The sequence below is a fragment of the Anaeromassilibacillus sp. An172 genome, from assembly GCF_002160515.1.
Classification (GTDB): domain Bacteria; phylum Bacillota; class Clostridia; order Oscillospirales; family Acutalibacteraceae; genus Limousia; species Limousia pullorum.
In genome coordinates, this window is record NZ_NFKS01000006.1 from 57672 (window position 1) to 115342 (window position 57671).

The following is a 57671-nucleotide window of genomic DNA, read 5'->3' on the forward strand; positions in this document are numbered from 1 at the left end:
AATGATAAAGGTTGGAATAATCGGAGCAACAGGCTATGCGGGCGCAGAGCTTGTAAGGCTTCTTATGAATCACCCTCATGCGGAGATTGCGGCTATAAGCTCGGTTTCCTTTGAGGGAAAGAAAATCAGCGACGTGTATCACAGCTACAGATTTTTAAACGACATGGTATGCGAAAACGCCGACGCAGTTGTTGAAAAAAGTCAGGTTATCTTTGCCGCTTTGCCCCACGGACTTTCCCAGGAGCTGGCGGAAAAGTGCTATAATCAGGATAAAATCTTCATCGACTTGGGCGCAGATTTCCGCCTTGAAAGTGAAGAGGAATACAAGCAGTGGTACGGCGGCGAATACATAAACAAAGAGCTTCACAAAGAGGCTGTTTACGGTTTGCCTGAGTTCTTCCGTGATAAGATTAAGGGCAGAAAGGTTATCGCAAACCCTGGCTGTTATACAACCTGCTCACCTTTGGCTTTGGCTCCTGCAATTGCCAACGGACTTATCGAAACAAAGGGAATTATCTGCGACTGCAAAAGCGGCGTAACCGGCGCCGGCAGAGGACTTTCCCAGGGCAATCACTATCCGGAGCTTAACGAGGGCTTCCACCCATACAAGGTTGCAAGCCACCGTCACACACCGGAGATTGAACAGACACTATCAAAGCTTTCCGGCGAGGACGTAAAAATCACTTTTGTTCCTCATCTTCTTCCGGTAAACCGTGGTATTCTTGCCACCTGCTATGCAAGACTTAAAGATGGCGTTACCGAAGAACAGCTTAGAAAGGCTTACGAAGAATTTTACAAGGGCGAATACTTTATCAGACTTCTTCCTGCTGGTCAGGTTGCAGATATTCACGATGTAAAGTATTCAAACTTCTGCGATATATCAATACACACTGATTTCAGAACAGGCACATTTGTTGCAGTTTCCGCCATTGACAACATGGTCAAGGGTGCGGCTGGTCAGGCAATCCAGAACATGAACATTGTCTGCGGTCTTGAGGAAACAGAGGGACTTAAAATCGTTCCTCCTGCATTTTAATGAGGTGACAGTATGAGTTATAAATTTATCGAGGGTTCCGTAACAGCTCCTAAAGGCTTTACCGCCGCCGGAGTGTGCGCTTCCGTAAAGCCCTCCAACAAAACAAAAAGGGACGTTGCCCTTATTTACTGCGAGAAAAAATGTACAGCCGCCGCAGTTTACACAAAGAATCTTGTTAAATCATCAGCAATCCTGGTTACACAAAACCACCTTGCCGACGGTTATGCTCAGGCGGTAATCGTAAACAGCGGAAACGCCAACACCTGCAATGCCGACGGCGTTGAAAAAGCTGAGAAAATGTGCAGTCTTGCCGCCGCCGCTTTGGGCGTTGACAGCAATGACGTTATTGTGGCTTCAACGGGAGTTATCGGACAGGTTCTCCCAATAGAGCCTATAGAAAAAGGCGTTGCCATGATGAAAGGCAACCTTTCAAAAGAGGGCGGCACAGACGCCGCCGAAGCCATTATGACAACCGACACGGTTAAAAAGGAAATGGCAATGGAGATGACCCTCGGCGGAAAAACCGTAACAGTGGGCGGTATTGCCAAGGGCAGCGGCATGATTCACATAAACATGGGAACAATGCTTTCCTTTGTTACAACAGACGCCGCTATTTCCTCCGAAATGCTTTACGAAGCATTGAAAGAGGCTGTAGAGGACAGCTACAACATGGTAAGCGTTGACGGCGACACATCCACCAACGACACACTGGCAATTATGGCTTCCGGACTTGCAGGAAACCCTGAAATCACCGAGAAAAACCAGGATTACAGGGAGTTTGTAGAGGGAATCACAGAAGCATTCAAACAACTTGCCAAGAAGCTTGCCGGCGACGGCGAGGGAGCAACAAAGCTTCTCATCTGCACAGTAACCGGAGCAAAGACAAAGAAAGACGCAGTTATGGTTTCAAAAAGCGTTATCTGCTCAAGTCTTTTAAAGGCGGCTATGTTCGGAGCTGACGCAAACTGGGGCCGTGTGCTTTGCGCAGTTGGTTACAGCGGTGCCGATGTTGACGTTACAAAGGTTGACGTTGACTTTAAATCCGTAAAGGGAGAAATCGCTGTTTGCAGAAACGGCGCAGGAATAGAATTCAGCGAGGAGAAAGCCAAAGAAATTCTCCTTGAAAAAGAGATAGAAATACTTGTAAACGTCGGCGACGGCGAGGGAAAGGCTCAGGCTTACGGCTGTGACCTTACCTATGACTATGTAAAAATCAACGGCGATTACCGCACCTGATTTTTGCAGAGTTTGAGGAAAAAGGGAGGAAAAATTGTGGAAGTATCAAACAGAGCCCAAGTGCTTGTACAGGCTATGCCTTACATCCAGAAATATGCAGGAAAGACTATTGTTGTAAAATACGGCGGAAACGCTATGATAAACGAAGAGCTTAAAAGTGCAGTTATGAGCGACATCGTGCTTTTGCAGCTTGTAGGCGTAAACGTGGTTTTGGTTCACGGCGGCGGCCCTGAAATAAACGCAATGCTTAAAAAGACCGGAAAAGAAAGCAAATTTGTAAACGGAATGAGAGTTACCGACGAGGAAACAATCGACATTGTTCAAATGGTGCTTGCCGGAAAGGTAAACAAGAGCCTTGCAAACCAGCTCAATTTAAGCGGCGGTAAAGCAATAGGACTTTGCGGTCTTGACGGAAATCTTTTGAAAGCAGAGAAGCAAACCAAAAACGGAGACATCGGTTTTGTCGGTGACATAACAGACGTGGACGTTACAGTTATCAACGACGTTATCAACAGCGGATACATTCCGGTTATCGCTACAGTTGCCGGCGGTTCTGAGGGAGAGGTTTACAACATAAACGCAGATATAGCCGCTTCAGCCATTGCCGCAAAGCTCAACGCTCAAAAGCTCATTCTTATGACCGACGTAAGAGGCTTGCTCCGTGACAAGGATGACGAGGACACACTTATTTCCGTTGTAAATGTCAGCGAAGTTCCACGTCTTAAAAATGAGGGCATCATAAGCGGCGGAATGATTCCTAAAATCGACTGCTGTGTTGAGGCTGTACGTCAGGGCGTAGACCGTGCTCACATTCTGGACGGCAGAATCCCTCACTCAATCCTCATAGAACTCTTCAGCGACGAAGGTATCGGCACAATGTTTTTTTAATTTTTATTTCCGGCGTGTAGAGGTTTCATATTATCTTAAAGTTCTGCACACGCCGGGCGAGACGTTCTCCTTAGTTATTGGAATGGCTCGCTCGCATAAAGAATGGATATGGAAATATTTCTTGTAAAAAAATATGTGATTTATAAAAAGTGAAATGAGAGCGAACCATTCTAAAATTCAAAGAGAAGGTCTCGCCCGACCTGAAATGAAGTTTATTTCTAAAAATAACCCTTGCAGGTCGGAGATAAAAAATTTAAAAATAAAGTTAGCTGAGAGCGAACCATTCTAAAAAATTAAACAGAAGGTTTCGCCCGCCGTGTGAACAACTTAAAGGTTAGCTGGAAGTTATGCACGGCGGAAATAAAAAAGGCGGATATAAAAAATATGATAAGAGAGATGAATATTGGCGACTATGAGGGTATGTATGAGATGTGGCAGATAACCACAAAACGTGCCTTGTCTGAGTCGGACAGTAAAGAAAACATTCAGAAATATCTTGAAAGAAATAAAGGCTGCAGTTTTGTGGCTGAGGAAAAGGGCAAAATTGTGGGTACAGTGCTTGCTGGTCACGACGGCAGAAGAGGATTTATATATCACATGGCGGTTCATCCCGACTATCGAAGAAGAAAAATCGCCCATCAAATGGCGGAAAAGGCCTTGAATGCTTTGAAAGAACAGGGAATATATAAAACTCACATTTTTTGTTACGAAAATAATAATATGGGTCAGGGCTTCTGGAAAGATTTTGGCTTTAAAAAGCGTGACGATATCTACGTTTTCGCCTATAGAACAGACGGAAAAACTGACTGAAAAGAAGGTATAAAGATGAATACGGAACAGATTAAAAATCTGGACAACGAAAATATTATGCACACCTACGGCAGATATAATGTGGCTTTGAATAAGGGCCAGGGCGCAACTGTTACCGATGTTGAGGGTAAAGAGTATATAGATACAGCTTCCGGTATCGGCGTAAACTCTGTAGGTTACTGCAATGACGGCTGGATAAACGCAGTTACCGACCAGCTTCATAAGCTTCAGCACGGCTCAAACTACTATTACAACGAGGTTGTTTCAACTCTTGCAGAGAAGCTTTGCAGTGTTACACCTTTTAATAAGGTGTTTTTCGGAAACAGCGGAGCGGAAGCCAACGAGTGTGCAATAAAGCTTGCAAGAAAATACAGCTTTGATAAATACGGCAAGGAAAGAACAACTATTATCACACTTAAAAATTCTTTCCACGGAAGAACAATAACCACCCTTTCCGCAACAGGTCAGGACGTATTCCATAACTACTTTTTCCCGTTTACACCGGGATTTAAGTACGCCGAAGCCAATAACTTTGAGGATATGCTCTCTAATGTGGATGACACAGTCTGCGCAATTATGATAGAGCTTATTCAGGGCGAGGGCGGCGTAAATATTCTTGAAAAGGATTATGTTCAGAAGCTGAGAAAGCTCTGTGACGAAAAGGATATTGTTTTGATAGTTGACGAGGTTCAGACCGGAGCAGGAAGAACAGGAAAGCTTTACTGCTTTGAAAATTACGATATAGTTCCCGATGTCTGCACTTCCGCAAAGGGTATCGGCGGCGGACTTCCAATAGGAATTTGCATGTGTACAGAAAAATACGCAAATGTTATGACACCGTCCACCCACGGAACAACCTACGGCGGAAACCCTGTCTGCTGCGCAGGCGCATTGTATGTGCTTAATGAGATTTCCGACGAGAACTTCCTCAAAGAGGTAAGGGAAAAGGGCGAATATTTTGAAAATAAATTAAGAACCGTTAAGGGTGTAAAGGACGTACGCCGTATGGGTCTTATGATAGGTATTGAGCTTGAAAAGGACAATGCCGGCGAGATTGCAAAAAAATGTCTGGAAAACGGACTTCTTATAATCACCGCTAAAACTCTGCTTCGTATGCTTCCTCCTTTGGTTATCACATATGAAGAGATAGACAAGGCGGTTTCAATTCTTGAAAAAACAATTACGGAGGAATAAAAATGAAACACTTTTTAAAGCTTTTGGATTGCACAACAGAAGAAATTGTAGGAATGCTGAACCTTGCTGACCAGCTTAAATACGAGCTTAAGCACGGAATTCCACACAGACACCTTGAGGGAAAATCATTGGGTATGATTTTTGAAAAGGCAAGCACAAGAACAAGAGTATCCTTTGAAGTTGGTATGTACCAGCTTGGCGGACATCCTTTGTTCCTTTCCTCAAAGGATTTGCAGATTGGCAGAGGCGAGCCTGTTCAGGACACAGCAAGAGTTCTTTCCCGTTTCCTTGACGGTATTATGATTAGAACTTTCGAGCAGGCAGAGGTTGAGGCTTTGGCTGAGTACGGTTCAATCCCGGTAATCAATGGGCTTACAGACTTCTGTCACCCATGCCAGATTATGGCTGACCTTATGACAATCAGAGAGTTCAAGGGCAAGCTTGAGGGACTGAAAATGTGCTTCATCGGCGACGGCAACAACATGATGAACTCCCTTATCGTAGGCGCACTTAAAACAGGAATGTCAATAGACGTTGCCTGCCCGGAGGGCTATGAGCCGCCAAAGGAGATTTTGGACTTTGCAGCAGAGTACGGCGACCTGTTCCATATGTACAGAAATCCAATGGACGCCGCAAAGGATGCAGACGTTGTAATCACAGACGTATGGGCATCAATGGGTCAGGAAGAGGAAGCAAAGAAGAGAGCTTTGGCATTTGAGGGCTATCAGATAAACAAAGACCTTATGGCAGCAGCTAAGAGCGACGCAATGGTTCTCCACTGCCTGCCTGCACACCGTGGCGAGGAAATCACAGCCGACGTATTCGAAGAGCACGCAGCAGAAATCTTCGAAGAAGCAGAAAACCGTCTCCACGCCCAAAAAGCAGTTTTAGTAACCCTCATGAAATAATTTTTATATCCGACCTGCAAGGGAGGATATAAAAATTAACTTCCGTTTCAGGTCGGGCGAGACTTTTTGTTAAGCGACGTAGAATTGCTCGCTCACTTTTGGGTTAATTTTTTATTTCCGCCTTGCAAAGGGTTTGGCTTAAAAATAAAGTTAGTTTCAAGGCGGGCGAGACGTTATGTTAAACGACTTAGAATGGCTTGCTCATAATTGGGTTAATTTTTAAATAATAAAACAACAACCGTGGTTCTTTGAATTTTGAACCACGGTTGTTTTTGTGTGTAATCTTCTTCAATATTCAATACGTAGAACCGGATATAAAATCTACCTCTGCAATAATAATTCTATATAAGAAAAAAGAAATGTAAAACAAAGTCAACTGAGAGCGAACCACTCCAAAGACTAAAGAAAACGCCTCGCCCGACCTGTAACGATGTTAATTTCCTAAACTAACCTTTGCAGGTCGGAAATAAAATAAAGGTCTCGCCCGACGTGAAACGACGTTAATTTTCAAAACCAACCACATGCATATAAATATTAAAAAACCAAACCTAAATGAGAGCGAACCACTCTAAAGACTAAACAGAAGGTTTCGTCCGCCGTGTGCTGTCGTTAATTTACAGCGAAAACCTTGGCACGGCGGTAACAAAAGACTTGACTTTTGGGGTGGGGGTGGGATAGAATTATTGTGTATGAGGTTGTAAAAATTGTTGAGAAACAATGATTAACGATAAGTTAAGGAGGAAATCGGGATGATTAGAGATATACAGGAAGAAATTTTGAGACTTAAAAAGGAAAAGGACGTCTGTATTCTTGCTCATAGCTATCAGACCTGTGATATTTTAGAAATAGCTGACTTTGTGGGCGACAGCTTTGCCCTCAGTAAGCTTGCTAAAACTGCACCTAATAAAACCGTGCTTATGTGCGGCGTTAGATTTATGGCGGAAACCTGCAAACTGCTTTCACCGGAGAAAAAGGTTATTCTTTCAAGCCCACACGCCGGATGCCCTATGGCTGAACAGTTTGAGCCGGAGGATATAGAGAAGTTTAAGGCTGAAAATCCGGGAAGCGCAGTTGTGGCATATATAAATACAACAGCTAAGCTTAAAACAAAGTGCGACGTGTGCGTTACTTCCGCTTCCGCTTTGAGCATTGTGGGTAAGCTTGAGGAAAAGGATATTCTCTTTATTCCCGACCCGAATCTTGGAAATTATGTTGCTAAGAATTTTCCTGAGAAGAATATTAAGGTTATAAACGGCGGATGCCCTATACACGGAGCAATTAAGGTTGATGAGGTAAAGGCTGTAAAAGAGGAGCATCCGGACGCTTTGTTTTTGGTGCATCCTGAGTGCGTTCCTGAGGTTGTGGAGCTTGCGGACTATGTCGGTTCAACATCGGGAATTATGAAATATGCAAAGGAAAGTCAGCATAAAGAATTTATTATAGGAACAGAAATTTCTATCACAGCACAGCTTCAGATGGCTTGCCCTGATAAGAAGTTCTATTCACTCAGCAAAGACCTTATATGTCCTGACATGAAAGCCACTACTTTGGTTGATGTTCTCAACTGCCTGAAAGGCGAGGGCGGCGAAGAAATTGTCATGGACGAAGAAACAATAAAAGCGGCTGTAAAGCCAATAGAAAAAATGTTGGAGCTTGGTTAAAAATATGAAAAAAATTATAACTGCAATGAGCGGCGGCGTGGATAGCTCTGCCGCAGCACTTATCCTGCAAAATGAGGGTTACACGGTGGCGGGGGGAACTTTGCGCCTTTTTGACAGACCGGAAAGCGGTCAGTGCGGAAAAAAATGCGGCTCTTTAAAGGATATCAGCGACGCAAAAAGCGTTTGTGAAAAGCTGGGCATAGAACACTATGTCTTTGATTACAGGGATAATTTTAAAAAGGAAGTTATCGACCGTTTCTGCGACGGTTATATTAAGGGTGAAACCCCGAACCCCTGCCTTGAGTGCAATAGGTATATCAAGTTTAAAGGCATGATTGAGCAGGGAGAAAAGCTGGGCTTTGAGGGAACGGCGACAGGACACTATGTGCGCCGTGAATACGACCAAGGCTCGGGAAGATATCTTTTGAGAAAGGCGTCTGATGTGACTAAAGACCAGACATATGTGCTTTACTCACTTTCTCAGGAGATTTTAAGCAGGACACTTTTCCCCCTTGGCGACTTGAGCAAGGTTGAGATAAGAAAATTGGCAGAGGATTACGGTCTTGTAAACGCAAAAAAGGCGGAAAGCCAGGATATCTGCTTTGTGCCGGACGGAGATTACGCCTCTTTTCTCAAAAGGGAAACAGGATATGTGCCGAAGCTCGGTGACTTTGTGCTGGAGGATGGAACCTTTGTGGCGAAAAACAAGGGAATTATCCATTACACAATAGGACAGAGAAAGGGCTTGGGCATAGCATGGGAGCATCCTCTCTATGTTATAAGTAAAAATCCCCAGAATAACTGCGTTGTGCTGGGAAAAAATGAAGACCTTTTCAGCAAGCGTCTTGAGGCATACGATGTGAATTTCATAGCTATAAATGAGCTTAAATCACCTATGAGGGTTGTGGCGAAAACAAGATACAGCCAGAAAGAGGCGCAGGCGGTGGTTTATCCGCTGGAAAAGGATAGAGTGATTGTGGAGTTTTCTGAGCCTCAGAGAGCGGTAACTCCAGGTCAGGCGGTAGTATTTTATAAAGACGACTACCTTGTGGGCGGAGGAAAAATTCTGTCCGCTAAAGAATAATATTGTGGGTTAAATTTCGGAGGTAATGTAAAAAATGAAAAAAGCGTGGGGTCATTTTAGAACCATAACAAAGCACAGACATAAGGTTATTGCAAATTGTTTCAGAGCGGGAATATTTTGGCAGGGATTGAGACACGACCTTTCAAAGTATTCGCCAACGGAGTTCATACCCGGCGCAAAGTATTACCAAGGGGGAAAGAGAAGCCCCAACGAAAGTGAAAGAGAAACCTACGGTTATTCAAGGGCTTGGCTTCATCATAAGGGAAGAAACCGTCACCATTTTGAATTTTGGACCGACTACAATCCAAAGACAAAAAAGCTTGAGGCGGTGAAGATGCCAAAAAGGTTTGTGGTTGAGATGTTCTGCGACAGAGTTGCCGCAAGCAAAATCTATATGAAAGAAAACTACAACGACGCAAGCCCCCTGGGATATTTTGAGAAGTCAAAGAAAACCAGATTTATCAATCAAGAAACCTCCGACGAAATTGAATTTCTGCTGACAAAGCTTTCAAAGGACGGAGAAAAGGCAACATTTGCCTATATTAAGGACTTGATAAAAAATGATAAACCTATAATACAATAAAATATTAGCAATAATAGACAAATAATCCGTCATAAGTTTTACGGATTGTTTGTCTTTATTTTTATGTAAAATGTTGACTTTACCTTAAAAAATGGTATTATTGTATTAAAGAATTGTGCGAAAAATTTTATATTTAAAAATATATAAAGGAGGTTGTCCTATGAAAAAAAGAACTTGTTTGCTGTTTATGACAATGTGTTTAATTGTTATGGCTCTGTTGAGCGGATGTGGTAACAACGATAAGAGAGAGATTTACAAGGAGCTTAATATAGAGCAGGCGGAGAAAACATATATGCATTATGCTCCGACAATTAAAGAGGATGTAAAGTCGGTGACAGATGCGGATGTGCTGGAAATGTGCGTTGTTGACCAGGAGGAAACAGACCGCTTCAATGAAAATTTCACCGACGGAAAGACGAAGGCAGAAATATATAATCCGACAGACGAAATGTTTAAATATCTGCCGGATAATACTGAAAGCTGTTATATTGAAAAATGGATTAAGGAAGACGAATCGGAAAATTATGTGTATTTGGAATACATTGACGACCAGCAGATACAGGTGGGCGTTACATATAACAGTCAGGGAATGAGGGATATCTATATTTATTTCAGAAATGAAAGCAAGTATGTTTCAATATCCGATGAATTGGCATATGAGGTTTTGAATTTTGGTGGGAAATAAAACGGGAGGTGGCTTTATGAAGAAAAAAGTTTTCTTTTCGGTTTTTCTTGTTGTGGCAATTATAATCACTGTTATAGGAACAGCGTCATGCGGTTCGGGAAAAACGGTAAATCTTATGGAGGAATATCCTCAGCTTAAAGGTGCCCACGTTATAATAATAACTCTTGAAATTGCCGGAGAATACTCTCCATATAGCTTTGAGGACTTGCACAGCGATAAGATAATGGAACTTACGGAAAAAACAGTATTCAATACAAGGAATATGGATAAATCTTCTCCGACACCCGGATTTGACATAACCTTTGAAACAGAAGACAAAAATCATTATAAACTTTCTGTGGGAGAGAGTGGTAAAGTGGTTTTCTATGACTATTCCGCATTGTTTAAAGATAAAGAAGATGAATTTACGGTGTTTTTGGAGGATAAATCCGGAGAACTTTACAAATACCTTTACAGCTGTTTGCCTGATGAAATTGTTAATCGATATTTTTTCTGATAAGATTATTGTAAAAAAAGACGGTTCTTCAAAATTGGAGAACCGTCTTAATTTTATAAAAGTTATTAAAATCTGAACCATCCGTAATTTATCACGAGATTTACCATTATTCCAACAGAGGCGCAGCCGCAGATAAATCCTAAAAGTGCGCCTGCCAAAACGTCTGTGAGGAAATGAACTCGCAGATACAGTCTTGAAAAGCCTATAAGCAGAGCTAAAATGAGAATTGGAACCCAGATTATGGGCTGACATCTTAAAAATACAACTCCCACAACACAGAATGAAGCGGCTGTGTGTCCCGATGGGAAAGAGTAATATTTCGGTCGGTCGATTATAAGCTCTTCGTCGTCCAGTTTGTGACATGGTCGTGAGCGGCAGACTATTCTTTTTAATGTGAACTCTCCCAAAAGATGGGTTATAGCAAGTCCGATTACCAGGTTTACTCCCACGGAACGGTAGGTCTTTGTTATCATCATAATAATGGCTATTGCAAACCAGACTGTACCGAAAGTACCCAGGGAAGTTATTACAATCATTATTTTATTGAGTATAGGCCTGTTTATGGTCTTTATTTTGTCGAGGACTTTGTCGTCTATTTTTTGGATTTTATCTATCAATTCAATCACCGCCGATTTAATAACAAACAGTAAATCATATATTCTTGGGACAAAAATCATTCATACAGCAGATTTCGCATTTAGGTTTTCTTGCATCGCAGACTGCTCTTCCGTGAAGCACCAGTCTGTGGCAAAAATCGTTGCTTTCCTCCGGAGGAAGAAGGTCACGAAGCATAAATTCAATTTTCTTTGGGTCTTTAATATTGTGTATACCCAGTCGGTGGGTAAGCCTGATACAATGGGTGTCAACCACAACCGCAGGCTTTCCGAAAATATCGCCTACAATAAGGTTTGCGGTTTTTCTGCCTATGCCCGGAAGCTTTGTAAGCTCTTCGATTGTGTCCGGCACAACACAGTTGTAGTTGTCACGCAGACACTGAGCCATAAGCACAATATCCCTTGCTTTGGTTTTGTAAAGTCCGCAGCTTTTTATATATTCCTCTACTTCGGAAACATCGGCATCGGCAAAATCTTCGGCGGTTTTAAACCTTTCAAAGAGAGCCGGAGTAACCATGTTTACACGGTTATCGGTACATTGAGCCGCAAGACGTGTTGCAATCAAAAGCTGTAGTGGGTCTGTGTAGGTCAGAGAACAAATAGCGTCCGGATATTCCTTTTTCAATGCTTCTACAGCTTTCAGCATAATTTCCTTTTTTTCTTCCTGCGTCATCAAATCACCTCTAAAGCTATTCTAACACATAAGAAAACTAATAGCAACCGGAAATTAAACTAAGTTAAAGCATATTAAAGAAACTTGTAAAAAGGTACAATTTTTTATGATGTTGGTTTTATCTCTTTACTTAAACTCACAAAAATGGTAAACTATATCCGTATATTTTTTACAGACGGAAGAAAAAATACAATAGTCTTTCGTTGATGCTATATTTTTTAAACGGAGGTAAATTATGACTGCAACCAGCAAGAGGTCTGATCTGAGAAAATTTTCCGGTCAGAAAAAAGAATCATTTTTGCATCGTCATAAGTATCTGCTCTGGTCTTTTTTGATACCATTTTTGATTATGGGAGTGGCGTTTGCCGTGGCGGGTATTGCGCCTTTTGGCAATAAGCAGATACTTGTAGTTGACCTGTGGCATCAGTATTATCCATTTTTGGTTAGCTTGCAGAACAAGCTTCAAAGCGGAGGTTCTCTGTTTTGGACTTGGGACGTGGGAATGGGTGTAAACTTCTTTGCACTTATGTCCTATTATCTGGCAAGTCCATTAAACTTTTTGACGGTGTTTATACCGCAAAGTATATTGACGGAGTTCCTTGCTTTTTCTGTTGTGTTTAAAATAGGAATTGCAGGCCTAAGCTTTGCAATCTTTTTAAGGTACACCTTTAAGATTAACAACTGGTCTTTGGTGATGTTTTCACCCATGTACGCCCTTTGTTCTTTCCTTATGGGTTATTACTGGAACGTAATCTGGCTTGACACTGTGGCAATTCTGCCCCTTGTTGTCACCGGCACAGTGGCTTTGATGAGAGAGGGAAAGTTTAAGCTTTACATAGTTTCCCTTGCCCTTTCAGTGCTTGCAAACTACTATATAGGACTTTTCACCTGTATATTTGTTTTGCTGTGCTATATAGGCTACAACATCTGCATGTGGGACGGCTTCAAGAAGTTTATGAAGCGTTTCGGAAGAATTGCACTTTCAACCTTAGTTGCTTTGGCAATAACAGCAATTCTCACATTGCCGGCATTTTTTGCTCTGCAAAATACCTATTCAACCACAAGCACTTTCCCGAAAACCTACGCCATAAATATAGGCGGTTCAAACGACCTTGAGGGAACACTTATTGCGATTCAAAAGGTTATTTCAAACAGCATAGCCTTTGTTGAACCCACCTCAAAAGAGGGACTTCCAAACATTTACTGCACATATGCGGCAATGTTCCTGGGACTTTTGAGTTTGCTTTCAGGAAAAATCAAGAAAAGAGAAAAAGTATTTAATGTATTTATGCTTGTTTTCTTTATAATGAGCTTTATTATAAGACAGCTGGACTATATATGGCACGGCTTCCATTTTACAAATATGCTTCCATACAGATTCAGCTTCCTTTTCAGCTTTGTACTTGTGACAATGGCATTTAGAGCATATTCACACATGGCGTTTTTCAATAAGTGGGATGTTATGCTTGCGGGAATTTTATCATTGATACCGATTATTCTCGCAATAGGCCTTCAGGAGACACTGCCCATAGTGCTTACCGTTGTGATTTTGGCAGCTTTGTTCATAATTGTATATCTTTTCACCACAAGAAAGATTTCAAGAAAAACCATGAACGGTATGCTGTCTATATTCCTTGTTGTTGAGTTTATAGCAAGCGCAGCATTGGGTATCAACGCTGTGGGAGTTACCACAAAGGACGGATATCCGAGAGAGGGCGAAAACGTTTCAAAGCTTTTAAATCAAATTGAGGAAAAAGAGTCAGGCACAAATGAATTTTTCAGAACAGAAATGACCACAACCCAGACTCTTAACGACGGAGCATTAAACGGATACAACGGAATTTCACTTTTTGATTCAATGGCAAATGTGAGCATAAGCTCATTTGCGGAAAACACAGGACTTACCGGAAGAAAATCCGGAAACAGATATTCCTACCGTGAAAGCTCACCTGTTACAAATCTTCTGTTTAACCTTAAATACCTTATTGCCCGTGACGGCAAGTACAATAATACATTGTACATGGAAGAGATTGCTCAGGAGGGCAATGTAAAGCTTATGGAGAACACAGCATATCTTCCTATCGGATTTATGGCAAATGAGGATATGCTGAAATACGAGGTTGACAAGACGGTGGACAATCCTATTGAAAATCAAAATGAGATTTTCTCCTATGCTACCGGAATTGACGAGGATGTTTTCACAATCCTTAATGTTGTAAGCCAGGGACATACAGACTATGCTGTTTTCCCGGTAAACAAGACCTCGGATTATAAATATTCTTTCTCAACAAATAACAGCGCAGTTGCGCCTCATCTCAAATACAATTACGAAATGCCGGAAGACGGTATGGTATGCTTCTATGCCAATATCACAAACGCCGACAGTCTTACTCTTTATGTAAATGACGAGAGTCAGGGTTCTTTTGATATAAGCAAGGCTTATGTTGCCTGCGGCGGAGTTTTCAATAAAGGCGATAAAATTTCCCTTTATGTTGACCTTGACGAGGGCGCAAGCGGAACTGCCACAGTTGTATGCGGATATTTCAACCGGGATGTTTTTGACGAGGGTTATGAAATTCTCAGCCAGAACACTTTGGAAACAACCGCATATACAGATTCTTCAATAGAGGGAACAATAACTGTTGACGAGGACGGCTTGTTCTACACATCAATTCCTTATGAAGAGGGCTGGAGAGCCTGGGTTGACGGAGAAGAGGTTGAAATAACTCCTGTAGGAAATGCAATGCTTGCATTCAGCCTTTCAGAGGGAACACACACGGTTAAGATGTCATTTATTCCAAAGGGCTTTTGGCCGGGACTGCTGATATTTATCGGCGGCGTGGCTGTGTTTATAATAATGTGCCTTGTGGCTTGGATTACCGGAAGAAAGAGAGATAAGGGACTTTACAAGACCTTTAACGACGAACAGACCGGATATCCGGACGACGAACAGGCTTTGATTGAAGCTCAGGAAAGAGAAGAGAGAAAACGCCTTGAGGAGCTGGAACGCAAGCGCAAAGAAAGAGAAGAGCGTATGCTTCAAGAGGGCGAGTATTACGGCGGCGAAGAAAATACAGAGCCTGCGGAGGAGCTTTCCGAAACCACCAAAAGGGTATTGGAGTACGAAGAAATGCAGGCGGCTGAGGACTCAAAAACCGAGGGCGGACAGGACAGTATACCGGAATAATACTTTAACAATTTAGGTCTTATCTTTTAAGCAAATGAAATAAAAAAATAAGCTTAGGGAAAGCCGAAATAAAAAGGACGGGCGTGCAGGAATGTACGTCTGTTTCTTTTTGTTATTATACTTTAAATCATTGAAAATAAAGGGGAAAAGTGATAAAATAAAGGTAATTTTTCGTGTGTTTGTGTTAAGTAAAACACAGGCGGATGAAAAAGGATGAAAAGAAATGTTCACAAAATCGGAGGTAATCTGAAATGAAAAACGTAAGTCTTACCTTTCCGGTGCGGCCGTTTTCAACAAGGGGCGGAGCGAAAGTTCCACACCGAAAGAATACAGCCGCTATGGAAACTGTTGTGATGCCTGCGCCGAAAGAAGTGATAATACCTATGTCACAGCATATAGGCGCTCCCTGCAATGTTATTGTAAGACCCGGCGACCATGTGGACGTTGGTCAGTCTATCGGAGAAAACGACAGCTTCGTAACTGCACCAATACACGCAAGTGTGTCCGGAACTGTTAAAAAAATAATAGATCTTAAAATGCCTAATGGCTCTAAGGTTAAAGCTGTGGTGATAGAGTCAGACGGAAAGATGACAAAATCACCTTACGCAGTACCACCTGCCGCAGAAACAAAGGAACAGCTTTTGCTTGCCATAAAGAGAAGCGGCTTGGTAGGCTTGGGCGGAGCGGGATTTCCTGCCCATGTAAAGCTGAGTATTCCACAGGATAAAAAAATTGATACCCTTATTATAAACGGTGCGGAGTGCGAACCCTACATCACATCCGACCACAGGGAAATACTTGAAAATTCATGGGATATACTCTCAGGAATTAAGATTGTAAAGGACCTTTTGAACGTACACCGTGTAATTATCGGAATTGAAAGCAACAAGCCGGACGCTATAAAGGTGCTTTCCCAGATTGCGGACAATGAAGCCGCAGACCCGGACGATGAGGTTAGAATATTAACACTTAAATCCTCTTACCCACAGGGTGCAGAGAAAGTTTTAATAAGAGCCTGTACCGGAAGAAAAGTACCTGCCGGAAAGCTTCCTGCGGACGTTGGCTGTGTTGTTATGAATGTAACCTCCGTTGCGTTTATTGCAAAGTATCTTAAAACAGGTATTCCCCTTGTTTCAAAGAGAATTACAGTTGACGGAAGCGCAATAAAAGAGCCTAAAAATGTTATAGTTCCTTTGGGTACACCTATTAAGGACGTTATTGAGTTCTGCGGAGGCTATAAGTGCGAGCCTAAGAAAATTTTGATGGGCGGCCCTATGATGGGTATTGCTTTGACAGACGACAGTATGCCTGTTTTAAAGCAGAACAACGCAATTTTGGCTTTTGACGAAAAGGACGCAAAGCTTGCAGAGGAAACCGACTGCATACGCTGCGGAAAATGTCTTAAAAGCTGTCCTATGTCTTTGATGCCCGAGGCTATTGCCGGCTGTGTAAAGCTTAAAGACGTTAAGGGACTGGAAAAGCTCAATGTTATGACCTGTATGGAGTGCGGAAGCTGCGCCTTTAACTGTCCTGCTCACAAGCACCTTGTGCAGACCATAAGAGAGGGCAAGGCGATGGTGAGAGCCGAAGCTATGAAAAAAGCCGAAGAACAGAAGAAAGAGGAGGCAAAGAAGAATGAACAGTAATATGTATGTTTCCGCTTCCCCTCATCTGAGAAGTGGCATTTCCACCACATCGATTATGAGGGATGTTGTTATAGCCCTTTTGCCCTCAGTTGTTGCCGGAAGTATTATTTTCGGTGTAAGAGCATTGCTCATTGTGGCTCTTACAGTGGCTTCCTGTGTTGTTTCCGAGTATATTTCAAGAAAGGTAATGAAGAGAAACAACACAATAGGTGACTTGTCCGCAGTTGTCACAGGCGTTTTGCTGGGACTTAACTATCCGGTGGGAATTAACCCGGTTATGGCTGTGTTCGGCGGAGTTGTAGCAATAGTTGTGGTAAAGCAGATGTTCGGCGGAATAGGTCAGAACTTTGTAAACCCTGCATTGGCTGCAAGAATTATTCTCCTTGTTTCTTTCCCGACAGATATGACCACATGGGCATCTCCTTTCTACTATACACAGGGAGCTGTTGACGCAGTTACAAGCGCAACACCTTTGGCTCAGAACGCCGCAGGAACCTTCAGCGGTTCTTATCTTGATTTGTTTTTGGGAAATGTGGGAGGCTGTATCGGTGAAACCTGTGCCCTTGCAATTCTCGTAGGTGGAATTTACCTTATTGCAAGAAAGGTTATAAGCCCTATAATCCCTGTTACATATATAGCCACAGTTTTTGTTTTGGCTTTTGTTATGGGTCAGGACCCACTGTTCCATGTACTCAGCGGCGGTGTTATGCTTGGAGCGTTTTTCATGGCTACCGACTACACAACCTCACCTATAACCTCAAAGGGAAAGGTTATTTTCGCTATGGGCTGCGGACTTATGACAATGCTCATAAGAGTTTACGCAAACCTGCCGGAGGGAGTTTCCTTCTCTATTGTGCTTATGAATATACTTGTTCCTCACATTGAAAACCTCACAAGACCAAAGGCTTTCGGTGAGATAAAGAAAAAAATAAAGGGGGATAAGTAAATGAAAAATTCAAGACTTAAAGAAATCCTTATCCCTACAGTTTCGCTTTTTGTAATCTGTCTTTGCGTTACAGCTTTACTTGCCGTGACAAATGCGGTTACAAAGGACGCCATTGCCTACCAGCAGGAGCTTTCCGCCGCAGAGTCAAGACAGGCGGTATGTCCCGATGCTGTGGACTTTGAAAAGGTTGAGTACGATGTTCAGGGCGTTGAATGTTACAAGGCTTTGGACGAAAGCGGAAACCTTATAGGCTATGCCATTTCATCTGCTTCCCGTGGATACGGCGGAGATGTCAAGGTTATGACCGGAGTAAACGCAGAGGACGGCTCTGTAATCGCCATAAATGTTTATGACAACTCAGGAGAAACCCCGGGTCTTGGCGTAAATACTTCCGGTGAGAAGTTTACTTCCCAGTTTGCGGGACTTTCCTCAGGTACGGGAGTTACAGTTGACAAGGACGCAGGAAAAAATCCTGACAGCGTGGCTGTTGACTCTGTAACAGGTGCAACTATCTCATCCCGTGCGGTTACAAATGCGGTAAATCAGGCTTTTGAAGCCTACAATGCGGTAAAGGAGGGGTAATTTATGGAAAAGAAATCACTTTTTAAGGAATTTTCCAAAGGAATAATCAAAGAAAACCCCGTTTTGTGTCTTGTTTTGGGAACCTGCCCAACCTTGGCGGTAACAACCTCGGCTTCAAACGCTATAGGAATGGGCGTTGCCGCAACTGCGGTTTTGGTTTGCTCAAATATGGTTATCTCACTTTTGAGAAAGGTAATACCGGGAAAGGTAAGAATTCCCGCATACATAACAATAATCGCAGGCTTTGTTACTATAGTTCAAATGCTTGTGCAGGCTTTTGCCCCTGCAATAAACGACAGCTTGGGAATTTATCTTCCGCTTATAGTTGTTAACTGCATTATTTTGGGAAGAGCCGAAATGTTTGCAAGTAAAAACAAGGTTATCCCATCAATGCTTGACGGTTTGGGAATGGGCGTAGGCTTTACCGCCGCAATGCTTCTTATGGGTATGATAAGAGAGCTTTTCGGCGCAGGCTCATTGTTCGGAATACCGATACTTTCAAACTTCATGTCACCGGTAATCGCCTTTATTCTTCCTCCGGGAGGATTTTTCGTGTTCGGTATGCTTATCGCCCTTGCAAATAAGCTCAACGGCGGAAAGGGCAAAGCACCGGAAGAGGTTGGCTGTGCCGGATGTCCTATGAAAAACAGATGTCAGAATATCAAAGACGGCTGTAAAACAAAGGAGGGTGAAGCATAATGGGAACAGTACAGAGTCTTGTAAGCGTTTTCCTTGCGGCTATCCTTACGGAAAACTATGTATTAAGTAAATTTTTGGGTATCTGCCCATTTTTGGGAGTTTCCAAAAAGGTAAACACAGCTTTGGGCATGAGCTGTGCGGTAACATTCGTTATGGTGCTTGCCACAGCGGTAACATGGCCTATATATACAGGAATACTTGTGCCTAACAATCTGGCTTACCTACAAACAATCGTGTTTATTTTGGTTATTGCAGGTCTTGTACAGCTGGTTGAAATTGCACTTAAAAAATATATGCCTCCTCTTTACAATTCACTTGGAATTTATCTGCCACTTATAACCACAAACTGTGCGGTTTTGGGCGTTACCATGCTGGTTTTGGAAAAAGCCGCCGCAGACGTTACATACGGTTACGGTCATGCGCTGGTAAACGCTTTCGGTGCAGGTATAGGATTTTTGGTTGCAATGGTTATGTTTGCAGGCGTAAGACAAAGACTTGAAACCTGCGACATACCGAAAAGTCTTAAAGGACTTCCCATAACACTTGTTGCGGCTTCCCTTACCTCTTTGAGCTTTTTGGGATTTTCGGGACTTGTTGAAGGTCTTATGGGCTGATTGCCAAAAAACAGATGATAATTGATTGTAAGGAGAAATTGATATGAACGAGATTTTAATTGCGGTTTTAATTGTAGCCGCAATGGGTTTGATAATCGGACTTATCCTTGCCGTGGCTTCTGTTATTATGGCTGTGCCAAAGGACGAAAAGGCAGAGGCTGTTTTGGAGGTTTTGCCGGGAGCTAACTGCGGCGCCTGCGGATATTCAGGATGCTCAGGATATGCAAAGGCACTTGCCCACGGAGAAGCCCAGCCGGGACTTTGCTCACCGGGCGGCGAGGAATGCGTAAAGGCTATAGCCAAGGTTTTGGGAGTTGAAGCCGGCGCAATAGAGAGAAAAACCGCTGTTGTAAAATGCGACGGAACAGGGGAAAACTCACCTCTTAAAATGGAGTATCAGGGAATAACCACCTGTGCCGCTGCAGCCGCTCTTCACGGAGGAACAAAAAACTGCTCTTACGGCTGTATAGGCTTCGGCGACTGTGTAAATGTCTGCGAATACGACGCAATAGCTGTTGAGGACAATGTGGCAAGAATAAATCCCGCAAAGTGCAAAAGCTGCGGAATGTGCGTAAAGACCTGCCCCAAGCACCTCATCTCCATTGTACCCCTTAAAAAGCAGGCTGTGGTTATGTGCAGCAACTGCGACAAGGGAGCCGCTGCAACTGCGGCATGCAGAACAGCCTGCATAGCCTGCATGAAGTGCGCTAAAACCTGTCCTGTTGGAGCTATAAAAATAGAAAATTTACATGCTGTTGTAAACCCTCAGCTTTGTACAGGATGCGGAGAGTGCGCAAAGGTATGTCCAAAGAACTGTATCGGCATGATGCAGTGACAATACAGGTGAAATAATTATGAATTTTTGTGAATAATAATTGATTTTTCACAAAAAGAATGAAAATTCCCCGGTGTTTGCAGTATAATTATACAATCCGGGGATTTTTCCCTGTTTATAAGAAAATATACGGAGTACAGGAGTGAGTAAAGTTGATAGAAGTGTCAAAATTGTCCAAGGCGTACGGAAAGCTTAACGCCATACAGGACATAAGCTTCACCGTGGACGAAGGCGAAATACTGGGACTTTTGGGTCCTAACGGCGCCGGAAAATCCACAACAATGAATATTATTACAGGTTATCTTGGGAAAACCTCGGGAAAGGTTACAATAGACGGTATTGAAGTTTCCGAAAAGCCTAAGGAGGCAAAAAAGAAGGTGGGTTACCTTCCGGAAATTCCACCGCTCTATACGGATATGACCGTTGAGAAATTTTTGGGCTTTGTCTTTGATTTGAAAGGCATAGAGCTTCCAAAAAAGGAACACATTGCTGAGATTATGAAAACCGCAGGCATCTCAAATGTTTCCGGCAGAATAATAAAGAACCTTTCCAAAGGTTACAAACAGCGTGTGGGATTTGCTCAGGCATTGCTGGGATATCCGCCTGTTTTGGTTTTGGACGAGCCTACAGTTGGACTTGACCCAAATCAGATAATTGAATTCAGAAAGCTCATAAAAAGTCTGGGAAAGAAGCACACAATTATTTTTTCATCCCATATTCTTTCTGAGGTTTCTGAAATCTGCGACAGAATAGTTGTTATTTCGCAGGGAAAGGTTGTCACCGACGAGAAAACCTCAGACCTTGCTCAGAAGTTCTCAGGTGCGCCTAAGATTGTTGTTGATATTCAGGGCCCAAGCGCAGAGGTTTGTCAGGCTTTAAGAGAAATAGAGGGCGTTTTGAAAACAGAGCTTATCTCCGAGGAAAACGGAGAGGTTAAGATAAGAATTACCCATAAGTCAAATATAGATATCCGTCAAAACATATTTACTGTTATGGCGGCTAAGAATTATCCGATTTTGGAAATGGGCAAAGTAGAGCTTAGTTTGGAAGAGCTTTATCTCCAGCTTACCGCTTCTTCCGAAAATTCTCAGAACAACACAGAAAAAACGGGAAAGAGAGGTAAGAAATAATGGCTGCTGTACTTAAAAGAGAGCTTGGCTCTTATTTTCGTTCCCCAATCGGATATACAATAATAGCGATTTTTTATTTCTTTGCAAATATATTCTTTAACATGTATTGCCTGAGCTATAATTCCGGCAATATGAGCTCAGTGTTTAAGAATACATTTTTGATTGTACTTTTTATAATCCCTATAATCACAATGAAAACATTCAGCGAGGACAAAAAGCTGGGAACAGATAAACTGCTTTTGACTTCTCCTGTGTCAACCGGACGAATTGTTTTCGGAAAATATTTAAGCGCAATGATTATTTATGTAATCTGCCTTTTGATTTTTGTGGTTCACGGACTTATCATTGAATACTTTTCTACAGCTCAGTGGTCTGTAATTTTGTGTACGGTTTTGGGACTTGCCCTTATGGGTTCTGCAATAATATCCATAGGTCTTTTCATTTCCTCACTTACAGAAAGCCAGGTTATAGCCTGTGTGGGAACTCTGGGCGTTGGATTTTTCCTTTACATAATGGACGTGCTTGCAAATTTGGCAAATAATGCTATTGTATCCTATGTTGTAGGCGTGTTCACCTTTATTCAGCGTTTTTCAAACTTTACTTTGGGTATATTCAACCCTGCCGATGTTTTGTATTTCCTCAGTGTAACATGTTTGTTCCTCTGGTTTACAATGAAGTCTTTCGGCAAAAACAGCAGAAGTTAAGGAGGCGTGAACAGTGAAAAAGAAAAAATTATCTTCAGTAATTTTTACGCTCCTGCTTATTGTTGTTTTAATAGGCGTAAATATCGGAGCGTCAGCCTTGGTTGATAAGTATCCGTCACTTCAGGTGGATTTCACCGTAGGTAAAAACTTTGAGCTTTCCTCAGAGATGGAGGAATACCTTGATACAGTTGAAACAGATGTAAAGTTTACTGTATTGATGACAGAGGAAGCCTTTGAAAACAGCGGCTCCTATTACATGCAGATAAACACTCTTCTCAAGAAGATGGCTCTTTACAACGAACATATCACAGTGGAATATGTTGACTTGAACAACACTCCTACCTTTTCCGAGAACTACGACAAGATAAACTGGGATGATACAACAGAATATCTCATGCTTGTTGAAAGCGGCGAAAATTATCTTATTTTGGATATGGACGATGTTTTTGAATCAGGCGTTGACTATTCAACATTGTCAAAATACATCACCGCTTCAAAGTTTGAGCAGGCAGCAGCAACCGCAATATTCAATGTGACAACCACTGAAAAGCCAAAGGTTGTGTTCCTCAAGGACGTAGGTGAGGGTGATTACAGCGGCCTCTCAACACTTTTGCAAAACAACGCATTTGAGGTTGAGGAAATAAACCTTACCACAACTGAAATTCCTGAGGATGCAGATTTTGTTGTGCTGTTTGCTCCTTCAGTTGACCTTACCGATGCGGCAAAGGACAGACTTTACACATATCTTGACGATGGCAGACAGGACGGCGCAAACTTTATCTACATGCCAAGCTATGAAGAGGTTGACTGTCCGAATATCGACAGTATTCTTGAACACTACAGCCTTTCTATAGGTTCAGGAATTGTTTTTGAAACAGATTCATCATATCTTATATCCTCAGAAAGTCTGTACCTTACTTTGGTTGACTACAACGGCAAAATTTTCATGGATGGACTTGCAAACGACAATGTTCCTGTAATCTTCCCTTATGCAAGACCTGTTGAAATAATCGAAGAGTCAGAGAGCGTACAGGGAATGCTTTATTCCTCAACAAGCGCAGGAATTTACCCGTTTGACGCCAGCGAGGACTTTAACTACGAGGATGTTCTCACAGAAGAGGAAATCCCTGTAGCGGTTATCAGCAGTTTGGAAAATTCAAACACAATAGTTTTCGGTTCCTGCGACGCTTTTGCAGAGGCACTCCTCAACAACGGAAGCTACAACAACGGCCCTTACTTTGTAAACGTGTTTAACACTCTGGCTGAAAAATCTTCACCTGATATTGTTATTGAGAGCAAGTCTTTCAGCGCATACGGTTTGGGACTTACAAGCTATTCACAGGTTGAAGTTCTTTCATTTATTCTCAGATTTGTGGCTCCTGCATTGATATTGGTTGCCGGTATCGTTGTGTTTATCAGAAGGAGAAACAAATAATCTTTTTAACGTGAGGCGGTTTAAATGAGCGATAAGGGTAAATTGGCAAGAGAAAATTTTAACAGCGGATGTAACTGCGCTCAGTCTGTGGCGGTAACTTTCTGCGAGGAATGTGGGTTTGACCGTGAAACCATGATGAAGCTTTCCTGCTCTTTCGGTGCGGGAATGGGCAGACTCCGTGAGGTTTGCGGAGCGGTCAGCGGTATGCTTTTGGTTGCGGGAATGCTTTATGCTTCCGATGACCCGACAGATGACGACGCAAAAGCCCAGCATTACGAGAGGGTTCAGGAACTGGCTTTTAAGTTTAAAGAAAAGCACGGAACTTTTATCTGCCGTGAGCTTCTTGGTCTTGACATTGACGGAGCCGACGACCCAACACCCTCCAAGCGCACAGAAGAATATTATCAGACACGCCCCTGCGGAGATTTCATAGAGGAAGGCGCAAATATTCTTATGGATTATATAAATAAACATCCTTATAAATAAAACAAAAACGGGAATTGCACAGTGAAAATGCAATTCCCGTTTCTTTTTTAATTATTTTCTGATAAACAAAATACCCAAAGTATTTGGACCGCAGTGGGTTGTTATGGTACAGCCGGCTGTGGTTTCAAGAAACTCCCCGAAATCAGGGCATATCTCTCTAACTTTTTCCTCAACAGCTTTTATAACCGCAGGGTCACATTTTGTGTGGGTTATAAATATCCTTGTTTTGTCTATGTCATCTCTTCCGGTAAGTCTTTCGGTCACATAATCAATAATAACCTTTTCAAACTTTCCTCTGTATTTTTTGCCCACATCCATTTTGCCGTCTATAACCTCTATGCAGGGTTTAAGTCTTAAAAGATTTGCGCCCAAAGCGGAAACGGCAGAGCATCTTCCGCCCTTGTAGAGATAATTAAGACTGTCTATAACAAAGCTTGCCTCTACCTTTTTTGCAAGCTTTGTGCAGTGCTCGAAAATTTCCTTTGCATCGTGTCCCTTTTGAGCCATCTCAGCGCCGTGAAGCACCAAAAGTCCCTGACCGGTGGAAAGATTTCTTGAATCCACAACAAACACGTTGTTAAAATTCTGTGCCGCAATGCAGGCGTTTTGATATGTGCTGGAAAACTCACTGCTTATTGTAAAATGTACAATGCTGTATCCATGGTCATGCCAGTACTTAAAAACCTCGGCGTAGTCTGCAACATTTACTGCGCTGGTGGTGGGGAGCTTTCCCGTATTTGCCACATAATCATAAATGTCGTCCGGAGTAATGTCTATTCCGTCCTTGCCGCTTTTCCCGTTCATAGTTACAAAAAGAGGGGTTACGGCTATGTCGTACTTTTTCAGAAGCTCCGGTGAAAGGTCACAGGTGCTGTCGGAAATGATTTTTACATTCATCAAATTTTACCTCCCATGTGAAAACTTTCTTTCAATCCCGCAAGAACAATTATATTATAACTCTTTAACTTTAGTTATTACAAGGGATTTTTGGACATTTTTCTTTGTATAAAATAATAAGACAAAATACCCGTTATATCGGCTAAAATCCAGCCTATTGGAACTGACCACCATATGCCGAAAACTCCGATTTGAGGAATTGCGGAAAGTCCATAGGCGAGAACTACACGGCTTCCCAGTGAAATCACGGTGAGAACCACTGACATTCCCGGCTTTCCTATTGCACGGAAAAGTCCGTACAGCAGGAACAAAACGCCTATTCCTATATAGAAAGCGCCCTCAATCCTCAGATAATCAACGCCGCAGGAGATTATATCGATTTCAGAATAGTCGATAAACAATCCCATAAGCTGAGGTGCAAAGATAAATATGCAAAGTGAAACAATGATACAGAAAACAGTAACGGAAATCAAGGCGGTTTTTATACCGCTTTTTATTCTGTCGTTTTTCTTTGCGCCGTAGTTTTGGGCTATAAATGTGGAAAATGCGTTTCCGAAGTCCTGAACAGGCATGTATGCAAAGGCGTCGATTTTCACTGCGGCGGCAAAAGCTGCCATAACCACACTTCCGAAGCTATTTACAAGACCTTGAACCATAAGTATTCCGAAATTCATAACCGACTGCTGAACGCAGGTTAAAAATGAAAATCCGGCAACCTCTTTTATGCTGCCAAAGGTAAAAGAAAACTTTTTTCTAAGGAAAGGATATTTCAAAAGGGCGTAAACTCCTATTCCTATTCCTGAAACATACTGGGCAATAACTGTAGCCCAGGCGGCTCCGGCAACGCCAAACTTGAAAACCGCCACAAAAAGCAGGTCAAGTCCGATATTTAAAACTGCGGAAATTCCCAGATAAATAAGCGGAACCACGGAATTTCCCACGGAACGCAAAAGACAGGAAAAGAAATTATACAGGAAAGTGGCGGCAATGCCCCAGAATATGACCACCAGATATTCCCTCATCAAAGCTATGGTATCGGACGGAACCTGTAGAAAAATAAGAATTTCGTCGATAAAAAGAAAAACCAATGCGTTTAAAACAACCGTTACAACAGCGATTAAGAAAAAAGCTCCGTGAACGCTGTTTTGAAAACCTTTTTCGTCACGCTGTCCGAATTTTATTGAAAACAAAGCGCCGCTTCCCATGCAAAGACCCAGCAAAACCGAGGTTATAAACGTCATAAGAGTAAAGGAGGAACCGACCGCCCCGAGAGCGTTGGAGCCTAAAACTCGTCCGACAATAAGTGTGTCGGCTATATTGTAGCACTGCTGTAAAAGATTGCCCAAAATCATAGGCAGAGCGAAAAGAAACATGGTTTTCAGCACAGGGCCTTTTGTAAGGTCTTTTTCCATACAAACACTCCCAAATCCATTTTATTACAAAATATTATAACAAGCTGTTAAAAGACTGTCAATTTGTGGTTTTAGTTTTAATCTAACATAATGCACAAAAACTATTGACAAAAATTTGCTAAATTGATATTATATGTGTATAATGGGAAATTTTCGTAAGGTAAAACGTTCTTGCTTTAAGACGTTACAATATAAAATTTCTTTGTTTTATATTTTGGAAAAATAAAATAGGGATAAAAAATTATGAAAGGGTAGTTGTTTATGAAGCTTGCATTTTCCACAGTTGGATGTCCTGACTATAACTGGACTGAAATATATTCAATGGCAAAAGACTTGGGCTTTCAGGGTATTGAAATGAGAGTTACCGGGGGAGAATATTTTTCTCTTCATGCCCGCCCTTTTAAGGCTGAAAATATTGAAAGCACTTTAAGCGATTTGAAGAAAAGACATCTTGAAATACCCTGTCTTTCTTCAAACTGCAGTTTGAAATATAAAGAAAAAACCGAAGAAAACATAATGAAGCTTATGGAGTACATAGAGCTTGCCTACAAGCTGGGAACTCCATACATAAGAATACTCGCCGACGAGCACGCAAAAGAAGAGGGAGAAGTGGACGACAACCATGTAATTGAAGTCCTCAAAAAGCTTATGCCGTTTGCAGAGGTTAAAAACGTAACTCTCCTTGTGGAAACAAACGGAGTTTACGCAGACACCTCAAGACTTAAAAATCTTTTGGACAGTGTTCCCAGCGACAATATAGGTGCTCTCTGGGATATCCACCACCCATACCGTTTTAAAAATGAACAGCCAGAGGAAACCATAAGAAATCTGGGCGCATATGTAAAATATGTACATGTTAAGGACTCCGTTATGGACGGGGACAAGGTTTCCTATCGTCTTATGGGCGAGGGCGATATTCCATTTGAAAAAGCTTGGAAGTCCCTTGAGTCAATAAACTATGAGGGTTATATTTCCTTTGAGTGGGTTAGAAACTATGCTCCGGATTTGGAAAACGCCGGCGTTGTGTTCCCTCATTTCATCCACTACATGAGCCAGTATATCTCCCAGGCAGAGCTTACCGGCAGACTTTACGACAACGCAAGAAAAACAGGTAAATACGTATGGCCAAAGGAACACCTTATCGACCTTACATTCCCTCAGGTGCTTGACAGAATGGCTGAGGAATTCCCTGACCAGCAGGCCTTTAAATATTACGAGCTGGACTATGACAGAACCTACAGCCAGTTCCGTGACGATGTTGACACCTTTGCCCGTTCACTTATCGCTCTGGGCGTAAAGCCGGGCGACCATGTTGCAATCTGGGCTACAAATATCCCACAGTGGTACATTACCTTCTGGGCAACCACAAAAATAGGCGCAGTTTTGGTTACTGTAAACACCGCCTATAAAATCCACGAGGCAGAATTTTTGCTCCGTCAGTCCGATACCCACACCCTTGTTATGATCGACGGCTACAAGGATTCCAATTATTCTGAGATTATCGGCGAGCTTTGCCCCGAGCTTAAAACAGCCAACAAATACAGACCTCTCTTTATGAAGCGTCTGCCGTTCCTGAGAAATATTATCACCTGCGGCTTTGAAAAAGAGGGCTGCTACACCTGGGAAGAAGCCATAGAGCTTTCAAACCATGTGCCTATTGAAGAGGTTTACCGCCGTGCTTCCGCAGTTGACAAGGACGACGTATGCAACATGCAGTACACCTCCGGTACAACAGGTTTCCCTAAGGGCGTAATGCTCACCCACTATAATGTTGTAAACAACGGAAAGGCAATAGGCGACTGCATGGACTTGTCCACCGCCGACCGTCTTATGATACAGGTTCCTATGTTCCACTGCTTCGGAATGGTTCTCGCCATGACCGCATCCATGACCCACGGAACCACAATGTGTCCGATAACTGCATTTTCACCGAGAAAGGGACTTGCCTGCATAACTCAGGAGAAAATCACCGCATTCCACGGTGTTCCCACCATGTTTATCGCCATGCTGGGACATCCTGACTTTGAGAAAACAGACTTCTCTCATATGCGCACAGGAATTATGGCAGGAAGCCCATGTCCGATAAAGGTTATGGAGGACGTTATAAACAAAATGCACATGAATGAAATCTGCATAACCTACGGACAGACGGAAGCTTCCCCAGCCTGCACCATGAGTAAAACTACAGACACCATAGAAACAAGAGTTGCCACAGTAGGCGGAAACATATTCGGCGTTGAATGTAAAATTGTTGACCCTGAAACAGGCGAGGACTTGCCTGTAAATGTGGACGGCGAGTTTGTTGCCCGTGGCTACAACATAATGAAAGGCTACTACAAAATGCCGGAAGCCACAGCTGCGGCAATCGACAAGGACGGATGGCTCCACACCGGCGACATGGCACGCATGGACGAAAACGGCAACTACAAAATAACCGGACGAATCAAAGACATGATTATCCGTGGAGGAGAGAACATCTATCCAAAGGAGATAGAGGACTTCATATACACACATCCAAAGGTTAAAGACGTACAGGTAATCGGAGTTCCTGACAAGGATTACGGCGAGGAAATCATGGCATGCGTTATCCTCAAAGAGGGCGAAACCTCCACAGAGGAAGAGATAAAAGAGTACGTTGCCTCCCACATGGCAAAGCACAAAACACCACGTTATGTTGACTTTGTTGACTCCTTTATGATGAACGCCGCAGGAAAAATCCTGAAATACAAAATGCGTGAGGAAGCTGTCAAGAAATTAGGACTCCAGCAAGCCGCCTCCATCGAAACCGCATAATTTATATCCGTTTTTTATATCCGCCTTGCAAGGGTTTAGCTTGGAAATAAACTTCGTTACAAGGCGGGCGAGACGTTTTGTTAAGTGACTTAGAGTGGTTCGCTCTCATTTAAGCTTTCTATTTCCGACCTGCATAGTTTTCATCTAATCCTTATGTTCTGCACAGGTCAGGCGAGTTTTTTGTTTCCGCCTTGCAGGGGTTTAGCTTGGAAATAGACTTCGTTACAAGGCGGGCGAGACGTTTTGTTCAGCGACTTGGAGTGGCTCGCTCTAATTTGGGTTTTTGTTTCAGCCTTGCAAGGGTTTAGTTTGGAAATAAACTTCGTTATAAGGTGGGCGAGACGTTTTGTTCAGAGACTTAGAGTGGTTCGCCTACATTTAAGTTTTTTTAAATTTTAATACATAAAAATTATGACCGTGGTTCACAGGTATACCGAACCACGGTCTATTTTTATATCTTATATTCTTTACCCGATATCACAACACAGTTATCATCTTTCCAATAAATTACGAGGTTTTCGTGGGTTCCGTAATCTCCTGCGTATATTCTGTTAGGTCTCTTTTGGAACTTAAATGGAAAAATTCTGATTTCGCTGTTGTTTTGACTGATTTCTACATATGTACTTCCGCCCAGTGCGCCCTCGTCACGGCTTATGACAACTGCGGAGTATTCCTCATTGGGAGATGGTATAGTTTTTACCGGTGTTTCAACAGCAATGCCGGAGAAAAGAGAAACAATCATCAGCGCCCAAAGATAAAGAATAAATAAACCTGCGCATATTCCAACGTCTGTAAATCTTACTGCAATACTGGGAATAAATTTGAAAAGTAAAATCACAGAACAAATTATATTTGCAATTATAGAAATTAAAACAAAGGGTTCACCGTTAAATGGAATATAGAAAAATAAATTTACTACAGCCAAAATGGGAAGAGAAAAAGATATCACTTTTTCAAATTTATTTGCACTATATATTTTTTTCACGCAAATAATAACAGTGAAAAATAAAGATATCAAAGAGGTAAAAAGGGAGAGAAACAATGGGTTAAAAACCACATCATAACCTAAAAATCCGGCTGTAAGCACAGTTACAGGCAATAACAGATACAAAAAAGTCAAAATACATGTAATTGAAGAAAGCTTTTTCATATATGCACCGCCTCAATCTTTGCCCAGCATTTCGGCGTATCTAAGTGAAAAAATTTTAGATACAGTGCAGAAAACAGCGGCAGTAACAATTCCGCATCCAAGAAATTGAATTGTTTTTAATAACATATCAAAGCCGGAAAACCCGGTTTCTGAAATAAAATAAAGGGAGGGAACATTGTAATAAAATATTCCGCAGATAAAGAAGAAAAAAGTTATTGCGGCGTTTACAATAAAGGAGCATACGGAAAAGATTTTTTTGTTTTTGTAAATCCTTATAAAAAACCAGTTTGCCAATGAAAGAAGAAAACCCGTAGCCGGAATTATAAGTGTAAATGCCCAAAAGCCGTTTTCTGTACCTAAAGGAGTTTTTGCCTCAAACGTCACGCCAACAGCCATAACAATAAAAGAAATAAAAAGAAGAACGGACTGCAAAACCGAGGCTTTTCTCTCGTTTATTTTACTGAGTTTTTTTATCTCAAAAGACTCATTTTTTTCTTTTAGATTTTCGCTGTTCATCATGTCAAAAATACTTTTGCAGTTTTTACATTCTTTTAAATGCTTCTCCACCTCATTGGCGGATTCCTCTGAACAACAGCGGTCTATGTATAAGGGGATTAAATCTTTTATAATTTCACAATTCATAACGCTACCTCATTTTTTCTGTCAGTTTTTGTTTTGCACGGTAAAATGTGACCCTTGCCCAGCTTTCGCTTTTTCCAAAAATCTTGCTTATGTCTTTTAGAGAAACCTGTCCCAGGACTTTCAGCATAAAAACTTCCTTGTAAGGATCTTCAAGCTCATGCAGACATTCAAAAGCTTTTTCGGATAATTCTTTTTCAATAAAAAGCTCTTCAAGTTGCAAAGAGTCCGCAACGCCGCCAGCTTCGTCTATAGAATTAAATCTTTTATGCTCGTTGTACCAGGAAAAATATGTATTTTTCGCAATCTGACAAAGCCAAACAGAAATTTTGCTTTCATTTCTCACATTGGAAAAATTCATATAAGCACGAAAAAAGGTTTCCTGTGTAAGCTCCTCGGCTAAAGATTGATTATGACACAGCTTTAAAAGATATTTATAAATAAAGCCTTTGTTTTCCCTGAAAACACTTTCAAAATCAGCCACATTTTCACCGCCTTTCTGACTATATGATAATTAAAAATTTAAAACGTTACAAAAACAGCCGGCAAATTTTTTATTTCTTTGCCGGCTTTGTGCTTCACAAATTAAATTTAATTTCCTTGATTTCCGAATACAAGTTCTTCGAGAGTAATACTTAAAGTCTTGCAAGGATTATGAAATTTTATTGTATAGACAGATTCATCTTGCAAGTATTTTTACAGCTTTAATTGGGATATCCATTCTTTGTGCAACTTCTTCCTGTGTCATCCCTGTATCAAGAAATCTTTTGCATACGATTTTCATGTTTTCGCCAACCTCTATTATATGATGGTCGGGATCATAAAATCTTACTACCCTTTGTCCCCATGGGTGTTCTTTTACTTTATGGACATACTCTATGTTATCTATTTCATCAAGCTTTTTGATAAAATCGTCGAAGTTGTCCTCTTCAAAATAAATTTCGCTGTCATTGCTTTGATATGATATATCTTTTTCAATAAAACTTTTCCAGCTTTCCTCAGTTTGCAGAGCAAGCCCTCCGGTCAGCACTGCATTTGCCCCAAAGTCGGAAACGGTTCTTAATCCTAAAACTTCCTTATAAAAAGCTTTTGATTTTTCAATATCTTTTACCGCAATAAGAGGATTTTTAAATTTCATTTTTATCCCTCGCTTTTCATCCCCATAATAACATCCAAAATTCTATTTGCTACTTGGTCTTTGGTCATTAGGGGGAGTTCTTCTATATTGTTTTCGGAAATGAGGGTCACTACATTTGTGTTTCCGCCGAAGCCGGCGCCCTCTACCTTTAAATTATTGGCGGCTATTAAATCTAAGTTTTTCTTTACAAGCTTTTTCCTTGAGTTTTCCACAAGGTCTTTTGTTTCCATTGAGAAGCCGCAGAGGAACTGTCCCGGTCTTTTATGCTCGCCCAGCCATTTTAAGATATCCTTTGTTCTTTCCAAAGGAAGTGAAAGGTCGTCATCGTTTTGGGATTTTTTAATTTTATCATCAGCCACATTTGCAGGTCTGTAGTCCGCAACTGCCGCCGCTTTTATTATTATATCCTGTTTCTTGGAAAGGCTTGTTACGGCGTTGAACATTTCCTCGGCTGAAACAATCTTTACTGTGTCCACATATGCAGGCTCTTTCAGATTTACAGGACCTGAAACTAAAGTGACGTTGGCGCCTCTTGCAGAAGCCGCCTTTGCTATGGCGTAGCCCATTGTGCCGGTGGAATGGTTTGTCATGTATCTTACAGGGTCGAGGGCTTCCTGTGTAGGACCTGCGGTTACAAGGAGATTTATTCCGTTCATGTCCTTATCACAGGAGATTGCATGGAGAATACTTTCCAGCAAGTCCTCCGGTTCCGGCATTTTTCCTGCCCCAACAGCTCCGCAGGCAAGTCTGCCGCTGGCAGGCTCTATAACTTCCCAGCCGTATTTTTCAAGGATTTTCATATTGTCCTGAGTTACCGGGTTTAAATACATTTTTGTGTTCATTGCCGGAGCTACAATTTTCGGACAGTCGCAGGCAAGGACTGTTGTTGTAAGCATATCGTCGGCTATTCCGTGGGCAAGCTTTGCCATTACGTTGGCGGTTGCCGGGGCAATCATAACAAGGTCAGCCATATCTGCCAAAGCTATATGCTCCACCTGAAAGGAATGGTTTCTGTCAAAGGTGTCGGTGACGGTTCTGTTTCCTGTGAGGTGTTCAAAGGTCAGAGGTGAAATAAATTCAGTGGCGTTTTTTGTCATGATTACGTGGACGTTGCAGTGCTGTTTTACAAGGGCAGAAGCCAAAGCCGCCGCCTTGTAGCAGGCGATGCCTCCGGTAACTCCTAAAAGCACAGATTTATTTTTAAGCATAAGGAAAACCTCTTTTCGCAGATTGTGTAAATTAACTTTATTTTGTTTCAGTATAACAAATAAAATGATAAAAGTAAATCAAAAGGAATAAAATGACATTATTTCCTTGCAATAACTATTTTAATTGAGTATAATTATTATGCTCGGAAGAAAACCCGGTCGCTGTACCTTTACGGACGGCAGACAAAAGGCGGAATTTTGGGCATACATAAATTTAAGCTGTATCTTCAAAGGAAGAACGGCATTGGAGGTTTTTTAAATGAGTAGTAATGTAAAAACAGCTTCTCCTATGGCAAGGAGAGCCGCTATCCGTGACATGGTGTTGCTTGCACTTTTTGTGGCAATACTTTTGCTTATGACCTTTACGCCTATAGGTCTTATTGACCTTCCGATTATAAAGGCAACAATTCTTCATGTTCCGGTAATTATCGGCGCAATTCTTATGGGACCGAAAAAGGGTGCATTTTTGGGCGCAGTTTTCGGTATTGCAAGCCTTATAAAGAATACAATGATTCCAAGCGCCTTGTCTTTCGCTTTTTCTCCCTTTATTCCTGTACCGGGAACAGACAGCGGAAGCGTATGGGCGGTTGTAATCTCAATTATCCCCAGAATGCTTATCGGCCCTGCCGCATGGCTTATTTACAAGGGAATTGAAAAAATTACAAGCTCTAAAATAGGTTTCAGAGCAGTGGGAGCAGTAATAGCAGGAGCTTTCGGAGCGATAGTTAATACAGCTTTGGTTATGGGACTTATTTATTTTGTGTTTAAGGATGCCTATGCCGCTATGAACGGAATTCCTGTAGACGCAGTTTTGGCTGCAATTCTGGGAATAGTTGCCGCAAACGGAATCCCTGAGGCAATCGCCGCCGCAGTGCTTGTTCCGATTATCGTGCTTCCTTTGCAGAAGTTTTTAAAACAATACTAAAACCGGAGGAGTAGATTTTTATGATGCTGGCTCTTGATGTGGGCAATACAAATACGGTTGTGGGTGGATTTGTTGACGGAGCTTTAAAATTCAGCCTTAGAATGACCAGCGACCGCAATAAAACAGTGGACGAATATGTTTTCCAGCTCAGAGGCCTTTTAGAGGAAAAGGGCGTTGATTTCAACAAGGTTGAGGGAGGAATAATCTCCAGCGTTGTTCCGGAGCTTCGCTATTCTTTGAGCAAATCCATGGAGATACTCACAGGAAAAAAATTCCTTGTGGTGACAAATAAAATGGATTTGGGAATGGAGATAAAAATGGATATTCCAGCCCAGGTTGGCGCAGACCTTTTGGTTGCCGCAGTTGCCGCCCTTGACATGTGCAAACCGCCACTTGTTATTTTTGACATGGGAACAGCCACCACAATGTCTGTTATCGACAAGGACGGAAGCTATACCGGAGGAGTTATTATTCCCGGACTTAGACTTTCCATGGACGCTTTGTCAGGCAGAGCCGCACAGCTTCCTTTTATAAACCTTGAAGAACCGCCGGAAAGACTTATCGGTAAAAATACAATCGACTGCATGAAAGCGGGAGCTATCTACAGCAACGCCGCCATGATAGACGGGCTTATCGACAGAGCGGAAGAGGAAATGGGAGAAAAGGTGACTGCCGTTGCCACAGGAGGACTTATGGGAATAGTTCTTCCTTTCTGCAAGCATAAAATCTACTACGATGAAAATCTTCTCCTTATGGGACTTTTAAAGCTTTACGAGAAAAATAAACACTGAAAATAAAAAGGGACAGCGCAGAATGGTTTGTGCTGTCCCTTTATGGTTTAGACTGTAGCGGTTTTTATTTATATGTGATATAATAAAAATACATTATCTTTTGAAAGGATATGATATAGTGACAAATCTGCAAATCATGTCCCTTATCGGTCTTATACTGTATTTTGGTCTTTTGCTTTTTGCGGTTACAAAGGAAAAGAAAAATACAAATGTTTTAGACTACTTTTTTGCAGGAAGAAGCCTGCCATTTTGGGCGTTGTCCATAACCTTTATCGCTTCATGGTGGGGAGCAGGTTCGGCTATTTCCACCGCTGACCTTGCTTATGAGGACGGATTGGGTGCGTTTTGGTATTACGGTGTGCCTGTGCTTATTTCCACGTTTCTTATGATTATCGGGGCAAAAGCCATAAGGCGTGTGGGATATCTCACCCAAGGTCAGATGATGGAGGCGAGGTATTCAAAAGCCACGGCAAAAATGCTTTCCGTGATGATACTCATATTTATGACATTTAATGCCGCCTCCCAGATGGTGGGAATAGGAAATTTTTTCGGCACATATATGGGGATGAACTACGAAGCGGCGGTTTTAACCGGAACTCTAATAGTTTTGATATATTCCATGTTCGGAGGATTTCGAGGGGTTGTTCTCACTGATATTATTCAGTTTGTTCTGCTTTTAGCATCGGCGGTTTGTGTTTTCGTTGTTGCCATGATGAACAGCGGAGGGTTTTCTCAGATTGCCCAAGCGGCAGAGGAAGCAGGAAAAAGCGATTATATGAGTATGGGCGCAGGAGCTTCAAAGTATCTGGGATACGTTATAACCTTTGGCTGTGCATGGATGATACAGGCCAATGTGTGGCAGAGAATTTCAGCCGCAAGAAGCGACAGGGACGCAAGAAAAATGACGGTTATGAGCTTTTTTGCCTATATTCCCCTTTATTTGATAGTGGTTTTCACAGGAATGGCAGGGCTTGTAATATTTGATAAAATGCCCGAAGGTGGAATTGTCACCTCTTTGGTAACAGGCTATATGCCGCCTGTGTTGGGTGCATTGGCGTTTGTGGGAATTTCTGCGGCTATAATGTCAACCATGGATTCCCTGATAAATACGGGAGCAATGACACTTTCCATGGACTTGCTTCCGGAAAACCGCAGTGAAAGCCAAAAGCTGAATTTTTCACGCATTGCCACATTGTTGGTGACGGCGGTGGCTTTTGTGATTTCTATTTCAGTGCGTTCTATTTTAGAGGTGTCCTGGATAGCCTCGGACGTAATAACAACCGGAGTTTTCATACCTCTTGTTTTTGGTTTCTTTTGGAAAAGGGGAAACTCAAAGGGAGCTTTGGCTTCAATGGCGGTGGGACTTTTGTTTTCGCTTTACAACCTGATGATATTTTTCGGGGTGGATCTGCCTGCTTTTTGGGAAATGCAGTCCGCTTTGCAGGTATTAGTGGGAACAGGAATTTCCGCCTGTGTTTATGTTATCGTAAGTCTTGCCACAAAGCCTGAAAAAGAAAAGGCTGACAAATTTATTGAAAGAGCAGGACTATTAAAAAAATAAAAAGGTGATAAGAATGGATTACAAAACTAATGTTATGCGCTTGCTGGACAAGCAAAAAATTCCTTATAATCATTACTGCTACGCCGATACCGACGCTTTGAGCGGTGAGGAAGTGGCAAAGGTGTTGGGACAAAACCCTGATATGGTTTTCAAAACCTTGGTTACAGTGGGAAAGTCCGGCAAAAACTATGTTTTTATGATACCGGTATGCAGAGAGCTTGACCTGAAAAAGGCGGCTGTTGCAGTTAAGGAAAAGTCAATAGAGATGATAAAGTCAAAGGAGCTTCTGCCCCTTACAGGATATATCCACGGAGGATGTTCTCCGATAGGAATGAAAAAGCGTTTTGTAACGGTGACAGATAAAAGCGCCGAGAATTTCCCCTCAATAATTTTCAGCGCCGGCAAAATAGGCTATCAGGTGGAACTGACAATAGAAAACCTGAAAAAAGCCGTAAATCCACAATTTCAAGATGTGTGCGTACAATAAAAAAGTTCATAAAACAAAAACAGGAAATCGCAGTATTAACCACGGTTTCCTGTTTTTTAATGATTTATTTTTGAGAATATTTTATGAGTGTTTCTATAACAAGATATATTCTTTCTCTGTCCTCCTGTGAAAGCTTTTTCATGTCTTCACTGAACAGGGAGTTTTTAACAACATACCCTTGTTTTAATACATCCGCAAGAACCATATCTGCTGAAATTTCCAGCGCATTAAGAATGGAAATAAAGGTTTCTAAAGATGGGATTTTCTCGCCACGTTCAACCATACCGATATAATTTGCACTCAAATCTGTTTTTTCTGCCAAATCTTCCTGACGAAGTTTCTTTTCAATGCGATATTTTTTAATATTTCTACCGATTGTTTCCAGTTCCATTAAATCATCTCCGTCAGATAAGATAAATTTTTTTAATTATATCATGAATGGACTTTAATTTCTACTTGAAATATTGTTAAGATGAACTGAATATTAAAAAATCTGCCTCTATAATGATAGTTCTATAAAAGAAAACCGCCATGGCTAAAAATAACCATGGCGGTAAAATTATAATATTTAAATAAAACCTAACTGAGAGCGAGCAACTCCAAGTCGCTTGACAAAACATCTCGCCCGACCTGTGATAAGGTTAATTTTAAGATAAAACCCATGCAGGTCGGATAAAAAATAAAAGTCTCGCCCGATTGGAGGTATAAAACTAACATAGTTGAGAGCGAGCCATTCTAAGTCACTCAACAAAACGTCTCGCCCGACAGAAAACGGGAGCTAATTTCAAGATTATCCTATCCCTGTCGGAAATAAAAATCATTGGTTGACGTTGGGCATGTGGTTTATGTGTTTGAGGAATTCCTCCATTGTGCCATGCATGTATTGGGTGTAGTCCACGTTTTCCTCGTTTTCAAGAAAATCTGTTACAATGTAGACTTTCATGCCAACCTCTTTGGCGGTGACGTCTTCAATTACGTTGTTGCCAAGCATCATGCACTCACGGGGGAATATTCCAACCTTTTCTGCAATCTCACGGAAATATTCAGGGTTTGGCTTGCAGTATGAGCTTTCGTCATAGCTTGTTATGTAGTCGAAATCTGTGACTTTAAGTCCTGCCCATTTGAGCCTTGTTCTTATTGCCTCTATTGGAAAAAGGGGATTTGTGGCAAGAATTACACGGTATCCCTTTCCTTTAAGCTTGTTGATAACCTTTACCTGTATGTCGCTTTCCTCCACAATCTTTTTTATGGAGTCAAATTCGTTTTGATAGTACTCCTTGAAAACAGGTATAAGGTCACGGGCGTCCTCTCCCATAATTTCTGTAAAGCTGTTCCAGAAACGCTGTTCGTTGGTCATTTCTCCGTTGTTTTTCACCATGGCACGGGAAGCGTCCCAAACAGCTTTTAAAAGCGTATCCTTGTCATAGCCCAATGGGACAAACTTTTCTGCAAGGGACCGGAAATACTCTTTCATAAATTCATCCTGTTTCATTCTGAGAAGAGTTCCATCCAAATCACATAATACGTTCTTTACCATACAATTTTCCTCTTTCTAATCCTTAAAATGTCATTAATCATCACTTTGCGAGGTACTTCATAAGTGCCTCATAGCTTTTTTGCGCCTGTTGATAGCCTTTATGGTATGCACCCATAAGCTTGTCACGGTTCTTTTCCATCCTGCCTATATTCAGGTTTCCTGCAGGACGTATTACAAAAATATTGCCCAGAGCTTCCTGCTGTTCGATATAGTCAAGTGTTTCGTTGTAAACAATATATCTGTTTTTAATGCTGTCGCTGAGCTTCGGGTATTTCCTGTATTTCAGCTTTGAATAACCGGTAAATTTTGACGGGGATTTTCTGTAGGTTTTGTCACGGGTCAAAATAAGCACGTTTTTAGTGCATCCCATTTTTTCGCTGAACTTTATGGGTATTGAATCAGCAAGACCTCCGTCAAGATATTTTCTTCCGCCGATTTCTACCATTCTTGAAACAAAGGGCAGGGAAGCGGAAGCTCTGATTGCGTCAACGTCTTTAATAAGGTCGTTGATTTTGTAGTATTTCGCTTCGCCGGTTTCGCAGTCGGTTATAACTGAATAAAACTCGGTTGGATTTTTCTTAAAGGTTTCGTTGTCTATTGGGTAGATTTCCAATGGAACTTCTCTGTAGATAAAATCCGCTCCGAAAATATCTCCGGTTCTTATAAGACTGCTGACAGAACAATAATCCTTGTGGTCGAGAAAATCCACAGCGGTGGATAATGCTCTGCCTCTTTGCTTTGCCAGATAACTGCATGCATGGCAGGAGCCGGCGGAAACCGCCGAGCACATATCAAAATTTATATCTTTATCAAGAAAAAAGTCCAATACTCCGGCGGTGAAAACACCTCTCATTCCACCGCCTTCAAGAACAAGTCCTGTTTTGCTCATATTTCATATGCCTTCTTATCAAAAATTATATTAAAGAGCCTTTAAAAGCTCTGACGCCGCCTTTACCTTTTCAACTGAGGTTTCAAAGATTTCAAATTCGCTGACTCCGGCGGCTCCCATGCTGACGCCTTCTTTTCTGTAGGTCATTCTGCTTTCAAGGGTTACTTTGCCGGACATGTGATAGCTGGTGGCTTTTGTTATGTCGTAAAGAGGTTTTATAACCTCAGCGCTTACGCCGCTTCCAATAAGGATATCCACGTTTTCACTTTTTGAAACTAAATCCTTTAAAAGCTCGGCGCCCTCCATGGCGGAATTTTTCTGACCTGAAGTGAGAATTGTGTTTACGCCCATCTCCTTTGCTTGTTCCAAAGTTTTGTAAGGGTCTTTGGCAACGTCAAAAGCACGGTGCAGGGTAACATCAATTCCCTTGGTTTCCTCCATGAGGTATTTCATTTTTTCCATATCAAGAGTTCCGTCCGGCTTCAAAACGCCGATAACCACGCCGTTTGCGCCTCTTTCACGGAACATTTTTATCTCGTTTTTGATTATTTCAATTTCATAATCATCGTAGCAAAAATCGCCGAAACGAGGTCTTAAAAGCACGTTTACTTTGATAGAACAGTTTTTCATAACCTCATCAAAAAGACAAAGGGAAGGGGAAAGACCTCCGATTACCAGTGCGGAACAAAGTTCAATTCTGTTTGCGCCGCCTTTTTCGGCATTTATTGCGGATTGAACGCTGTCTGCGCAGCACTCCAAAACGTAGTTGTTCATAAATTACCTCTCAGAATTATTCAACAATAATTGCCTTTGCAAAATATACCGGAACGTGGAAATTAGGTGTTTCTGTGCCGATTGGCGCAAAGCTTCCGTAATGCTCGATTTCCGGAGTTTCTGAAATCTTGTAGAAATTGCAGTAGAACTGAGAACCTACATCAAGCTTGCCTGCGTTGCAGGTTTCCTCAAGGAAGTTTATTGGGAACAAAACTGTAGCAGTCCAGCTTTTTTCATCCTTTGTTACTGTACAGCCGCACTCTTTGCAGAGTTCTTCGGAAATGAAAGTTCTGCCTTTTCTGCCTTTGCCGTATTTTGCGTACATTTTTGCGTTTGAGTTAAATTCAAAGTTTATATACATAACATCGTTGGAAAGCTCTTCTCCCTCTTCTGTGAAAGCCAAGAAAATTTCCATTGTGCTGTCGTCGCATACTCTGTCTCTGTCCTGAGTTTTGAGTGCAAGTGGATTTTCCTCAAAGCAGGTCATTTTTGCAAAAATTCCTTCGCCCGGGATAAAGCCCATTTTACCTACAACCTTTGGTGTGTAGACATTTCTCCACTTGTAGTTTGTGATTTCAAATTCGTTGCACAAATCGATATCAGCTTTGCTCTGAATTTTTTTAATTTTGTATTCCATAGTAAATCCTCCATGCGCAAAATTCACATACTGTTTTTTCTCTTTTGATTTGATAATTATAAACATATAATTAAATTTATTGTACCATAAATAGAAAAAAATTCAACAGCAATTTTTGGATTTTACCCTTGAAATTAGGTTATTATTTACATTTTAAGTTTATTAGATGAAATGAATGGTTTTAAGCTGTTATAAAATTAACTCCCCACGGACATAATGCCGTGAGGAGTTATGTGTTGATTTATTCTGTTATTGATTTTATAAGTCCGCCCTTGCGGATAATGTTCTGAATAAACTCCGGGAATGGCTCTGCCTGATACTTTTTGTTCTTTGTTTCGTTTACAATAACGCCTGTATCATAATCAACGCTTACCATATCGCCGTCTTCAATGTCCTTTGCAGCTTCGTCGCACTCAAGAATCGGAAGTCCGATGTTTATTGAGTTTCTGTAGAAAATACGTGCAAAGGTTGAAGCGATAACGCAGGAAATTCCGCTGGCCTTTATGGCGATTGGTGCGTGCTCTCTTGAGCTTCCGCAGCCAAAGTTCTTATCGGCAACAATTATGTCGCCCTGTTGAACCTTGTTTACAAAATCCTTGTCGATATCCTCCATGCAGTGAGCGGCAAGCTCTTTATGAGATGCTGTGTTCAGATAACGTGCAGGGATAATAACGTCTGTGTCCACGTTGTCGCCGTATTTATGTACTCTGCCTCTTGCGTTCATGTTATTTTTCCTCCTTATTACAGCTTTTCGGGGTCGATGATGTAGCCTGCAACTGCGCTGGCGGCAGCTACAGCAGGACTTGCAAGGTAAACCTCACTGTCCACGTGACCCATTCTGCCTACGAAATTTCTGTTTGTGGTGGAAACAGCTTTCTCGCCTGCGGCAAGAATTCCCATGTGTCCGCCAAGACAAGGTCCGCAGGTTGGAGTTGAAACAACAGCTCCTGCTTCTATAAATATGTCAAAAAGTCCCTCGTGCATAGCCTGAAGCCAGATTTTCTGTGTGCCAGGGAAAATTATGCAGCGAACGCCCTTGGCAATCTTTCTTCCTTTGAGTATCTCTGCGGCGGCTCTCAGGTCGCTTATTCTTCCGTTGGTGCATGAACCGATTACAGCCTGGTCGATTTTAACCTCTTTTTCGCCGATTTCATCAACTGTCTTTGTGTTCTCAGGAAGATGAGGAAATGCAACTGTCGGTCTGATTGTGCTTAAATCAATCACATAGGTTTCGTCGTAAACTGCATCCTCGTCTGCTGTATATTCAACAGGTGTGCCCTGGAATCTTCCGTTGCAGTATTCTCTTGTAACATCGTCAACAGGGAAAATACCGTTCTTAGCGCCGGCTTCAATAGCCATGTTTGCAATGCAAAGTCTGTCGTCTATGTTAAGGTACTTGATACCCTCGCCGCAGAATTCCATTGACTTATACAAAGCTCCGTCAACGCCTATCATTCCGATAATGTGAAGGATTACATCTTTGCCGCTTACATAACCCTGTGGTTTACCTACAAGCTCAAACTTAATAGCTGAGGGAACCTTGAACCATGCCTTTCCGCTTATCATGCCTGCCGCCATATCTGTTGAACCTACGCCTGTTGAGAATGCTCCCAATGCGCCGTAGGTGCAGGTGTGTGAGTCGGCTCCTATGCACAGACTTCCGGGTCCTACAAGACCCATTTCCGGAAGAAGTGCATGTTCAATGCCCATTTGACCTACATCAAGGAAATTTTTAATATCGTATTTGTCTGCAAACTTTCTTACCTGAAGGCACTGAGTAGCAGCCTTGATATCTTTGTTAGGTGTAAAGTGATCCATAATCATGGCAATCTTTGTGTTGTCGAAAACAGAAGTTGCGTTGTTTTCTTCAAAAACATTAATTGCAACAGGTGAGGTAACGTCGTTACCGAGAACCATGTCCAGCTTTGCCTCGATAAGCTGTCCCGCTTTAACAGAATCAAGACCGGCATGTGCCGCCAGAATTTTCTGAGACATTGTCATTCCCATTTTTTTCAGCTCCTTAAAAGTGTCTTCTTGTTTAGTGAAGAATAAAAATGCATATTATGTATATTTATTCATTGTCTAAGCATGGAATTATTCTATCACACATTGGATAAAATGGCAATATGAAATTTTAAGAGAAATATAATGTTTTTATTGCTGAATATAAGTTATAAATATTCATAGGCTGAGGGAGAGAAGCGGATAAAAAAATACTTGATTTTAATAAATCTATGTGATATAATAACTCCTACAGTTATCCGGGTGTAGCGCAGTTTGGTAGCGCGCTTGAATGGGGTTCAAGAGGCCGCAGGTTCGACTCCTGTCACTCGGACCAATATAAAATAAAAGAACGATGTCCAACGGACATCGTTCTTTTATTTTATCCAGTAGAAGGAATAGAAGCCAGCCGTAAAAATTATGATTATTGTTAAGTGAAAACACTGTCCGATGTAAATAAAACATCTGTCTAAATAAACAAAAAATCTATTGACAAAACATAATAATTTGCTTAGAATAAATATGTATTTGTGAAAAATTGTCTAATTTTTTTGCTTAAAAAGAAATTAAAGGAAATAAAAACGATTTTATAAATGAAATTTTACGCAATTTTTAAATTTGAGCAGGATTTTATATTTCTAATGCTCTTTAAAATTATGTTTTATGTGAATTTGAGGGGTTTTCATGGGTTGGAAAAGGGAACTTTGGCCTGAATGGGAAATTGAAAGCGTTATAGGCTCCGGTGCATACGGGGATGTATATAAAATAAGAAGACAGGATATAGGCGGTGTGTATTATGCGGCTTTAAAGGTTATATCCATTCCCAGAGATGAGGATGAGATAAACCAGCTTCGCAACGCAAATATGAGCGACGAACAGATTGCCCGGTATTACCGCAGATTTGTAAACGACTTGTCCAGGGAATTTTCTGTTATGGAAAAATTAAAGGGCAATACAAATATTGTTTCCTATGAGGACCACAAAATAATTGAGCATAAGGTGGGATTCGGCTGGGACGTTTTAATAAGAATGGAGCTTTTAATGCCTCTGCCTGCTTATCTTCAGCACCATGAGTTCGGGGAAGCTGAAACCATAAAGCTGGGAATTGACATCTGCAACGCCCTTAAAATATGCCAGTGCGAAAACATAATCCACAGGGACATAAAGCCGGGAAATATTTTTGTAACCAGCCACGGAGATTTTAAGCTTGGAGATTTCAGCGTTGCCCTTACCAACCATAACACAACAGGCGGTTCTCCGAAAGGCACTTATACCTTTATGGCGCCTGAGGTTTACTACGGAAAAAAATACGACAATACAATAGATATATATTCTCTGGGACTTATTCTTTATAAAATGCTGAACAGGGGAAGGCTTCCCTTTTTGCCTTTGCCTCCACAGACAATTACCCACGAAATGGTTGAGCAGGCAAACTATAAAAGACTGTGCGGAGCGGTTCTCCCAAGACCTGTTGACGCTTCAATAGGAATGTCAAATATTATAATGAAAGCCTGCGCCTATTATCCCAATAAAAGATACAGGAATGCAGGGGAGTTTCTCAGTGCTCTGGAGTTTTGCAGACACGCCCAAGGGCCGATGAGCGTATCAAGACAGGTTTCACAGTGTGTGAAAAATATTGTGGAAACACTTTGCTATACGGAAAACGAAGCTGTTAAGCCAAACGAAGTTAACAGAGGTTATTTTCGTGAAAATTCTGTTATAGAGGACAGTGAGAAAACAGAAAGAAAGGAAAACAATGGGCCTGCAAAAAAGACAATGAAGGATTTCTTTGTTAAAGGCGGCGATTTGTAATTGTATAAAGGAGATTTGAAATGCCAGGTTTTATAGGATTTATCGTCTTTGTGGTTATCCTTGCGATAATTATATCCAAGGTTAAAAAAAGTGGAAAAAAGAAAAAGTATAACGCAGAATCAGCAAAAAAACCGGCAGCGTCTTTTTATACTGATAAGAAACCTGCCATGGATAGTTCTCCTGAGCCTTTTCATGCTTCCCAAAAAGAAGAGGAAAACCACAAGGTTACCAGAATTATGATGTATGAAGCGGATAAAATCGGCGGAAGCTGGACTTGCGAATACTGTGAAAGTGAAAACAGCAATTCTTTTGAAAAATGCAGTGTATGCAATCATCACAGATGATTTTAAATAACGGAGGTAAAACATGTTTTGTTCTAAATGCGGAGTTAAATTGCCTGAGAAAGCAAATAAATGTCCCAACTGCGGCGAACCGGTTACAGGAAATGAGTACTGCGGAGGCTTTTGGGGACTGGTAAACGGAAATAAACCACAGGTACCAAAGCCAACAGAAAGAATCAACACAGAAAGCAGAAATATTCAGGCTTCAAAAAAGGACAATAAACCGTCCGAAAGGGAAGTCAGAATGATGAATAACTATAAGAAAAACACAAGAAATCTTCTTATAGTTTCAGCGGCGCTGGCGGCTGTTGTTATAATAGAATTTATAGTGATTGTTACATTTATTTTGAGTTCGGGAAATGACGGCAATATTGAAATGACAGACAATGCAAATATTGTTGCAACCGAAGTTGACAACGGAAATGAAGAAAATTTCCAGCAGGAAATAACACAAGATACAACAGCGGAAGAGGTTACCACAGAAGAATATACAGAGGAAACCACCGAGGAAGAGACTAACGGCATGTTTCAGAATGACAAAAAGGACGAAATGGACTTTATGAACGAAACAGAGCCTGAAAGCGGAAATACAGAAGAACTTTTTACAGACAGTGATTTTTAATTAAGGGGGATATTATTATGGGAAGCAATTACCGTGTTACATATGGCGTTGACCTTGTTTTCTGCATAGACGCCACAATGAGTATGAATCATATTTTGGGAATAGTAAAAGACAATGCTCTGAACTTTTACAGAGATTTTAAAAAGACAATGGACGAAAAACACAAGACTGTTATACAGCTGAGAGTTAGAATTGTGGCTTTCCGTGACTACTATTACGACAGGGAAAAAGCAATGATGGTTACAGACTTTTTCAATCTTCCGGAACAGTCCGACGATTTCCAGGCATGTGTACGCTGTATTGAGGCTGAGGGCGGCGGAGACGACCCTGAGGACGGTTTGGAGGCTTTGGCATATGCCATGAAATCAAAATGGAGCACTCCGGGAAAGAAAAACCGCCATGTAATAGTTGTTTGGTCCGACGAGGGAACACACGATTTGGGATTCGGAAAATCTGCGCCAAACTATCCAAACGGAATGGCTAAGGATTTCAACGAGCTTACCGAGTGGTGGGGAAGCTCATACTGCCCGGGAATTATGGACGAGTCAGCAAAAAGACTTTTGCTCTTTACTCCGGACAAACCAAGCTGGAATAAAATTAAGGACAACTGGAACAACGTAATCCACTACGAGTCCGAGGCAGGAACAGGACTTAAAGACAGCGATTATTCAATGATATTAAACGCAATCTGCAATTCTATTTAAGTCTGCGGAAATTAAAGGTATACAATTATGAACGGAAAATTTTCAGAACTGTTAAGCCTTGGATTTTTGATATCTCAGGAGATGGTCAAAAACCACGGCGAGGATAACTATTATTGTAAATACAGCGAGGACTCGGCGGTAATCTGCGTCCTTGACGGCTGCGGAGGACTTGGCTCGAGAACCTATGAGGGCTGCGGCGGTCAAACCGGAGCGTATCTCGCCTCAAGAACAGTCAGCGGAGCTATACACGACTGGTACCAGGACATGGGCAGAACAAAATGGAAAGACGAACGTGAATTTATGGAGTCGCTGATTACATATATTCAGAAAGCCTATTCAGTGGTTGGAGATTACGCTAAGAGCAGCATAAAAATCTCCGGTTCCATGGTAAGGGATTTGCCCACCACAATAGCTTTGGCGTATGCCTGGATGAAGGATAATGAGCTTGTGTTGCATGTGGTTTGGGCGGGAGATTCAAGAATATATCTCATGGACGAGGACGGAATGTGCCAGCTTACAAGGGACGATGTAAAAAGTCAGGACGCCTTGTCAAACCTTTACGACGACGGAGCTTTGACAAATGTTTTGTCCTCAGACGGAAACTACAAGCTTCACCATAAGGTTATATCAATTAAAAAGCCATGTGTGATAATAGGCGCTACAGACGGATGCTTTGGTTATCTTCCGTCGCCTATGAACTTTGAATACGAGGTTTTAAGAAATCTCACAGACGCAAAAAATATCTACGGTTTCAGAGACGGATTAAAATCCTTTTTCAAAGAGGTTGCAGGGGATGACTTTACCTTTGCCTGCATGGGTTTTGGCTATGAAAAATTCAGCGAGCTAAAGGGAAGCTTTGAAAAACGCAGAAACTTTGTGGAAAAAGAATATATCAGCAAAATTGAGTCAGACCCTGACAATGATGAGCTTATTGAAAAGCTTTGGCAGGAGTACAGAAAGCTTTACGAGCGTTATTTGTCAAAGAATACCGAGGGGCGGTAATATAGATGAACACTTTAAATGAATATAAGCTTTTAACGCCTTTGCAGAATAAAAACGCAGGCTTTTCCAGATGGGCATATGCCGCCCGTTTCGGCGAGGAATATTTTATAAAGGAATTTATGAACCCGGTTTATCCCGATGAGGAGAGCTTGTCGGAGACTTTGAGAAACAGCAAAATTAAAAGCTGTGAGTATTTTGAAGCGAAAAAACTCAATCTCTACAAAAGAATTAACGATGTGTCCGACGGAAACCTTGTAAGGGTGTTTGAATTTTTCCGCTGTGATTCCCACTACTATATAGCTATGCCGAAAATCCAAAGCGAAAAAATTACCTTTGCAGAAATCGCAAAGCTTCCTTTGGAGGACAGAGTTCTTTTGTGCAGAACAGCGGCGAGAAGTATTTTTGCCATGCACTCTGCAAAGATTGTCCATTCCGATATAAAGGATACAAATGTTTTGATTCACAGGACAAAAAAGGGAAAGCTTGTGGCGAAGATTGTTGACTACGATTGCAGCTTTTTTGAATATGACCCTCCTAAAAATGAAAACGATTTGGGAGGCGACCAGATTTATCTTTCGCCGGAAGCCTGTCTGTTTTTCTGCGGCGATGAAACAAAGCTCACCTGCAAAATGGATATATTTTCTCTGGGACTGCTTTTTCATCAGTATCTTACCGGTGAACTGCCTGCTTTTAACCATGATGAGTACGACTATGCCCATGAGGCGGTTCTCGAGGGTGAAAAGCTGAAAATCAGAAAGGATATTCCCGACAGACTTAGAAACATGCTTCAGTATATGCTGAAAGTAAATCCCGATGAACGAATTGATATACAGAGCGTGTTTAACATTTTGGGAACATATCTGCCAAACAGTGATTTTTCCCCGTTTACTCCGCCTGTGAACAACAATCCCGTGGGACAGAAAAAAGCGCCGGAAAGCTTTTTCCACCAGGCGGGAAATCTTTAATAATAAATTTGAATATTACATATTATTGCCACAGCTTGACCCCTGTGGCATTTTATGTTATTATCTCTATGACAGAAGCAATGGAATTTTGTGGATGTACCACAGGAAGCCGGGTGAGAGTCCCGCACAGGAACGCTGCTGTATTTGCGGAGTTTTTCTTTATGATTAGGTTCGGTCACTGAAAATTTTATTTTTGGGAAGGCAAAGAAAAACGATGATGCATAAGTCAGAATACATTCCATGCTTTATGAACAAAACTCTTCGTGCTCAGGGGTGTGTTTGCATAACAGACGGAATTTTATGTCCGTCTTTTTGCAGTGTCAATGCATATCGTATTCCCGACGCCGAGTATCGGCGTTTTTTTGTTCTCTGTTAAAAATTTAGAAAAGGAGTAAGAGAAAATGAAGAAAGTTTTTGCCGCTTTTCTTGCGGTGATGCTCTTGGCTCAGACACTGTTTATAAGCGTGTCCGCCGAAGAGAACAATGCTGACGTTACGGTTGATAAAGCTATTTCCGAAACAGTTCAGTATATTATGAACAACTCAAAAAGCGACTGGGAGGTTTTGGCTCTTCTCAGAAGTAATCAGACTATTGAGGACACTGCATTTGCAGAAGAATACTACACAGGTATTCAGAATAAGCTGAAAGAAACAGACTCACCTATTCTCAGCGGAAGTGAAACCCAGCTTACAGACAACTCAAAGGCAATTCTTACACTCAGCGCAATGGGAATAAACTGCACAGATATTTCCGGCTACAATATTGTTGAACCTCTTTCAAATATCGAAAATATAAAGATTCAGGGTATCAACAGCGCAGTTTATGCTCTTATGGCTTTGGATGCGGGCGGATATACAACCTCCGACAGCGAAACAAGAACAAAGCTTATTGAATATATCCTTTCAGACCAGATGGAAAACGGCGCATGGGCATTTTCAAAAATCTGGAGCCCAAACGGCGACGTGGATATTACCGCAATGGCTGTTCAGTCACTTGCCCCTTATGTGTCAGTAAATGACAGCGTAAAGACAGCGGTTGAAAAGGCTGTAAACTACCTTTCACAGCAGCAGCTTGAAAACGGAGGATATACCTCTTACGGCAACGAGAACTGCGAAACAGTAGCTCAGGTTATAATCGCTCTCACAGCTTTGGGAAAAGACCCTGCTTCTGAGGAGGCTTTTGTAAAAGTAAACGGCGGTCTTGTTGACAACATGCTTTCATTCTATAAGGATGGAGGCGGATTTTCCCACACAAAGGACGGAGCCGTAAACGGTATGGCTACAGTACAGGCTATGCTTGCACTTGACTCATTAAAGCTTTACGAAAACGGCAGAACCCTCTATGATATGGTTCCTGAAATGTTTACAGTAACCGCAGTTACCACAACAGGTTACCTTCTCAAGGATACAACTCTTGAGTACGGCTCAGAGTGGATTGTTTTTGCATTGGCAAGACTTGACCGGCAGATTGCACAGTCAGGAGTTTTTGACAGCTATGTAGAGAGCGTAAAGGCTGAAATTGCAAAGACAGGCCCTGTTCTCGACACTGACAGCGGATATCTCACAGATAATGCGAGAACAATAATCGCCCTTACATCCTTGGGTATCGACTGCACAAATATTGACGGCGTGAATATTGTAGAGCCTCTTTCAAATATGGATATAATCAAGGAACAGGGCGTTAACAGCGCAATTTATTCCTTGCTGGCTCTCAACACAGCCAACTATACAACCTCAGACGAAGACCTTAATAACAAGCTTGTAAATTATATTCTTGACGAAAGACTTGAAAACGGAACATGGGCATATTCCGTTATTTGGTCACCTAACGGAGATATCGACCTTACAGCTATGGCTGTGCAGGCTTTGGCTCCGTATTATAACAGAAACCTGGAAGTTAAAGCTGCTGTTGACACAGCTATGAAGTTCCTCAAGGAACAGCAAAGCGAGTTTGGATATTATGTTTCTTTCGGAAACACCAGCAGCTCCAGTACAGCTCAGGTTATCTGCGCTTTGCAGGAAATGGGAAGAGACAGCTTCACCGACAGCGAGTTTACAGTAAATAACGTATCTTTGGTTGAAGCTCTTTTGGCTTTCTCTTCCAATGAAGGCGGATTCTCAAATATTTTGGGAAAAGACCCTGATAAGTTCTCAACAACCCAGGCAATGTATGCTATAACAAGCGTTGCAAGAACACTTACAGGAAAAACATCACTTTACGATATGACAGATGTTTTGGATAAGAGCCAGAGCACAGCTATCGGAGATGTTGACGGAAACGGCGTAACAGATATTCAGGACGTTACTATGGTACAGAAATATCTTGCAAATCTTGAAGAGCTTTCAGAAGACGCACTGAAAACCGCAGATGTTGACGGAAACAGCGTTGTAGATATAAAGGACGTAACTGCAATTCAGAAATATATCGCAGGAAATAAAGCTGCTTAAACAGAAAGATAGATGATGAGGATGAGCAAAAAGAGATTATCAGCCCTTTTAATGGCGCTGACCCTCGCCGTTGTTATGATTTTTTCGGGATGTACTTCCGATGACAACAGCGCCACAACAGAAACTGTAAAATCAACAGCGACGACGGAAAAAACAACTGCTGAGGGAACGACGGATAAAACCGACGAAACAGAAAACCTGACATCTTCCACAGACGCTCAGGAGGAAACTGACGCCCAAAGCACTCAGAATGTCAAAGCCACGGAAAAGCAGGAAAACTCCAATAGCGGAAATTCCGACAAAACTCCCGTGGCTACGGCTCCTGAGTCAACAACTCAGCAGGCAACAGAACCTGCAACAGCAAAGCCCACCGAAGCTCCCACAGAGCCCCAGGCAAAAACCTGTACAATAAACATCAACTGTTCAACTATCCTCAACAATATGGATAAGCTGAAAGAGGAGAAAAAAGGTATTGTTCCCGCAAACGGAGTTATACTTTCCGGATGTGAAATAGAGGTGCAGGAGGGTGACTCGGTTTACGATGTTTTGGTGAGAGCCTGCCAGCAAAATAAAATTCATATGGACGCCGACTACACACCGGCATACGGTTCTGCTTATATAAAGGGAATTGCAAACCTTTATGAAAGAGACTGCGGAAGCCTTTCCGGCTGGACATACAGGGTAAACGGAGTTTTCCCAAGTGTGGGATGCAGTTCTTACGATGCAAATGAAGGCGATGTTATAGAGTTTCTCTACACCTGCGATTTAGGGGCAGACGTGGGAAACGGATTTAACGGCTGATAAAAATTAAATTCTAATTAAAAAGGGGTGACACGTATGTACAATGAATTTGCAAAGTGCCACCCCTTTGTCAATTTTTTGTATTTTTTATTTGTGATTTCCGTCACTGTGTTTTTTAACCACCCTGTTATAATGGTGATTTCCCTTGTAAGCTCTTTGACCTACAGCGCACTTATAGTGGGCAGAAAATTTTTAAAATATCTTTTCTTTTTTATTATTCCCATGTGTCTTTTGTGCGGAGCATTAAACCCTGTGTTTAATCACCAGGGAATGACAATTCTTATGTATTTTCAAGACAGAAATCCCCTGACTTTGGAGTCAATAGTTTACGGAGCCGTTTCGGCTGTGCTTCTGGCAAGCGTTATGATGTGGTTTGTCTGCTTTAACGGAGTTATGGATTCTGATAAAATTATTTATCTTTTCGGCAGGGTTGTCCCCTCATTGGCAACCATTATAACAATGGTTATGAGGCTTGTTCCCATGTACGCTTCCCATTTTAAAGATGTATATAAGGTAAGGGCGTCCACAATGGGAAATATGGATATTGTAAAAAAACTCAGGGCTGGACTGGCTTCCGTGTCCTCCACAACCACATGGGCTTTGGAAAATGCTGTGTATACGGCGGACTCCATGACCTCAAGGGGTTACGGAACCGGAAAAAGGAACTTTTATTCCGACTTTATGTTTACAAAACGTGACGCAGGACTTTTGATTTTCCTGATTGGAGCGGGAGCGGTGTTTTTCGTTTCCGCTTTGTCAGGTGGAGGATATGCAATGTATTTTCCTTATATAAAGCTTGGTGAAAATCTTTGGCTTAACCTGACGGCTTATGTATCCTTTGGCATAGTGTCATTTATGCCGGTTTGTTTTAATTTGTGGGAGGATTTAAAATGGCGGTTCTTGAAGTAAAAAATCTGAATTTTACATACCCTGACTGTGTAAAGCCTGCTTTGAAAAATATAAATTTCAAGGTTGAAGAGGGAGAAACAGTTCTTGTGTGCGGTCTTTCCGGCTGCGGAAAAAGCACTTTGCTGAGATGTCTTAAACCCTCCATTATGCCTTTTTATAAGGAGTTTTCCGGAGAAATATATTTTGAAAATGAACCTGTAAAAAATCTTTCTCAAAATGAGCAGGCTCGAAATATCGGATTTGTAATGCAAAAGCCGGATAATCAGATTGTAACCCACAAGGTTTGGCACGAAATGGTTTTTACCATGGAAAATTTGGGGTATGACAAGGAGATTATGCGCCTTAAAGTCGGGGAGATGTGCAGCTACTTCGGATTAAATCATCTCTATGAAAGGGACGTAAACACCTTATCCGGAGGACAAAAACAGCTTGTAAATCTTGCCTCGGTGCTGGCAACAGACCCAAAGCTTATTATTCTGGACGAGCCTACCGCCCAGCTTGACCCGATTTCTGCCGGAGAATTTTTAAGCGTAATAAAGAGAATAAACAGGGAGCTTGGCATAACCGTAATAATGTCTGAGCATCATCTGGAAGAGGTTGTTTCCTTTTCTGATAAGCTTCTTGTTATTGATAAGGGCAGTCAGGTGTTTTACGGCGACGTAAGGGACGGAATAAAAAAGGTGTCCCAGGAAAAGCCGGAGCTTTTTAAGTCCATGCCCGAGGGTGTAAGGCTTTACAGCAGATTTTCAGAGGAAAAAGACTATCCCTTGGATGTGTGCGAAAGCAGAAGCTTTTTAAATGTGCTTACGGAAAAAAGAGCACTTAAAACTATTGAAGCGGAAGAAACAGAGAATTTAAAGGAATCACAGGAGGCTGTGTCCTGTTCTCAGCTTTGGTTTAAATATGACAAAAAGGAAAAAGACATACTAAAAAATCTTTCCCTTAAAGTTTTTAAAGGGGAAGTGTTTTCCTTACTTGGGGCAAACGGTTCGGGAAAAAGTACATTGCTGAAATGTTTAAGCGGAATTGAAAAGCCCTACAGAGGAAAAATAAAAATTACTACTGATGATAAAGACAGAAAATGGGCGGCATATCTTCCCCAAGACCCAACAATGCTGTTTTTAAAAGAGACTGTGAAAGCGGAGCTTGAAGAGTCTTTGCACAGCGGAAAGCTTGGGTTTACTTCTGAGGAAAAGAAAAAAATCGCAGAGGTTATAAAGTTTTTTGAGCTTGAGGAGCTTCTCGATATGCACCCATATGATTTAAGCGGAGGAGAACAGCAAAAGGTGGGACTTGCCAAGCTTTTGCTGAAAGAACCGGAGATAATACTTTTGGACGAGCCCACAAAGGGCTTGGATTTTTCTTTTAAAGAAAAACTTTCCGATACAATAAAAAAGCTATCATTAAAAGGAAAGACAATTATAATGGTTTCCCACGATATAGACTTTGCGGCGAAATGTTCCCACAGATGCGCAATGCTTTTCAACGGAATGATTTTATCCTGCGATACTCCAAGAGAGTTTTTCGGAAAGAACCGTTTTTACACCACCTGCGCATCCAGAATGGCAAGGGGAATAATAGAGGGCGCAGTGTTTACCGAGGATATATACAATGCCCTGGGGGTGGACGCCCATGAAAATTAACAGGGTTTTAAATTCCAAAACCGTGGCGGCAGCGGCAATTTTGCTGTCAGCTTTGCTTGTAGCCGCAGGTGTGTTCCTTTTAGAGGACAGAAAGTACATGCTTATATCAATGGGAATAGTGATACTTTCATTTATTCCCTTTGCGGCAATGTTTGAGGGGAAAAAGCCCAGAGCCAGAGAAATAACCGTAACAGCGGTGATGATTGCCATTGCAGTTGTAAGCAGGGCGGCGTTTTTTATGCTTCCTCAGTTTAAGCCCATGACTGCGGTTGTGATAATATCGGGGATTGCCTTAGGGGGAGAAACCGGATTTGTGGTTGGGGCTATGTCGGCTTTTGTTTCCAACATGCTTGTGGGTCAGGGACCTTGGACACCGTGGCAGATGTTTGCCCTTGGAATAATAGGCTTTATTTCAGGGCTGATATTTACAGAGCAAAACTTTCAAAAGAAAAAGCTTATAGTGGGCATTTACGGATTTTTAGCGGCATTTTTGATTTACGGGTTTATTGTGGACACATCCACTATTGTGATGACTGTATACCAGCTGAATTTCCAGGCGGTTTTGGCGGTTTATCTGGCGGGAGTTCCATTTAACTTAATACATGGAGCGGCCACATTTATCTTTTTAATGTTAATTGGCAATTCTATGATAAGGAAACTTTCCAGAATAAAGAAAAAATTCGGAATATTACATGGAAAATAGCAATATATTAAATATTGTCTAACTTAACGGATTTTAATATGTTTTATACAGAAAAACGCATGAGAAAATTTGCTTCTCTATGTGTTTTTCTTTTTTTTATAAATAATACCTTTGTGAATGTGTTGTGAAATGAAATTAAAAAAAGCCTTGACAAAGGGTGATTTTGGTGTTGTTTTTATATTGAAAAATGGATTTTAGATAAAAACTTTTATTAAATTTTCATAAAACATTTTTTAAAAGAGAAAATATGGTAAATATATGTGTTTAGGACAGCATATGCGTTAACAGTGCATAATTCTGTTTTATATAAATCATATAATAGACAAAAAATAAGAAATACGAAATTCAATAAAAACGAAAGGTGGAGAAATTTCTTGAAAAACAGCCTTTACTCATGTTTTAAAAACAAAAGTTTATATATTTTTTTAGTTTTTGTACTAATTATAGGGATTGTATCCGCCGGATGCTCGGAAAATAAAAAGCCGGATATAATTTCGGATATTGAAGGGACAAAAGGATATGTAAGAACAGTAAGCGGCGAGGAAAAAGAGTTTTACAGCGGACTTCTGGAAAAAAGCCTTGAGGACGGGGAGGATTTGGAAAAAGCGGTTGAAGAAAAAATAAACGAGGACAACGCCCTATACCTTATAAGTAATAAAATGGGACTTACCCAGCCATAACACAGGAGATTATTCCGTATCCATCTCAAGCTCTGAGGACGCATTGGAGCAGGATGTTCCAAATACTACCGCTTCAATGACATACACAGCTACAGTTTGGGCTAAAAATACAGCCGCAAACAGCAGCGTGTACTTTGGAGTTAAAAACTACGGCGGTGAGGAAATCAAGCAGAAGATTGATAATTCCTCAGATTACAAGCAGTATGAGCTTTCCTTTACAGTATCCGGAAATTCAAAACCAAGAGTTTATATTTGGGCAGAAAGCCTCAGCGGCGGTTCTGTTTATGTTGACGACTTCAACATGACAGTTAACAGCGATTTTGATACTCTTGCAATTGAAAACGGAAAACTTACAGTTACATACAGAGAAAATTTGACAGAGGAAATCTCTAAGGAAGACTTTACATTGAACGCAGTTTCTTCACTTGATGAGGAAACAATTATTCCTCTTGAGATAACAGAGGTTACAAAGATTTCTGAAAACAAAGCTGAAATCGCTTTCAATCCTATCGAAGCTTCTCCTGTAGAGCAGACAATAACCGTTGATGTGGACTATAAGGGACAGACCTTTGTTCTTGATTGTGTTATAGACGCAAACGGTGAAGAGCTTGACAAGGGTACAATTTCAAACTTCACAGCAGATAAAATAAGCTGCTATGCAGAGTTTGAAACACTTCCAACAGTTGCTCCGGAACAGTCAGACTTTACACTTCAGAGAAAGATTAACGACGGTGCTTTTGAGGAAGTTGAAATAAAGAGCTACAGCTTTGACAGAGCTGCAAAAAAAGCAAGCTTTGGCTATTCAGCTGTTCCTACAACAGACGAGCCTCAGAACGTAACAGTAAAACTTACCTATGACGGAAAAGATTACGAGGCTTCCTATGAAGTTGTAAAGGGTCAGGGCACAATCTATTATGTTGACTCTGAAAACGGTAACGATACAAACAACGGTACTTCAGAGGGAACAGCTTTCCAGACAATTGAGAAAATCAATTCTATTGAATTCCAGCCGGGCGACCAGATTCTCTTTAAGTGCGGAGGAACATGGACAGGCGCTTTGATGCCAAAGGGTTCAGGTGAAGAAGGCAACCCAATCACAATAGGAAGCTATGGCGAAGGCCCTAAGCCTGTTCTTATGCCTGGTGAGGACTGGACAGACGATAGTTACATTCCTAACTATATCAATAAGGCTAATACTGTTATAAGCAATGTTGTTACAAACAACGTAATTACATTCTACAATCAGGAACACTGGGTAGTAAAAGACCTTGAGCTTTATGACCCAAGAGGTGAAGCAGAAGGCTTTGACCCAAGCCAGTACTACAACAGAAAATACTACTACAGAGCTATCCTTATCAGACTTACTGCAACATCAACAGCAGGTGTAGGCGGCGAAGATACATTTATCACAGCAGCTGAAATAATGCTCTATGAATTTGTAAAACCAGAAACACCAGAGGTTGACAAGACCTCTATAGAGGAACAGCTCAATAGATACAATGGTCTTAATAAGGCTGATTACACTGAGGAAAGCTGGAATGCTATGGAAGCTGTCCTTGCAGAAACAAAGATAGTATTTGAGAATGTTGCTGCAACAGAAGAGCAGGTAGCACAGGCAGCTGCAAACCTCAGGAATGCAATCGATTCTTTGAAGAAAGTTTCAGGCTATGAAGTAGGAGACGTTGACCACAGCGGCTCAATCGATATCGACGACGCTACAGCCATTCAGTGTCATCTTGTAAAGATAGAGCCAATGGGAACTTTTGACGAGAGCCTTGCAGATGTTAACGGCGACGGATATATAACTATTATTGATGCAACATTTATCCAAATTATGCTTATGAGTAACTAATGCCATAAAATTCATTTTACGACTCCTTTTTTAGGATATGAATGTTCTCAATCAGGGAATGGCGGCAGACGAAAGTCTGCCGCCATTTTCCTTTGCTAAGTAAAAAAATGTTTTTAAAAAGAGGATAAAGTGTTATAATTATAAAAACTGAGGGAGTGTTAAAATATGAAAATAGTTTTTGCTTCCGACTCCTTTAAAGGGTCTTTATCCTCCGGAAAA

General features: G+C 41.5%; 58 protein-coding genes, 1 tRNA gene and 1 riboswitch (2 of these 60 cut by a window edge). Of the genes, 43 read left to right on the forward strand and 16 right to left on the reverse strand.

Features of this window, described 5'->3' with window-relative positions; genetic code table 11:
- The 12 genes from argH to B5F08_RS04430 form a co-directional block, all read left to right on the forward strand.
- Positions 1–5 carry the 3' end of an argininosuccinate lyase gene (argH, locus tag B5F08_RS04375; protein WP_087376751.1) on the forward strand. It extends 1366 nt beyond the left edge of the window, so 5 of the gene's 1371 nt are visible here — the last part of the coding sequence; its start codon lies beyond the left edge, outside the window; its stop codon occupies positions 3–5.
- Entirely contained in the window at positions 2–1036 is a 1035-nt protein-coding gene (gene argC, locus B5F08_RS04380) for an N-acetyl-gamma-glutamyl-phosphate reductase (RefSeq protein ID WP_087376753.1), read from the forward strand. The genes argH and argC overlap by 4 nt, the downstream gene beginning before the upstream one ends.
- A gap of 12 nt (positions 1037–1048) precedes the next feature.
- Positions 1049–2272: a bifunctional glutamate N-acetyltransferase/amino-acid acetyltransferase ArgJ gene (argJ, locus tag B5F08_RS04385; RefSeq protein WP_087376755.1), complete on the forward strand. Its 1224-nt coding sequence runs from the start codon at positions 1049–1051 to the stop codon at positions 2270–2272.
- A 75-nt stretch (positions 2273–2347) separates the two neighbouring features.
- Entirely contained in the window at positions 2348–3160 is an 813-nt protein-coding gene (gene argB, locus B5F08_RS04390; RefSeq protein WP_442856057.1) for an acetylglutamate kinase, read from the forward strand.
- Between the two features lie 384 nt (positions 3161–3544).
- Positions 3545–3970, forward strand: a complete 426-nt coding sequence (locus B5F08_RS04395; protein WP_087376759.1) for a GNAT family N-acetyltransferase — start codon at positions 3545–3547, stop codon at positions 3968–3970.
- A gap of 15 nt (positions 3971–3985) precedes the next feature.
- On the forward strand, positions 3986–5164 hold the full coding sequence (locus B5F08_RS04400) for an aspartate aminotransferase family protein (protein ID WP_087376761.1): 1179 nt from the start codon (positions 3986–3988) through the stop codon (positions 5162–5164).
- A 2-nt stretch (positions 5165–5166) separates the two neighbouring features.
- Positions 5167–6072: an ornithine carbamoyltransferase gene (gene argF, locus B5F08_RS04405; protein WP_087376763.1), complete on the forward strand. Its 906-nt coding sequence runs from the start codon at positions 5167–5169 to the stop codon at positions 6070–6072.
- A gap of 749 nt (positions 6073–6821) precedes the next feature.
- Positions 6822–7733, forward strand: coding sequence for a quinolinate synthase NadA (gene nadA, locus B5F08_RS04410; RefSeq protein WP_087376765.1), 912 nt, complete (start codon positions 6822–6824; stop codon positions 7731–7733).
- Between the two features lie 4 nt (positions 7734–7737).
- Positions 7738–8817, forward strand: coding sequence for a tRNA 2-thiouridine(34) synthase MnmA (mnmA, locus tag B5F08_RS04415; protein ID WP_087376767.1), 1080 nt, complete (start codon positions 7738–7740; stop codon positions 8815–8817).
- A gap of 34 nt (positions 8818–8851) precedes the next feature.
- The gene (locus B5F08_RS04420; protein WP_087376769.1) at positions 8852–9400 is read left to right on the forward strand and encodes a DUF5662 family protein; all 549 of its coding nucleotides are present in this window, start codon (positions 8852–8854) and stop codon (positions 9398–9400) included.
- Between the two features lie 160 nt (positions 9401–9560).
- The gene (locus B5F08_RS04425; RefSeq protein ID WP_087376771.1) at positions 9561–10085 is read left to right on the forward strand and encodes a hypothetical protein; all 525 of its coding nucleotides are present in this window, start codon (positions 9561–9563) and stop codon (positions 10083–10085) included.
- A gap of 16 nt (positions 10086–10101) precedes the next feature.
- Positions 10102–10581: a hypothetical protein gene (locus B5F08_RS04430; protein WP_087376773.1), complete on the forward strand. Its 480-nt coding sequence runs from the start codon at positions 10102–10104 to the stop codon at positions 10579–10581.
- 65 nt (positions 10582–10646) lie between these two features.
- On the opposite strand, the gene B5F08_RS04435 is transcribed toward B5F08_RS04430, so the two are convergent.
- Both B5F08_RS04435 and nth read right to left on the reverse strand, forming a co-directional pair.
- A complete protein-coding gene (locus B5F08_RS04435) occupies positions 10647–11198 on the reverse strand; it encodes a phosphatase PAP2 family protein (protein ID WP_158096216.1) in 552 nt (183 codons plus the stop codon).
- 34 nt (positions 11199–11232) lie between these two features.
- On the reverse strand, positions 11233–11868 hold the full coding sequence (nth, locus tag B5F08_RS04440) for an endonuclease III (RefSeq protein WP_087376777.1): 636 nt from the start codon (positions 11866–11868) through the stop codon (positions 11233–11235).
- A gap of 235 nt (positions 11869–12103) precedes the next feature.
- Between nth and B5F08_RS04445 the strand changes: the two genes are divergently transcribed.
- The 11 genes from B5F08_RS04445 (at position 12104) to B5F08_RS04495 (ending at position 24132) form a co-directional block, all read left to right on the forward strand.
- A complete protein-coding gene (locus B5F08_RS04445) occupies positions 12104–15055 on the forward strand; it encodes a YfhO family protein (RefSeq protein ID WP_087376778.1) in 2952 nt (983 codons plus the stop codon).
- Between the two features lie 251 nt (positions 15056–15306).
- A complete protein-coding gene (gene rsxC / locus B5F08_RS04450) occupies positions 15307–16701 on the forward strand; it encodes an electron transport complex subunit RsxC (RefSeq protein ID WP_087376780.1) in 1395 nt (464 codons plus the stop codon).
- Positions 16691–17647 carry an RnfABCDGE type electron transport complex subunit D gene (locus B5F08_RS04455; RefSeq protein ID WP_087376782.1) on the forward strand — a complete coding sequence of 319 codons (957 nt, stop codon included), beginning with the start codon at positions 16691–16693 and terminating at the stop codon, positions 17645–17647. Before rsxC ends, B5F08_RS04455 begins: the two co-directional genes overlap by 11 nt.
- Positions 17648–18229: an RnfABCDGE type electron transport complex subunit G gene (locus B5F08_RS04460; RefSeq protein ID WP_087376784.1), complete on the forward strand. Its 582-nt coding sequence runs from the start codon at positions 17648–17650 to the stop codon at positions 18227–18229.
- A gap of 3 nt (positions 18230–18232) precedes the next feature.
- A complete protein-coding gene (rsxE, locus tag B5F08_RS04465) occupies positions 18233–18928 on the forward strand; it encodes an electron transport complex subunit RsxE (RefSeq protein ID WP_087376786.1) in 696 nt (231 codons plus the stop codon).
- On the forward strand, positions 18928–19542 hold the full coding sequence (locus tag B5F08_RS04470; RefSeq protein WP_087376788.1) for an electron transport complex protein RnfA: 615 nt from the start codon (positions 18928–18930) through the stop codon (positions 19540–19542). Before rsxE ends, B5F08_RS04470 begins: the two co-directional genes overlap by 1 nt.
- A 43-nt stretch (positions 19543–19585) precedes the next feature.
- Positions 19586–20377 (forward strand): RnfABCDGE type electron transport complex subunit B, encoded by a 792-nt coding sequence (locus B5F08_RS04475; protein ID WP_087376790.1) that lies wholly within the window; start codon positions 19586–19588, stop codon positions 20375–20377.
- Positions 20378–20538: 161 nt separating this feature from the next.
- Positions 20539–21507, forward strand: a complete 969-nt coding sequence (locus B5F08_RS04480) for an ABC transporter ATP-binding protein (RefSeq protein ID WP_242968273.1) — start codon at positions 20539–20541, stop codon at positions 21505–21507.
- Positions 21507–22211, forward strand: coding sequence for an ABC transporter permease subunit (locus B5F08_RS04485; protein WP_087376794.1), 705 nt, complete (start codon positions 21507–21509; stop codon positions 22209–22211). The genes B5F08_RS04480 and B5F08_RS04485 overlap by 1 nt, the downstream gene beginning before the upstream one ends.
- 13 nt (positions 22212–22224) lie before the next feature.
- Entirely contained in the window at positions 22225–23646 is a 1422-nt protein-coding gene (locus B5F08_RS04490; protein ID WP_087376796.1) for a Gldg family protein, read from the forward strand.
- A gap of 24 nt (positions 23647–23670) precedes the next feature.
- Positions 23671–24132 (forward strand): C-GCAxxG-C-C family protein, encoded by a 462-nt coding sequence (locus B5F08_RS04495; protein WP_087376798.1) that lies wholly within the window; start codon positions 23671–23673, stop codon positions 24130–24132.
- Between the two features lie 51 nt (positions 24133–24183).
- Here B5F08_RS04495 and B5F08_RS04500 read toward each other — a convergent pair whose 3' ends face one another.
- Together B5F08_RS04500 and B5F08_RS04505 are read right to left on the reverse strand one after the other, a co-directional pair.
- Entirely contained in the window at positions 24184–25029 is an 846-nt protein-coding gene (locus B5F08_RS04500; RefSeq protein ID WP_087376800.1) for a DegV family protein, read from the reverse strand.
- Between the two features lie 77 nt (positions 25030–25106).
- Entirely contained in the window at positions 25107–26441 is a 1335-nt protein-coding gene (locus B5F08_RS04505) for an MATE family efflux transporter (RefSeq protein ID WP_087376802.1), read from the reverse strand.
- Positions 26442–26702: 261 nt separating this feature from the next.
- On the opposite strand from B5F08_RS04505, the gene B5F08_RS04510 reads away from it, so the two are divergent.
- On the forward strand, positions 26703–29234 hold the full coding sequence (locus tag B5F08_RS04510) for an AMP-binding protein (RefSeq protein WP_087376804.1): 2532 nt from the start codon (positions 26703–26705) through the stop codon (positions 29232–29234).
- Between the two features lie 451 nt (positions 29235–29685).
- On the opposite strand, the gene B5F08_RS04515 is transcribed toward B5F08_RS04510, so the two are convergent.
- The 5 genes from B5F08_RS04515 to coaBC form a co-directional block, all read right to left on the reverse strand.
- Entirely contained in the window at positions 29686–30384 is a 699-nt protein-coding gene (locus B5F08_RS04515) for a hypothetical protein (protein ID WP_087376806.1), read from the reverse strand.
- Between the two features lie 12 nt (positions 30385–30396).
- Positions 30397–31026, reverse strand: a complete 630-nt coding sequence (locus tag B5F08_RS04520; RefSeq protein WP_087376808.1) for a zf-HC2 domain-containing protein — start codon at positions 31024–31026, stop codon at positions 30397–30399.
- Between the two features lie 4 nt (positions 31027–31030).
- Complete coding sequence (locus B5F08_RS04525) at positions 31031–31507, reverse strand: RNA polymerase sigma factor (protein WP_087376810.1); 477 nt, start codon at positions 31505–31507, stop codon at positions 31031–31033.
- 195 nt (positions 31508–31702) lie between these two features.
- A complete protein-coding gene (locus B5F08_RS04530) occupies positions 31703–32161 on the reverse strand; it encodes a VOC family protein (protein ID WP_087376812.1) in 459 nt (152 codons plus the stop codon).
- A 2-nt stretch (positions 32162–32163) separates the two neighbouring features.
- The gene (gene coaBC, locus B5F08_RS04535) at positions 32164–33369 is read right to left on the reverse strand and encodes a bifunctional phosphopantothenoylcysteine decarboxylase/phosphopantothenate--cysteine ligase CoaBC (protein WP_087376814.1); all 1206 of its coding nucleotides are present in this window, start codon (positions 33367–33369) and stop codon (positions 32164–32166) included.
- Between the two features lie 259 nt (positions 33370–33628).
- Between coaBC and B5F08_RS04540 the strand changes: the two genes are divergently transcribed.
- The 4 genes from B5F08_RS04540 to ybaK all read left to right on the forward strand — a co-directional run bounded on the left by B5F08_RS04540 (position 33629) and on the right by ybaK (position 37133).
- Positions 33629–34294: an ECF transporter S component gene (locus B5F08_RS04540; protein ID WP_242968272.1), complete on the forward strand. Its 666-nt coding sequence runs from the start codon at positions 33629–33631 to the stop codon at positions 34292–34294.
- 20 nt (positions 34295–34314) lie between these two features.
- Positions 34315–35085: a type III pantothenate kinase gene (locus B5F08_RS04545; RefSeq protein ID WP_087376816.1), complete on the forward strand. Its 771-nt coding sequence runs from the start codon at positions 34315–34317 to the stop codon at positions 35083–35085.
- Positions 35086–35203: 118 nt separating this feature from the next.
- Entirely contained in the window at positions 35204–36646 is a 1443-nt protein-coding gene (locus B5F08_RS04550) for a sodium:solute symporter family protein (RefSeq protein ID WP_087376818.1), read from the forward strand.
- Between the two features lie 13 nt (positions 36647–36659).
- The gene (gene ybaK, locus B5F08_RS04555) at positions 36660–37133 is read left to right on the forward strand and encodes a Cys-tRNA(Pro) deacylase (RefSeq protein WP_087376820.1); all 474 of its coding nucleotides are present in this window, start codon (positions 36660–36662) and stop codon (positions 37131–37133) included.
- 64 nt (positions 37134–37197) lie between these two features.
- On the opposite strand, the gene B5F08_RS04560 is transcribed toward ybaK, so the two are convergent.
- The 7 genes from B5F08_RS04560 to leuC all read right to left on the reverse strand — a co-directional run bounded on the left by B5F08_RS04560 (position 37198) and on the right by leuC (position 42977).
- On the reverse strand, positions 37198–37524 hold the full coding sequence (locus B5F08_RS04560; RefSeq protein ID WP_087376823.1) for a helix-turn-helix domain-containing protein: 327 nt from the start codon (positions 37522–37524) through the stop codon (positions 37198–37200).
- 426 nt (positions 37525–37950) lie between these two features.
- A complete protein-coding gene (locus B5F08_RS04565) occupies positions 37951–38670 on the reverse strand; it encodes an HAD family hydrolase (RefSeq protein WP_087376825.1) in 720 nt (239 codons plus the stop codon).
- A 40-nt stretch (positions 38671–38710) separates the two neighbouring features.
- Entirely contained in the window at positions 38711–39559 is an 849-nt protein-coding gene (locus B5F08_RS13620) for a patatin-like phospholipase family protein (RefSeq protein ID WP_087376827.1), read from the reverse strand.
- A 30-nt stretch (positions 39560–39589) separates the two neighbouring features.
- A complete protein-coding gene (locus B5F08_RS04575; protein WP_087376829.1) occupies positions 39590–40333 on the reverse strand; it encodes a copper homeostasis protein CutC in 744 nt (247 codons plus the stop codon).
- Between the two features lie 16 nt (positions 40334–40349).
- Positions 40350–40970 (reverse strand): carbohydrate-binding family 9-like protein, encoded by a 621-nt coding sequence (locus B5F08_RS04580; RefSeq protein WP_087376831.1) that lies wholly within the window; start codon positions 40968–40970, stop codon positions 40350–40352.
- Positions 40971–41211: 241 nt separating this feature from the next.
- A complete protein-coding gene (leuD, locus tag B5F08_RS04585; protein WP_087376833.1) occupies positions 41212–41694 on the reverse strand; it encodes a 3-isopropylmalate dehydratase small subunit in 483 nt (160 codons plus the stop codon).
- A 17-nt stretch (positions 41695–41711) separates the two neighbouring features.
- Positions 41712–42977, reverse strand: coding sequence for a 3-isopropylmalate dehydratase large subunit (gene leuC, locus B5F08_RS04590; RefSeq protein WP_087376835.1), 1266 nt, complete (start codon positions 42975–42977; stop codon positions 41712–41714).
- A gap of 254 nt (positions 42978–43231) precedes the next feature.
- Here leuC and B5F08_RS04595 point away from each other — a divergent pair.
- The 15 genes from B5F08_RS04595 to B5F08_RS04665 form a co-directional block, all read left to right on the forward strand.
- Positions 43232–43308: transfer RNA gene (locus tag B5F08_RS04595), tRNA-Pro, on the forward strand.
- Between the two features lie 347 nt (positions 43309–43655).
- The gene (locus B5F08_RS04600; RefSeq protein WP_087376838.1) at positions 43656–44783 is read left to right on the forward strand and encodes a serine/threonine-protein kinase; all 1128 of its coding nucleotides are present in this window, start codon (positions 43656–43658) and stop codon (positions 44781–44783) included.
- Positions 44784–44803: 20 nt separating this feature from the next.
- On the forward strand, positions 44804–45127 hold the full coding sequence (locus B5F08_RS04605; protein WP_087376840.1) for a hypothetical protein: 324 nt from the start codon (positions 44804–44806) through the stop codon (positions 45125–45127).
- A 22-nt stretch (positions 45128–45149) separates the two neighbouring features.
- Positions 45150–45746, forward strand: a complete 597-nt coding sequence (locus tag B5F08_RS04610) for a zinc-ribbon domain-containing protein (protein ID WP_087376842.1) — start codon at positions 45150–45152, stop codon at positions 45744–45746.
- 17 nt (positions 45747–45763) lie between these two features.
- Complete coding sequence (locus B5F08_RS04615) at positions 45764–46450, forward strand: VWA domain-containing protein (protein ID WP_087376844.1); 687 nt, start codon at positions 45764–45766, stop codon at positions 46448–46450.
- 27 nt (positions 46451–46477) lie between these two features.
- Positions 46478–47452: a PP2C family protein-serine/threonine phosphatase gene (locus tag B5F08_RS04620; protein ID WP_087376846.1), complete on the forward strand. Its 975-nt coding sequence runs from the start codon at positions 46478–46480 to the stop codon at positions 47450–47452.
- A gap of 5 nt (positions 47453–47457) precedes the next feature.
- Positions 47458–48417, forward strand: coding sequence for a protein kinase domain-containing protein (locus B5F08_RS04625; protein ID WP_087376848.1), 960 nt, complete (start codon positions 47458–47460; stop codon positions 48415–48417).
- Positions 48418–48481: 64 nt separating this feature from the next.
- Positions 48482–48674: riboswitch (cobalamin riboswitch) on the forward strand.
- 144 nt (positions 48675–48818) lie between these two features.
- Positions 48819–50864, forward strand: a complete 2046-nt coding sequence (locus B5F08_RS04630; RefSeq protein ID WP_087376850.1) for a prenyltransferase/squalene oxidase repeat-containing protein — start codon at positions 48819–48821, stop codon at positions 50862–50864.
- Positions 50865–50885: 21 nt separating this feature from the next.
- Complete coding sequence (locus tag B5F08_RS04635) at positions 50886–51665, forward strand: DUF4430 domain-containing protein (protein ID WP_158096217.1); 780 nt, start codon at positions 50886–50888, stop codon at positions 51663–51665.
- 36 nt (positions 51666–51701) lie between these two features.
- Positions 51702–52574 (forward strand): energy-coupling factor transporter transmembrane component T, encoded by an 873-nt coding sequence (locus B5F08_RS04640; protein ID WP_087376854.1) that lies wholly within the window; start codon positions 51702–51704, stop codon positions 52572–52574.
- Positions 52556–54217 carry an ABC transporter ATP-binding protein gene (locus B5F08_RS04645; RefSeq protein WP_087376856.1) on the forward strand — a complete coding sequence of 554 codons (1662 nt, stop codon included), beginning with the start codon at positions 52556–52558 and terminating at the stop codon, positions 54215–54217. The genes B5F08_RS04640 and B5F08_RS04645 overlap by 19 nt, the downstream gene beginning before the upstream one ends.
- Complete coding sequence (locus B5F08_RS04650; RefSeq protein ID WP_158096218.1) at positions 54207–54920, forward strand: ECF transporter S component; 714 nt, start codon at positions 54207–54209, stop codon at positions 54918–54920. Before B5F08_RS04645 ends, B5F08_RS04650 begins: the two co-directional genes overlap by 11 nt.
- Before the next feature lie 374 nt (positions 54921–55294).
- On the forward strand, positions 55295–55600 hold the full coding sequence (locus B5F08_RS04655) for a hypothetical protein (RefSeq protein WP_087376858.1): 306 nt from the start codon (positions 55295–55297) through the stop codon (positions 55598–55600).
- Between the two features lie 43 nt (positions 55601–55643).
- Positions 55644–57452, forward strand: coding sequence for a dockerin type I domain-containing protein (locus tag B5F08_RS04660; RefSeq protein WP_087376860.1), 1809 nt, complete (start codon positions 55644–55646; stop codon positions 57450–57452).
- A 165-nt stretch (positions 57453–57617) separates the two neighbouring features.
- On the forward strand, positions 57618–57671 hold the 5' end (the start) of the coding sequence (locus tag B5F08_RS04665) for a glycerate kinase (RefSeq protein WP_087376862.1). The gene runs 1089 nt beyond the window's last position; only the first 54 of its 1143 coding nucleotides appear in the window; it begins with the start codon at positions 57618–57620; its stop codon lies off the right edge, out of view.

Excerpts from the sequence above, each read along its gene's own strand:
- argC (WP_087376753.1), top strand. The coding sequence starts at position 2 with ATGATAAAGGTTGGAATAATCGGAGCAACAGGCTATGCGGGCGCAGAG.
- argJ (WP_087376755.1), top strand. The coding sequence starts at position 1,049 with ATGAGTTATAAATTTATCGAGGGTTCCGTAACAGCTCCTAAAGGCTTT.
- argB (WP_442856057.1), top strand. The coding sequence starts at position 2,348 with ATGCCTTACATCCAGAAATATGCAGGAAAGACTATTGTTGTAAAATAC.
- B5F08_RS04395 (WP_087376759.1), top strand. The coding sequence starts at position 3,545 with ATGATAAGAGAGATGAATATTGGCGACTATGAGGGTATGTATGAGATG.
- B5F08_RS04400 (WP_087376761.1), top strand. The coding sequence starts at position 3,986 with ATGAATACGGAACAGATTAAAAATCTGGACAACGAAAATATTATGCAC.
- argF (WP_087376763.1), top strand. The coding sequence starts at position 5,167 with ATGAAACACTTTTTAAAGCTTTTGGATTGCACAACAGAAGAAATTGTA.
- nadA (WP_087376765.1), top strand. The coding sequence starts at position 6,822 with ATGATTAGAGATATACAGGAAGAAATTTTGAGACTTAAAAAGGAAAAG.
- mnmA (WP_087376767.1), top strand. The coding sequence starts at position 7,738 with ATGAAAAAAATTATAACTGCAATGAGCGGCGGCGTGGATAGCTCTGCC.
- B5F08_RS04420 (WP_087376769.1), top strand. The coding sequence starts at position 8,852 with ATGAAAAAAGCGTGGGGTCATTTTAGAACCATAACAAAGCACAGACAT.
- B5F08_RS04425 (WP_087376771.1), top strand. The coding sequence starts at position 9,561 with ATGAAAAAAAGAACTTGTTTGCTGTTTATGACAATGTGTTTAATTGTT.
- B5F08_RS04430 (WP_087376773.1), top strand. The coding sequence starts at position 10,102 with ATGAAGAAAAAAGTTTTCTTTTCGGTTTTTCTTGTTGTGGCAATTATA.
- nth (WP_087376777.1), bottom strand. The coding sequence starts at position 11,868 with ATGACGCAGGAAGAAAAAAAGGAAATTATGCTGAAAGCTGTAGAAGCA.
- B5F08_RS04445 (WP_087376778.1), top strand. The coding sequence starts at position 12,104 with ATGACTGCAACCAGCAAGAGGTCTGATCTGAGAAAATTTTCCGGTCAG.
- rsxC (WP_087376780.1), top strand. The coding sequence starts at position 15,307 with ATGAAAAACGTAAGTCTTACCTTTCCGGTGCGGCCGTTTTCAACAAGG.
- B5F08_RS04455 (WP_087376782.1), top strand. The coding sequence starts at position 16,691 with ATGAACAGTAATATGTATGTTTCCGCTTCCCCTCATCTGAGAAGTGGC.
- B5F08_RS04460 (WP_087376784.1), top strand. The coding sequence starts at position 17,648 with ATGAAAAATTCAAGACTTAAAGAAATCCTTATCCCTACAGTTTCGCTT.
- rsxE (WP_087376786.1), top strand. The coding sequence starts at position 18,233 with ATGGAAAAGAAATCACTTTTTAAGGAATTTTCCAAAGGAATAATCAAA.
- B5F08_RS04470 (WP_087376788.1), top strand. The coding sequence starts at position 18,928 with ATGGGAACAGTACAGAGTCTTGTAAGCGTTTTCCTTGCGGCTATCCTT.
- B5F08_RS04475 (WP_087376790.1), top strand. The coding sequence starts at position 19,586 with ATGAACGAGATTTTAATTGCGGTTTTAATTGTAGCCGCAATGGGTTTG.
- B5F08_RS04485 (WP_087376794.1), top strand. The coding sequence starts at position 21,507 with ATGGCTGCTGTACTTAAAAGAGAGCTTGGCTCTTATTTTCGTTCCCCA.
- B5F08_RS04495 (WP_087376798.1), top strand. The coding sequence starts at position 23,671 with ATGAGCGATAAGGGTAAATTGGCAAGAGAAAATTTTAACAGCGGATGT.
- B5F08_RS04500 (WP_087376800.1), bottom strand. The coding sequence starts at position 25,029 with ATGAATGTAAAAATCATTTCCGACAGCACCTGTGACCTTTCACCGGAG.
- B5F08_RS04505 (WP_087376802.1), bottom strand. The coding sequence starts at position 26,441 with ATGGAAAAAGACCTTACAAAAGGCCCTGTGCTGAAAACCATGTTTCTT.
- B5F08_RS04510 (WP_087376804.1), top strand. The coding sequence starts at position 26,703 with ATGAAGCTTGCATTTTCCACAGTTGGATGTCCTGACTATAACTGGACT.
- B5F08_RS04515 (WP_087376806.1), bottom strand. The coding sequence starts at position 30,384 with ATGAAAAAGCTTTCTTCAATTACATGTATTTTGACTTTTTTGTATCTG.
- B5F08_RS04520 (WP_087376808.1), bottom strand. The coding sequence starts at position 31,026 with ATGAATTGTGAAATTATAAAAGATTTAATCCCCTTATACATAGACCGC.
- B5F08_RS04530 (WP_087376812.1), bottom strand. The coding sequence starts at position 32,161 with ATGAAATTTAAAAATCCTCTTATTGCGGTAAAAGATATTGAAAAATCA.
- coaBC (WP_087376814.1), bottom strand. The coding sequence starts at position 33,369 with ATGCTTAAAAATAAATCTGTGCTTTTAGGAGTTACCGGAGGCATCGCC.
- B5F08_RS04540 (WP_242968272.1), top strand. The coding sequence starts at position 33,629 with ATGAGTAGTAATGTAAAAACAGCTTCTCCTATGGCAAGGAGAGCCGCT.
- B5F08_RS04545 (WP_087376816.1), top strand. The coding sequence starts at position 34,315 with ATGATGCTGGCTCTTGATGTGGGCAATACAAATACGGTTGTGGGTGGA.
- ybaK (WP_087376820.1), top strand. The coding sequence starts at position 36,660 with ATGGATTACAAAACTAATGTTATGCGCTTGCTGGACAAGCAAAAAATT.
- B5F08_RS04560 (WP_087376823.1), bottom strand. The coding sequence starts at position 37,524 with ATGGAACTGGAAACAATCGGTAGAAATATTAAAAAATATCGCATTGAA.
- B5F08_RS04565 (WP_087376825.1), bottom strand. The coding sequence starts at position 38,670 with ATGGTAAAGAACGTATTATGTGATTTGGATGGAACTCTTCTCAGAATG.
- B5F08_RS13620 (WP_087376827.1), bottom strand. The coding sequence starts at position 39,559 with ATGAGCAAAACAGGACTTGTTCTTGAAGGCGGTGGAATGAGAGGTGTT.
- B5F08_RS04575 (WP_087376829.1), bottom strand. The coding sequence starts at position 40,333 with ATGAACAACTACGTTTTGGAGTGCTGCGCAGACAGCGTTCAATCCGCA.
- B5F08_RS04580 (WP_087376831.1), bottom strand. The coding sequence starts at position 40,970 with ATGGAATACAAAATTAAAAAAATTCAGAGCAAAGCTGATATCGATTTG.
- leuD (WP_087376833.1), bottom strand. The coding sequence starts at position 41,694 with ATGAACGCAAGAGGCAGAGTACATAAATACGGCGACAACGTGGACACA.
- leuC (WP_087376835.1), bottom strand. The coding sequence starts at position 42,977 with ATGGGAATGACAATGTCTCAGAAAATTCTGGCGGCACATGCCGGTCTT.
- B5F08_RS04600 (WP_087376838.1), top strand. The coding sequence starts at position 43,656 with ATGGGTTGGAAAAGGGAACTTTGGCCTGAATGGGAAATTGAAAGCGTT.
- B5F08_RS04605 (WP_087376840.1), top strand. The coding sequence starts at position 44,804 with ATGCCAGGTTTTATAGGATTTATCGTCTTTGTGGTTATCCTTGCGATA.
- B5F08_RS04610 (WP_087376842.1), top strand. The coding sequence starts at position 45,150 with ATGTTTTGTTCTAAATGCGGAGTTAAATTGCCTGAGAAAGCAAATAAA.
- B5F08_RS04615 (WP_087376844.1), top strand. The coding sequence starts at position 45,764 with ATGGGAAGCAATTACCGTGTTACATATGGCGTTGACCTTGTTTTCTGC.
- B5F08_RS04620 (WP_087376846.1), top strand. The coding sequence starts at position 46,478 with ATGAACGGAAAATTTTCAGAACTGTTAAGCCTTGGATTTTTGATATCT.
- B5F08_RS04625 (WP_087376848.1), top strand. The coding sequence starts at position 47,458 with ATGAACACTTTAAATGAATATAAGCTTTTAACGCCTTTGCAGAATAAA.
- B5F08_RS04630 (WP_087376850.1), top strand. The coding sequence starts at position 48,819 with ATGAAGAAAGTTTTTGCCGCTTTTCTTGCGGTGATGCTCTTGGCTCAG.
- B5F08_RS04635 (WP_158096217.1), top strand. The coding sequence starts at position 50,886 with ATGAGCAAAAAGAGATTATCAGCCCTTTTAATGGCGCTGACCCTCGCC.
- B5F08_RS04640 (WP_087376854.1), top strand. The coding sequence starts at position 51,702 with ATGTACAATGAATTTGCAAAGTGCCACCCCTTTGTCAATTTTTTGTAT.
- B5F08_RS04645 (WP_087376856.1), top strand. The coding sequence starts at position 52,556 with ATGGCGGTTCTTGAAGTAAAAAATCTGAATTTTACATACCCTGACTGT.
- B5F08_RS04650 (WP_158096218.1), top strand. The coding sequence starts at position 54,207 with ATGAAAATTAACAGGGTTTTAAATTCCAAAACCGTGGCGGCAGCGGCA.